We start from the raw sequence: 56004 nt of genomic DNA, 5'->3' as shown, positions 1-56004 counted from the left end.
TGCTCGGTGACCGCGGCACCCCGAAGACCTCCCGCCACCAGGACGGCTTCGGCTCCCACACGTTCCAGTGGGTAAACGAGGCTGGTGACGCCGTGTGGATCAAGTACCACTTCAAGACCCGTCAGGGCTGGGAGACCTTCACCGACGAAGAGGCAGGCAAGATGGCTGGCGACAACGCTGACCACCACCGCGAAGACCTCTTCAAGGCGATCGAGCGCGGTGACTACCCGATCTGGGACGTCAAGGTGCAGATCATGCCGTTCGAGGACGCAGAGAACTACCGCTGGAACCCGTTCGACTTGACCAAGACCTGGTCCCAGAAGGACTACCCGCTGGTGGACGTGGGCTACTTCATCCTCAACCGCAACCCGAAGAACTTCCACGCACAGATCGAGCAGATCGCGCTCGACCCGTCCAACATCGTCCCCGGTGTCGGCCTGTCCCCGGACCGCATGCTCCAGGGCCGCGTGTTCGCCTACGCCGACCAGCACCGCTACCGTATTGGACCGAACTACAAGGACCTGCCGGTGAACCAGCCGATCGTACCGGTGAACACCTACGCCGAGCGTGGCCCGATGCAGTACTTCTTCAACAACGAGGGCGAGCCGAACTACTCCCCGAACAACACGGAGAAGGGTGCAGGCTACCTGGACAACGGTGAGGACTCCTCCTCCAACCACACCTCTTACGGCCAGGCTCAGGACCTGTACGTCAACCCGGACCCGCACGGCACCGACCTGGTCCGCGCTGCTTACGTCAAGCACGCCGACGACGATGACTTCATGCAGGCCGGCATTCTCTACCGCGAGGTGTTTGATGATGCTGCCAAGGAGCGCTTCATCCACAACGTGACCAACAAGATGCTGCCGATCGAGAACAAGGACGTCGAAGAGCGCACCTTCGCCTACTGGGGCAAGGTCGACGCTGATCTCGAGCCGAAGCTGCGCGAGGTGCTCGCTCAGAAGCGCGCCGATGCAGCTAAGGACTTCGAGGAGGGCGTTTCCTTCAACGGCTAGCAGCTGCCGGCGCTCAAGCGTGAACCCCGCCGCGAGCTCACCGAATGTGGTGAGTGCGGCGGGGTTTCGCTATGGCGTGGATAGGCGAGGCGAACGCGCGCGGTGTTACCAGCGTTCAGGGGGAGCTTGCGGCTCCGGCTCTGGTTCCGGGGCCTGCTCTGTGGGTGTCTCGCGCAGCTCGCTGTCTGCGTGGTCACGGCTGGGTTCACGCCGCCCGCCGGGGCCGATCGCGTCGGTGACGGTCACACCGTAGATGGAGCGGCCGATGATGAAGGAACCGACGGAGGCAACAATCCACACACCGAGAATGGCGATGATGGCGCGGAGGAAGTTGTTCAGGTCGAATCCTTCGGTCGACCATTCGTGGATGAGCATGGCGATGACCAAGGCTGGGAAAGCGACACCGACCAGCGGGCCCATGAGGTTGGCGCGGGTCAGCGCGTTCGGGGCGCGCAGCTGGAGGACGACGGTGGCGACGGTCATGAACACCGCCACGAACACAAAGAGCAGGACAACGATCTGCCAGATGGTCAGTGCGGTCATTAGCGGCGCCCCCTCGAGATCACGCGGGCCATGGACAGGGTCGGGATGGCACCGCAGACAAGGGCCGCCAAGATGGCGACCTCGTAGGCGATGAACGTGTCGTTGAACAGCGACCACACGAAGAAGATGCAGACCATAGCGTAGAGGATGTAGTCGGCCATGACGGCGCGGGAGAGCTCATCGCGCTCCCGGAGGATGGCCACGAGGCCAACCACCAAGCTAACGGCCATGATGGCTATGCAGACGGTGAGGATTGTCTCGAACATTAGGTGAGATCTCCTTTGGGTACGTAGGGCTCCCAGGCCACGTCCGCGACGTCGAGGGGTGTGGACTTCACGGCGGGGGAGACGTGCTCTTCCATGTCGATCAGACCCTTGATCACGTCGGTGGCATCGTCACCGAAGGCGGATTGGACCAGCAAGATCCGCGGTGCGTCTGCAGCGGCGGGTTCACGGAACCCCATGGCCAGGGTCGACGGTGTGGCGGTGATCGAGGCGGAGAACCAGAACAGTTCCCAGTCGGTAGTCACTCGCAGCGGGTAGTAGATGACAATCGGCTTGAGACCAGCGTCCGGTTTGAACGCCGTGAAGGCGGTGTTGAAACCGGAGACGATGATCTCTTTGACAATCCAGAAGAAGTAGCCGATGCCGTGGATGATCTTGCTCATTAGCGCTGGCCTCCTTGCAGGGAATCAACATCGGGTACGCCGAGCGGGTCCTCGCCGAGGACGGCGGAGGTGTAGGACGGGACGTCGAGAAGCGCGTCGGCGGAACCCGTCGCTGCGTCCCACAGCGGGCCGGCACCGAAGAACATCGCCAGCGAGATCCCCATCAGCACGGTGGACGGCGCAAGCAGCGCCCAACGCACCCGGAGTGTGTCGGGGTAGTGCTGCATGGGCTGGCCCCAGAAGACCTCGCGCCAGACGCGGAACATTGCGAGCATTGCCGCAAACGAGGCGATGATGATTGCGCCGATGGCCACCCAGGACCGAGCATCTCCGGCAGCCGCGGCGGCGAAGATGAGCGTGAGCTTGCCCCACAGGCCGGAGAACGGCGGGAAGCCGATCACCGAGAATGCACCCGCTGCGAAGATCGCGGCGGTCCAGGAGTCGCGGCGCATGAGACCCGACAGCTTTGACAGAGTGCCGGTGCCATAGGTCTCCTCGATCGCACCGGAGTTCAATGTCAGCGCACCAATGGTGATCATGTGGTGCAGCGTGTACATCAGGCCGGCGGCCAGCGCGTACCGGGCGGCGTCCGGGCCGATGCCCGGGCCGCCGGTAAAAGCAAGCATGATGAGGATGAACGGCATGCCGTTGACCATCTGGTAGCCCAGCACCTGGCGGATGGTGGCCTCGCCCAGGCCGGCGAAGGCGCCGACGAGCATGGATACGACCATGACGGCAATGATCAGCCAGTTCCAGCGCGGGTCCATGTCGAAGATGACCACCCAGATGCGGAACAGCATGTACACCGCGACCTTGGTGTGCAGTCCGGAGAACAGGCCCATCACTGCAGCGCTTGTCGACGTATATGTCCGCGGCAGCCACGTGTGCAACGGGAACACGGCCGCCTTGGCGCTGATCGCGATGACAATCAGCCCCATCGCGACAGTGACCGGGCCGTTGCCGGCCGCCGCGCCCTGCAAAGCACCGATGTTCACCGCGCCGGTGACGGCGTAGACGTAGCCGACGCCCATCACCAGCAGGGTGGACGCAGCCAGGTTCACCAGCACGAACAGGCGAGCCGAGGACAGACGGAAACGCGTTCCCGTCATCGCGATCAGGCCGTAGGACGGCAGCAGCATGACCTCGATCATGACGAAGAAGTTGAACAGATCCGCAGTGAGCAGCGCACCGGAGACACCGGTGACCAGCACCAGTGCGAGCGGGACGTAGTACCGCGGCTTGGTATCGCCGGAGACGATGGCGAACCAGTTGGACACCACGGCCACCGCCATGGTGGTGATCAGCATGATCGCCGAGAACTGGTCGGCGGCGAACGAGATGCCCGCCCCGCCCTGGTAGAGGCCGATGACGTGGCCGATAGCGCCGTGCTCGGCCGTGTAACCGAACAGCCACAGTCCGCCGATCAGGTTGATGGTGGGGATGATGATGCCCAGGGCGTCGTTCAGCGGCTTGAACGGCGACAGCGCCGCGATGGCCGCGACGATCAGCGGCAGCGCGACAAAGACCGGCAGGATTGCGTTGATCTCCATTACTTGCGCACCCCCCTGTAAGCGGTGCGGCCGGTGGTGGTGAGCGCACCGGGGCCGATCTTTTCTGCCTGTTCAGCGTCGAGAATGTTGTCCAGGGTGTCGTCGTCGCGGCCGAGTGCTGCGAGCATGAGCAGGATCGTCGTGGTGGCCATCGCGATGACGATGGCGGTCAGCACGAACGCCTGCGGCAACGGGTCCGACATGTCTTCGAGACCGGTGGAGGAAGGAAACGCCTCCCCTCGCCATGCGCCGTTGCCGGCGGCGAGAATGGTCAGGTTCGACGCGTGGCCGAACAGCGACATGCCGAAGACGATGCGCACCATGCCGCGTTGCAGCACCAGGTAGACCGCCCCGGCCATGAGGATTGCGATTGTCAGTGCGTAAATCATGCTCGTGCCCTTTCCTCGCGTGCCTCACGCTCGCTTGTCGACGGATACAGCGGCGCCGGATACGACTCTGTCGGGTGCTCCGGTTCCTCCGGCTCGGGGATATCCGGCAGCGGGTTGTGCTCGTCGCGGCGGTAGTCCAGATTCTCCCTGTCGGTGCCTGGGCGCAGGTACCCGCCAAGGTCATTGATCGCCATGGTGAGCATGCCGAGGACGGCCAGGTAGATACCGGCGTCGAAGATGAGGGAGGTGGTCATGTGCTCCCCGGCGATCTCACCGTGGATGGCGTACATGAAGCCGCCCTCGATGAAGCCGAGGAAGCCGGAGCTAATAGCGACGATGATGCCGATGCCGGTGAGATAGACCGGGGTCATCGGCTTGACCACGTTCTCATCACGGCCCTTGGACATGTAGCTGAGCACGAACGCGGTGGCCAGCACCAGCGCGGCGATGAAGCCGCCGCCTGGGGCGGTGTGGCCGCGGAAGAAGATGAGCACGCTGAGGATCACCAAGATCGGCATGGTGAGCGTGACCACCTTGCGCAGCGGCATCGTGTTGAGCTGCGACTGGCCAAACGGTGCGGGGCGGGTTCCGGCCTCGAACCGGTAGCGCGGTACCGAGTTGGTCACCGCCGCGATGACCACGGCGGCCATGCCCAGCACGGAGAGCTCGCCCAAGGTATCGAAGCCACGGAACTCAACGATGATCACGGCGACGATGTTGTCGGCACTGGTCACCTCGACGCCTTCGGTGAGGTACCAGTTGGCCAACTCGGAACGGTCGCGGCGACCCGTCAGTGAGTAGACAGCGGCGAAGGTGATAATGCCGGTGAGAACTGCCAGTGCCCCGGCCCATGCCTTGCGGCGCGCCGGGACCGGCGGGAACAGCCGCGGCTGGTAGCGCAGCACCATCATGATGACCACGACGGTGAGCGATTCCACCGTGAACTGGGTCAGAGCCACATCGGGGGCGCCGAGCAGCATCATCTGCAGGCTCATACCCACGCCGGCGGTGCCCAGGAAGACCGCGGCCGTCATGCGCTTCTTCGTCAGGACCAGGCCGAGGACGGAGATACCGATGATGGCCAGCGGCAGGATGTCCCAGTAGTTGTCCAGGCCTTCGGTGCGCGGTGCGAGCGGCACGCCGTCGATACCGTCGGTAAGCAGCAGCGTGACCACGCCCAACCCCAGCGTGGTGACAATGAGCCACACGAGGTGCTTCGACGGGTTGAAGGTGCCGGCCATCTTGCCGAAGAACATGCCCAGGTCGCGGGAGCGGTCCACGATGCCAGCCAAGACATCGTTACCGGTGAACGGCAGCAGCTGCTTGTTCTCCAGGGCCTTCCACACTGGCTTGCGGAAGAAGATGAAGGCCACACCTGCGATGAGAACCAGCATGGACACGATGAACGGCGCGGTGATGCCGTGCCACAGTGCCAGGTGGGAGTGGTAGTCCGCATCCGGGATGATGGCGTTGACGCCGGCGGTGATGGGGCCGTCGATAAGCGAAAGCACGAACACCGCGGGAACAGACATCAGTCCCGGGAAGGCGGCTGGCAGCCAGAAGCTGACCGGTGCTTCGTGGACCTCGCTCATGTCGCGCTCGCCGTCGACGAAGGCGCCGAAGACGATCTTCGCGGAGTAGACGAAGGTGAGGAAGGCGGCGAGACCAGCGAGGATGAGCAGCACGGTGCCGTAGGGCGATTCGTGGAAGGCCTCCAGGATGGATTCCTTGGACACGAAGCCGAACAGCGGCGGGACAGCGGCCATGGACGCGGCGGCAACGATGACGGAACCGAAGGTCCACGGCATCTTGTCGTAGAGCTTGCCCAGGCGGCGCATGTCGCGCGTGCCCGTCTCGTGGTCGATGACACCGATAAGCATGAACAGCGAGGACTTGAACAGCGCGTGCGCGAGCGTGTGCGTCAATGCGGCCGCAAGCGCAAGCGGGGTGCCGATGCCGATCGCCGCGACAATCCAGCCCAGGTGGGACACCGTCGAGTACGCCGTGAGGTGCTTCAGGTCCGTCTTCGTGATGGCGAAGATCGCCGACATGAGTGCCGTGCCCAGGCCAGTGACGGTGAGCAGGATGTTCCACGTCGGGGTGTCGTGGAAGATCGTGGAGAACCGCACCAGCAGGTAGATACCGGCCTTGACCACGGCAGCGGCGTGCAGGAACGCCGACACGGGTGTCGCGGCCGCCATGGCCTCCGGGAGCCAGAAGTGGAACGGGAACTGCGCGGCCTTGGTGAAGCCGGAGCACGCGATGAGCACTGCGACAATGGTGGTCAGGCGCGGGTTGTCGGCCCACACGTCGGAGGCGAGGATCTCGTGCAGGCGCGTTGTGCCCGTCGAGGTCGCAGCCAGGGCCAGGCCCGCCAGCAGCGTCAACCCGCCGAAGAACGTCAAAGCGAGGGTGCGGAACGAGCCGGCCTCACCCGACGATCCAGAGCGGGCGATAAGCAGGAACGACGCAATGGAGACGAGCTCCCACCCGATGAAGAGGAGCACGACATCGTCTGCAAGCACGAGCAGCAACACGGACAGCGTGAATGCCGTCATGATGGTGTAGAAGCTGGTGTTGCCGTCCTTCTCTGGCAGGTACGCGGCCGAGTAGATCAGCACGATACCGCCGATGATAAGGGCAAGCAGGGCGAAGAAGGCGCTCAGGCCGTCGGCGCGCAAGGCGAAGGACACCGCAGTGCCCTCCCCGAGAAGGTCATTAGCCCAGACAAGGTTGTAGGTCACAGGGGTGCCGGCGCGCAACGCGTTGGCTATCACGGCCGCCGCAGCGAACATGGCGGGTCCGGCGACCCACCCGACGCGGCGATCCATCACGCGCACGAGCACGGGGGAGGCCACCACTGTCGCGGCGACAATCCCGAGGGCGATTAGCAAAGCCATAGGCTGTATTTCCGTTTTGTTGGAGCGGCAGGGGGTCATGCAGTGTCGTGGCGCTGGCGGGAATTCACGCTAAGAAACCCTCAGCCAGGACAAAACAGTTCATAGGGTAACAGGGATGGGCGGGATCAACATGTCGAGTGAATTCGAGGGGGTGAGCCCTGAAATGGCGCTACGCTATACCCCGCGTGTTACCCGCCCCCCCGGCAGCCACGGCAGTTAGATTTCTCCGTATGAAATGGAACGTTGCCTTGGCTTTCATCGTGCTCCTGGTCGCCGCATTCACCCCGATGAACCCGGCATCGACGTGGGCAAACGGGGAAGACACCACCGGCGCCCCGGCTGTCTACGCTGGGCCCGATCAGCTCGTTGAAGCCCGCCGCGCCACCGGTGACGCCGCCGCCGAAGCCGGCTTTCTGACGCAGGGCACAAAGCAACTCAAAGAAGGTACGGACCAGCTCAAGGATGGCTCCGGCGAGCTCGCGGAAGCCGTGCGCAGCGCGAGCGACGGCGCGGACCAGCTATCGAAGGGCATGGTGGAAATTCAGGCCGGTACCGGCCAACTCGCTGACGGCGCCACCCGCGTCGCTGACTCCGTCGGCGGTGCCGTGGACCAGGTAGTTGGATTCGAAGCCGTGCGCGGCCAGATCCTCGGGGCCATCGACGACACCATCAAGGCCACCGCGAACAACCGCGACCCGCAAGTCGTCGACCTCCGGAAGCAACTCAAAGACCTGCGCGGCCAGGTCGAGACCGCTGAGCTGCCGGAAGACATGAACACGCAGCTCACCGAGCTTCGCGACGGCTCCCGCGAGCTGGCCAACCAACTGTCCACCCCCGGCTACGCCTACCACGACGGCATCTACTCTGCGACCAACGGAGCTTCCGAACTGTCCAAGGGCCTCAACGAGATGAACGGCAAGGTCAAGGAGGCGACCGACGGCGTGAACCAGCTTGCCGACGGCGGCACCAAGGTCGACGAGATGGCCAACACCACCAAAGACAACATCGGGGCGATCCAGCGCGCCCTGCCGGCACCTGTTCCCGTTGCCGGGGCAGCTGGTACGGGGACCGGCACCGCGGCTGGCGCGGACGGGCAAGCAGCACCCGCACCGGCATCCGCTCTAGCTCCGCTGGCCGCGATGCTTGTCTCGGCTCTGGCGATCCTCGGCGGAGTTGTCACCGCTTTAGCGGCCTACGCGGGATCCCGCCCCCGCGCGCGGTGGATCATCCTGGGCCTGGGCACCGCCTTCAGTGCGTCGGCCGGGCTCATTCTCGTGGCCATCCTGGGCACGAACTTGTCCGCAGCCGCGCTGGCGATCGCCGGTTCCGCCCTGGTCCTTGGCACCCTGGCTTCGGCAGGGCTGACCTGGATTCTCCGCTCTGCGTTCGGCACCATTGGCGGCGGTGGTGCCGCCGGCGTATTGGCTCTGCTGCAGGTGGGTGTGGTCGGCTGGGTGTGGTCCACCGCTGCCACCGGTGAGGTCTCTTTGCTGTGGAGCGCCGCTTCGCAGGCGCTCCCGATGCACTGGTCCACAGCCGCCATCTCTGCGGCGGGTAACGGCGGATCCGCCACCGCCATGTGGACCGGCATCGGGCTGTCCGCGCTGCTCGCTGTGCTTGGGCTCGTGGCGATGCGCGCGAGCCGCCCCGCCGTCGTGTCCGCCTATGACGCCGCCGACGCCGGCTACGCGGACGACGACTACGACGATGGCGCGGACTACGAAGAATCCGACTTCGACGAGCTCGACGATGACACCGCCGTCCTCGACACCGACGAAGCTATCGAACACAAGCGCTAACGTGCGCCCCTCTTCGTCGAGGCCATCAAGTAGGCTCCTGCTGTTCCCCGAAACCGGGTGGACGCCGCATAACTGAACAAAGGAGTCGCGCATGACCACCATCAACGCCCGCCAGATCCTCGAGCGGGAAGGTCGAGCGCTCACCGCCGACGTGCTCGGGCCCGTCAACGGCTACCGCCATTCGCCCAACTCCGTGCGCCGATGCTCGAAGTGCTACGACGAGATCATCCTCCACGGCCGGTTCGGCTGGCTCCACGCCGAATCGCTCGAGCACGACTGCCTCGACGCCGAGAACACCGCCATCTGCGCCCGCTAGGACAGGCGTAAAAATCCCGGACGAGAATCGCTTTGTGCACGGTTGCACGTGACCATGCACAAAGCCAATCCCGAGCCCGTAAGGCCTCCAAGGATCTAGCAATCAACTGTTCGCCTGAATGTCACCTTACTGTATTGCAGCTGTGTTTAAGTGGGGAATTGGATGGCTTCCAATCCATCTAGTTCTTATTTTCCCAGTCACCGGCACCTTCCCGGATCAGCAGCGACTACAGCGAACAGGAAGACTTCATGAGCGCAGCAACATGGAAATCCGTGGCCGCGAGTGTGGGCGTCATTGCTCTCACCGTTGCCACGACACCTACATCTCAAGCAGCGATTGATCTCGATTACGAGGGCTACAACGGCAAGCCGTCGTGTATCTCCATCGACGGCAACGGCAACGTCAAGGCTCCGCAGCCTGGCGAATGCGCCCAGTTCGGCAAAGGCGGCCAGGGCCGTTCCGACGAAAAAGCCAAGAACGTCATCATGATCGTCGGCGACGGCATGGGGCACCAGGAAATCACCGCGGCCCGTAACTACCTGCTCGGTGCCGGCGGCCGCTTCGACGGTCTGGACAACCTCACCGCTACCGGTGCCTACACCACCTTCGCCATCGACGAAGACGGCAAGAAGAACTACGTCACCGACTCCGCGGCTTCCGCTACCGGTTGGGCGACCGGCACCAAGAGCTACAACGGTGCTCTTGGCGTGGACATCAAGAAGGACGCCCACGTCAACCTCCTCGAGATGGCTAAGAACGCCGGCATGCGCACCGGTAACGTGACCACCTCCGAGATCCAGGACGCCACCCCGGCCTCCATGGGGTCCCACATTTCGCAGCGCAGTTACTACGCGCCGTCCGGTGACTCGAAGCCGGTCAAGGGCGATGAGGCCCGCGAGAACGGCGGCATCGGCTCCATCTCCGAGCAGCTCATCGACACCCGCGCGGACGTCACTCTCGGCGGCGGCGCCAAGTACTTCGACACCAAGGTGATGGCGGACAGCGACAATACCAACCCGTTCCTCGAAGGTGACGCGAAGTTCAACACCAAGTGGGAGAAAGACAAGACCGTCGCAGAGAACGCCGAAGCCAACGGCTACAAGATCGTGCGTACCCGCGACGAGCTCGCAGCAGTCACTGAAGCGAACCAGGATCAGCCGGTTCTGGGCCTGTTCCATGACAAGAACATGACCCGCCGCTTCGAGTCTTCTACGCCGGCCAAGGGTGGCGCGACCGCTGAGCCCACAACCTGTAAGGAAGCCAATATCGGCAACGAGCCGGAGTTGGCGGACATGACCACTAAGGCCATCGAGCTGCTGGACAAGCCGAACGAGGAGAAGGGCTTCTTCCTCCAGGTCGAGTCCGCTTCGATCGACAAGGCCGACCACGACGGCGACGCCTGCGGCTTTATCGGTGAGCTCAAGCGCCTCGAGGACACGGTGGCCACCGCTGTCGATTTCGCCAAGAAGGACGGCGACACCCTAGTCGTCGTCACCGCGGACCACGCCCACACTGCGCAGATCGTGCCCGACGGCCAGGATTCCCCGGCTGTGACCACCCGCCTTCACACCCACGACGACACCAACATGTCCGTCGCATTCGGCACCGTTCCCGTCCCGAAGGTCGAGGAGGGCGACTTCTCCATGCAGCACACCGGTGCCCAGGTGCGCATCGCCGCGTACGGCCCGGCGTCCGAGAACGTCTTCGGCCAGATCGACCAGACCGACGCTTTCTACGTCATGGCCAACGCGCTCGGCCTCGGCGATTGGGAGGTCAACACGAACCCGGTGGCGCGCGACTTCACTGCCCGCAACGAGGCTAACGGGGAACTCTGCTACCAGCTCGAACCAGGTGAGGCTCCGCAGGTCGGTGACTGCACGAAGTTCGGCAAGAAGGGCCAAGGCCTCGACGACTCCAAGGCGAAGAACGTCGTGATCATGCTTGCCGACGGCACCGCCGACGCCGACATCACCGCCGCCCGCAACTACCTGCACGGCGCTAACGGCCGTTTCGAGGCCGTGGACAACCTCGAGTACACCGGTTACCACACCACGTACTCCCTGAATAGGGAGACCGGCAAGCCGGATTACGTCACCGACTCCGCTGCGTCCGGTTCCGCCCTCTACTCCGGCATCAAGACCTACAACGGCGGTTTGGGCATCGACAACAACGGCAAGCCGGTTCCGACCATGGCTGAGCTTGCAAAGGCTGCCGGCATGAAGGTCGGCAACGTTTCCACCGCGGAGATTCAGGACGCCACCCCGGCGGCATTCGCCGTCCACGCCCTGGACCGCGCGGACTACGCGCCATCCGGCGAGAAGAAGGTAGCGCAAGACGCACAGCGCCGCGAAAACGGTGGTCTCGGCTCCATCTCCGAGCAGCTTGTCGACGTCCGCGCCGACGTCACCCTCGGCGGCGGTGCCGAGTACTTCGACACCGAGGTGATGGTCGACGGCAAGAACGGCGACACCACCTGGACCAAGGGCAAGACCGTTCTGGACAATGCGCGCGACAACGGCTTCGAAATCGTCAACGACGCTAAGAGCCTCGACGCAGTGAAGAACTCCGACAAGCCAGTCCTGGGCCTCTTCTCCCCGAGCCACATGCCGCGCATCTACAAGGAGACCGTTCCGACGGAAGATGGCGCGATGAAGGAAGCACAGCGCTGCGAGGCTAACCCCGAGTACACCGACGATATCCCGACGCTTGCGGCCATGACCCGCAAATCCCTGGAACTGCTTCAGAACGACAAGGGGTTCGTCCTCCACATTGAGGCGGCGTCCCCGGACAAGGCCAGCCACGGTGCCGACGCCTGCGGCATGATCGGCGAGATCCGCCAGTGGGACGAGTCCATCAAGGTCGTCCAAGACTGGGTGGAGGAGACCGGTGAGCCGACCCTGATCGTCGCCACTGCCGACCACGCCCAGACCCCGATGATCACCTACAACCAGAAACCGACCGCCGGCTTGACCACCAAACTGAAGACCGCGGACGACGCTGACATGTCCCTGCTGTACTCCACCGCGGAGTCGAACGACCCGAAGGACGCCCTCGGCGGCCAGCAGCACACCGGTGCTCAGGTCCGCGTTGCGGCTTCCGGCCCGGGGGCGGCGAACTTCACCGGCCAGATCGACGAGACCGACATCTTCTTCGGCGCGATGAACGCCGTGGGCGTCGACACTGATCAGCCTATCGACGGCAGCTCTTCTGGCTCCTCCGGCTCGTCTAGCTCCTCGAGCTCTTCGGCTAACTCGGCTGGTTCTTCCATTGGTGTGTTCTTCGGCGTTCTTGCCGCTCTGCTGGGGGTGGTTGCTCTTCTGAGTCCGCTGTTCCCGCAGGCACGCGAGATGTTTGAGAACTTCCGTAAGACCCTGCCGTTCTAACGCTGCGCGGGTAGCACCTCCGCTGATATGCGGCCCCGAGCCGCAGACCTGCTCCCCGCTGGTCGGACTGTGAACGCAGATCCCGACTAGCGGGGAGCTTCGGGTTAAACGACAAAAGGGGATGCGGACGGAATCTTGGAGGATTCCATCATGAACCGCTCATACACCAAGGAGCAGCGACGCAGAGCTCTGCAGGTTTACAAGCGCACTCAATCGGTGACCAAGACCGTCCGTGAACTTGGTTATCCAGGGCGATGGACGCTGTACAAATGGTTGCGTGAACCCGCCAAACCTGGTCGACCCCGCAAACAGTCAAAAACATTGACCCGCTACCCGTTTGAGGTCAAGCTTCGTGCTGTTGAGCTCTTCAACGCTGGTTGGAGGCCAGCTGACATCGCTGTGGAATGCGAGCTGCGCTCAAAGATGAGTGTCTATTCTTGGGCACAACGCCACCGTGAAGAGGGAAAATGGGGTTTGATGTCGAAAAGAGAACGCAAAGAGCACACTCGCATGCCCACCCGAGCAGCATTCGAGAAATCATTAGCCGATGATCCTGCAGAACTGAAAAAGCAAATGGCTCAACTGCTCGTTGACAAGGCTGTTTTGGAAAAGGAGCTGGAACTTGTAAAAAAAGACGTCAGCGTCATCCCGGGTCAGCTCAGCAATAAGCACAAGGCTGAAGTGGTTGACGCGTTACGCGGCGAGTTTCCGTTATCTATGCTGCTTGCTGCTATTGATCTTGCGGCATCAAGCTTCTACTACCAACTCCAACAGCGATTTGCTCCGGATAAGCACGCGCGTATCCGCGAATTGCTTCATGAGATTAGTTCTGAGTCGAATAACACCTACGGCTATCGCCGACTTTGGTGGGAACTGCGCCATCGCGGGATCGTTATCAGTGAGAAGGTCGTCCGCCGTCTCATGCACGAAGAGGGAATTCGTCCCTGGTTCCCGAAACGAAAGTGGCGTTACTCCAGCTATCAAGGGGAAATTTCTCCCGCACCACCTAACCTGGTGAACCGCAATTTTCATGCTGAGCATCCAAATCGGTTGTGGCTGACTGACATCAGTGTTTTCGCTACTAACCAAGGTCGCGTGTACCTGTCTGCCATCATCGACTGTTTTGACGGGAAGGTCGTGGCAGCAAAAACAAGTGTTCATCCCACCATGGAGTTAGCAGAAGAAACTTTGTACGCAGCAATCGCAACCGAAAAGCCGGCAATGGATGGCTCCTTGGTGATTCACTCAGACCGCGGAGCACATTATCGAGGCAGCAGCTGGCGAAGTATGACCGAGAAGTTCGGAATACTTCGCTCGATGTCGAAGAAAGGTTGTAGCCCCGACAATGCAGCATGCGAGGGGTTCTTCGGCCGAATGAAAAACGAAATGTACTACGGCAGAACCTGGCAGAACCCCCAAGAGCTCAAAGAAGCAATCGCGACATACATTGAGTTCTACAACGATCACCGAATCAAGATCAGCCTCGATGGTTTGAGCATTGCCGAATACCGAAAAGTCAATGTAGCGTGAGATTGAAACTGTCCAAAAAACGTCCGCATCCTCTTTTGTCGTTTAACCCGGAGCTTCTGTATTGCGGTGCCTGGGCAGAACGAAAAAAGAAGCCGCTGAAATCCAGCGGCTTCTTTCTCAATTTGGTCGGGATAACAGGATTTGAACCTGCGACCTCTTCGTCCCGAACGAAGCGCGCTACCAAGCTGCGCCATATCCCGGTGCACTTAATGAGTACCCGGGGTACTTTAGTCCACCATCCGGCAAGCTCCAAAACGCCTGTTGGTTACGGCTGTTGCGGCCCTGATCTGCGCCTGATTCGAGCGGCGGACGGGGCACTAGTCGTCCCGAGCATCCTCCCGAGCGGTGAGCGTCAACAGCGCCGCGGACGGCCGGCAGAAAATACGCACGGGGGCGAATTTGGAGGTGCCCAGTCCGTTGGAGACTTCGAGCCACATGTCGCGGTAGCGGTGGAGGCCGGAGGCGCGTTCGCGGTCGATGTCGGCGTTGGTCACGATTGCGCGTTCGCCGGGCAGGCAGATCTGCCCGCCGTGGGTGTGGCCGGCGAGGACGAGCTGGTAGCCGTCGGCATCGAACTGGTCCAGCACCCTCCGGTAGGGGGCGTGGGTGACGCCGAGGGCGAGGTCGGCGTCGGGATTGGGGGTGCCTTCGATGAGGGTGTAGTCGTCGAGGTCGTGGTGGGGGTCGTCGGTACCCGCGATGGCCAAGCGCACATCTCCGACCTTGAACTCAAGGCGTTTGTGCGTGGCGTCCTGCCAACCGCGCTCGATGAAAGCGGCGCGCATGCCTTTCCACGGCAGGTCCACGTAGCTGGGCTCGCGCTTGGCGTTCAGAAGGTATTTGACCGGGTTGACGGGACGCGGCGCCCAGTAGTCGTTGGTGCCGAAGACGAACACGCCAGGACGGTTCAGCAGCGGGCCGAGAGCGGCGAGCACGTCGGGCACGGCATGCTTGTCGGACAGGTTGTCGCCGGTGTTGACCACCAGGTCGGGGTCGAGTGCGTCGAGGGCAGAGACCCACGCGATCTTTGACTTCTGTCCGGGAATCATGTGCAGGTCAGAGACGTGCAGGATGCGCAAGTCGTCCACGCCTTCGGTAAGGATGGGCAGCTCGTAGGTTTTCAGGCGGAATTTGGTCAGTTCGCTGTAGCCGAAGGCTAACGTCGTTAAGCCAAGGGCTGTCACCGCGCCCAGCGCTTGTGCGATCTTCTTCATTGGATCAAGGCTACCCTCGTAGCTATGAGTGAATTGAAAGACCAGATCCGCGCCGACCTCAAAGAAGCCATGAAAGCCAAGGAGAAAGACCGCACGGGTGCGATCCGCATGCTGCTCGCGGCGATCCAGACTGAGGAGACGGAGGGCGCGAAGCACGAGCTTGACGACGCTGCTGTGCTCAAGGTCGTCGCCCGCGAGATCAAGAAGCGCCGCGAATCGGCGGAGATCTACCAGCAGAATGACCGCCAGGACCTCGCCGACGCGGAACTGGCGGAGGTAGCGGTACTCGAGGCCTACCAGCCCAAGCAGCTTGACGACGTCGAGCTCGCAGCGCTTATCGACGAAGCCGTCACCGAAACCGGTGCCACCTCCATGAAAGAAATGGGGCAGGTTATGAAGGCCGCCACCGGGAAGGCTGCTGGCCGCGCCGACGGCAAGCGCCTGTCTGCGGCAGTCAAGGCGCGACTGTCGTAGCCGAAGCGGGCGCTATAGGTCGCCGAACAGGTCCGCAAGATCGTCGGCGAAACGGCCGATTTCGTCTTCGAGGTCCTCGCGGTAGCGCGAGGCTTCGTCGTCATCGTCGCGGCCGCGGTCATCGCGGGTGTCCCTGCGGTTGGGCGGGTTGTTCCGCGCCGGGGAGCCGTCCGAGACGACGAGAGTGACCACAGCGCCTTCGCCTGCGTTTTCAGGAGTGCGGGCCTCGACGACTTCGCCTTCGGGTTTGCCGGTGGCGGTGCCCTTCGTCTCCCGGACCTTGAACCCAGCTGCCTCTAGCTGCGAGCGCGCCTCAGCGGCTTGGAGGCCGACGACGCTGTCGAACAGGTCGTTGCGCGAAGCAGGGTCATACAGCGGGCTCGGGGTGGGGAGCCCAGCTCCTTGCACGCCCGGAATCTGCGTGGCCATCTGGAACCACGAACGGGCCGCCTCCTTACCGCCGAAGAGATCGCCGTAGTTGCACTGGCGGACCGGACCTGAGCACAGCGGGGTGGTCTGGGTGCCGTCGTTGTAGATGTAGGTGGCGGCAGCGAAAGCGTTGTTGAAGCCGAGGAATGCCGAGGACTGGTGCGATTCCGTCGTTCCCGTCTTGGCGGCAACGGGGCCGCTCCAACCGTATGCCGCAGCCGCGTCTTTCGCGGTGCCGCTAATAGTGTCCTGGGCCATGCCGTTGGCCAGGCCGGAGGCGAGCTCGGGGGAGACAGCCTCCTCGCAGTCGGGGCGCTCGATGAACACTTCCTGGCCGAGCCGGTCCTCCACCTTGGCCACCGGGTTAGGCTCGCACCACTTACCGCCGGACGCCAGCGTTGCCCCAACGTTGGACAGCTCCAACGGGTTCACGGCGGTGGGGCCAAGTGTGAAGGCGCCGAGGTTGTTCTGGCGGAAGTAGTCCCCGATGGAATGGTCCTCGTCGAAGCTGCCCGGATCCTCGTAGGAACGCAGCCCCAAGCGCACGGCCATGTCGACGGTCGCTTCCACGCCGACTTCCTCGAGAAGCTCGATGAACGTGGTGTTGGGGGATTTTGCAAGGGCGTCGCGAAGCGTCAGCTCGCTGGGATAGGATCCTGCGTTTTCCACGCAGTACGCGCCAGCCGGACACCCGGTGGCACCGCCGGTTCCCATGCCGTATTTCACGGAACGCTTTGGCACCGGCAGCTTGGCGTCGAGGTTGTATCCCTGCTCCAAGGCTGCTGCGGCGGTGAAGATCTTGAACACAGACCCAGCACCATTGCCCACCATGCTGGACGTCTGCGGTAGGACGGTCTGACTTTCGTCGCCATCCAGGCCATACGTGCGCGACGAGGTCATGGCCAGGATGTTGCGGGAGTTTTCGCCGGGCTCGATGACATTGATCACCTCGGCGACGCCGTGCTGGCCCGGGCTAACTGCACTTGCGGCGGCGTTGTGCGCAATCTCTTGAACTCCCGGGTCCAGCGTGGTCCTAATGGTGTAGCCGCCGCGCTCGAGCTCCTCCATGGGCAGACCCTTGCCGGCGAGGTACTCCAGTGCGTAATCACACAGGAAACCCGCAGAACCAGCAGAGATGCAGCCCTCGGGCAGCAAGGCGGGTTCTTCGAGGACTCCAAGGGGTTCGCCCTTGAAGCGGTCTGCCTCATCTTGCGCGAGGTAACCGGAGGTGACCATTGCCTGCAGCACCGTGTTGCGGCGCTCCGTGGCCCCTTCGGGGTTGGTGTACGGGTTGAGCATCTCAGCGGACTGCAGCATGCCGACGAGCAGCGCTGACTGCGGGACATTGAGCTCGGCGGCGGGGATGCCGAAGTAGGTGCGCGCGGCGGCCTCAATGCCGTACGCGTGGTTGCCGAAGGGGACGATGTTCATATATCGCGCCAAGATCTCTTCCTTGGGCAGCTGCTTGTCCAGGTCGGACGCCATGCGCATCTCGCGCAACTTGCGTGGAATCGACTGTTCGACGGCGGCTGTTTGCTCTTCGGGATTCTCAGCGTCGACAAGCAAAAGATAGTTCTTCACGTACTGCTGGTTGATTGTGGAGGCACCTTCCTCCACGCCGCCTGCCAGCACGTTCGTGACCATCGCGCGGGCAAAACCCTGCATGTCCACGCCTTCGTGCTCGTAGAAGCGGCGGTCCTCGATGGCGACCAACGCGTCTTTGGCGGCCTGGCTGATCTGCTCCGCCTTCAACTCATAACGGCGCTGGTTGTAGATCCAGGCTATGGGCTCACCGTTCTTATCGGTGATCGTGGTCACGCCGGGGGCGGACCCGTCGGTTAAGTCGGCGAGATTGGACTGCATCGTCTCATCGACGCGAGCGACAGCAGCCCCGCTGATCCCCACGACGGGGGCAAGACACAGCACCACTGCGAGACCCGCGGCAACGACGCCGAGGAGCAGTTTTCCCAGGGAACCTAGTGAAGACACCTTTCATACACTACGGCCTAGACCCCCACAGGGGAATCGGTGCCTACCCCCGCTCGTGTGATCTATTCGACAATAATCCCAGGGGGTGAATACACTTACATTCAGAAAGCGCAATGAACTCGATTGGCTTTCCTAAAGCAGGCAAATACGAATTTGCCAGGGTTATTTCTATGTCCCAAGAAATTGGGGCTATGGGAAGGAGATTTTCGTGACCGCAACGATTCACAATCGCTCGCTTGATAAGCCGGTACTACCCGCTTCCGCACGAACTTCTCCGCCCAAGGTCGATTCTTTTGAGCGCGGCGAGTGGGTCACCCTCGCTGTCTGCCGCGCCGGCGACCCGGATGCCCTCTTCGTTCGCGGTGCTGAACAGCGTAAAGCCGCCGCGATCTGTCGCCGTTGCCCGGTCCAGATGGAATGCCGCGCAGATGCCCTGGACAACAAGGTCGAGTTCGGCGTGTGGGGTGGCCTGACCGAGCGTCAACGCCGCGCCGTGCTGCGTAAGAACCCGCACGTGACCGACTGGGCCGCGCACCTCGCAGCGGGCGAGGAGATCGTCGGGCTGTAGCTCCTGACGTCGCTACAGCGATGCCGCATCGTCGCTGCAACGGAGGCGAACGGCTAGAGTGGCGGCATGACTAAATGGGAATACGCCACCGTTCCGCTGCTGACGCACGCCACCAAGCAGATCCTGGACACCTGGGGTGAGGATGGCTGGGAGCTTGTCGCTGTCACGCCCGGCCCGAACCCGGAGAATGTTGTCGCCTACATGAAGCGGGAGCTCTAAGGTGAGTGCCCTTTCGCGTATCAGCGCTTTGGGTCTCCGCCTCCCCGACGTCGCCGCCCCCGTTGCGGCGTACGTGCCCGCAACGCGGGTAGGAAACCAGGTGTGGACCTCGGGCCAGCTGCCGTTCGTTGACGGCGCGCTTCCTGCGACCGGCAAGGTTGGCGCGGAAGTCTCTGCCGAGGATGCCTACGAATACGCCCGGACATGCCTGCTCAATGCTCTCGCCGCGGTCGATGCGGGAGTGGGGCTGGATGCCGTCACGCGCGTGGTGAAGGTGGTTGGCTACGTAGCCTCCGCACCCGACTTCACCGGCCAGCCTGGTGTGATCAACGGGGCATCGGAGTTGATCGGGGAGATCTTCGGCGATGCCGGCGCGCACGTGCGCTCGGCTGTTGGTGTCGCGGTTCTGCCGCTTGACGCCCCAGTGGAGCTCGAGCTCATAGTCGAGGTGGCGTAGGGTGGGGATCATGCAGCATCCCGCTTATAGCCAACTGCGTCCTGTCACCCCGTCTGCCGCTGTCGTGCTGGCGATGAACCCCAGCTACGCAGCACTGGAGGGCACGAACTCGTGGGTTATCCGCGACCCGGAGGATGAGTACAGCATTGTCATCGACCCGGGCCCGGAAGATGAAGGTCACCTCAACGTGCTCCAGTCGTCGGCCGACAAGGTCGCTCTGGTGCTGTTGACGCACCGCCACCACGACCACGCTGACGGCGCTCACCGTTTCCGTCAGCTCACGGGCGCTCCGGTCCGCGCTTTCGACGAGCGTTACTGCAACGGTGGCGAGCCCCTCCAAAACGGCGAAATCATCGCTGTCGACGGCATCACTCCGCGCATCAAGGTCGTGCACACCCCCGGCCACACGGGCGACTCGGTGTGCTTCTACATCTACTCCGGCGACCCGGAGTCCCCGGAGTCGACGCTGGAGGGCATCTGCACCGGTGACACGATCGCCGGCCGCCACACCACGATGATCTCGGAGACGGACGGTGACTTGGGTGGATACCTGGATTCCTTGAGCACGCTCGAGGAAGACGGAGCAGGCATTAAGCTTCTGCCGGGCCATGGCCCGGAAGGCGAGGACCTGTCCGGATTCGCCCGCAAATACATTGACCGCCGCGAGTACCGGTTGGACCAGATCCGCAAGGTGCGCGCCGAGCGCGGCGCAGATGTGAGCATCAACGAGCTGGTTGATGCAATGTATGACGATGTTGATCCGGTCCTGCGCGGAGCTGCGGAACAGTCCACCCGTGTGGCCCTGCGCTACCTCGAGGGCAAGGAAGCCTAAATAGGCTCACGCGGCGCAAGCCGCCCCGGGGAGCTTAGCGCGCGCGGCGCGCGAGGTGCTCCGTGTCCACGATGACGACGGACTTGCCTTCCAGGCGGATCCAGCCGCGCTGCGCGAAGGTGGCCAGCGCCTTGTTCACCGTCTCACGTGAGGCACCGACAAGCTGAGCGATCTCTTCCTGAGTCAGGTCGTGGTTGACGCGCAGGGTGCTTCCCTCTTGGGTGCCAAAGCGGTTGGCCAACTGCAGCAGCGTCTTGGCCACGCGGCCTGGGACGTCAGTGAAGATGAGGTCCGCCAAGGACGCGTTGGTCCGGCGCAGACGGCGCGCAAGAACGCGCAGCAGCTGCTGAGAAATTTCGGGGTGCTCGTTGATCCATGTCTTGAGCATCTCGGAGTCCATCGTGGCTGCCTGAACCTCGGTCACGCACACTGCGGAGGAGGTGCGCGGGCCTGGGTCGAAGATGGACAGCTCGCCGAACATGTCGGACGGCCCCATGACGGACAGCAAGTTCTCGCGGCCGTCGGGGGCGTGGCGGGCAAGCTTCACCTTGCCGTCGATGATGATGTACAGGGTGTCGCCCGGCTCACCTTCGTCGAAGATGGTGGTTCCGCGGGGAAACGTCTCCGTCTGCATGTCACCGATGAGGTTGGTCACTGCAGCGGGGTCCACGCCTTGGAAAATGCCGGCGCGTGCCAGTGTCTCCTGTACGTCGTCCATGTGCGCTCCTTCTACTTGGCGCTTACCCGCGAGCCGAGCGTTCCAGGATGTGGAATCAGTCACCGCGACCCCGGCAGACGCGCCACGTCACACTGTGCGACTCTATCACGCGCACTGGGGCACAGGCGGAGAATCATGCGGGTTTACTCTTACCCCAAAATGAAAAATGCGCATTTAGACCGCGTTGAGGCCGTGTTTAGTCCGCTTCTAGGCAGGGTGCACGACAGCGACTTCGAGGCGTTCCATGGCCACAACGAACACGGCGAGGAACAGCGGGGCCAAAAGCGCGAAGAGAACACTCATCATGGTTCCCTATGGTAGTTGCTCGGAGCGGAGCCGGTGGTACCCATCGCTATAGTTGTGTGCATGTCCGCCCCAGATGCAGCAGGAAGTCCAGCAGGCTCCGTCACGCCAGTGCGCTTCCGCCGCCCCGGCGTGCACCCCGCGTCAAAAGGTACAGAGACTGAGCTGGGGCGCACCCGTCGCGCAAGGCGGATCAACCGCACGCTGGCCGCGACCTACCCGGATGCGCACGCGGAGCTGGACTTCACCAATCCGCTCGAGCTGCTCATTGCCACAGTACTCAGTGCGCAAACCACGGACGTGCGCGTCAACTCTGTCACCCCGGAGCTGTTTCGGCGCTACCCCGATGCAGCGAGCTATGCGGCGGCCAACGTCGACGAGATCGCGGAGATCATCCGGCCGACAGGGTTCTTCCGCGCGAAGGCGGGGCATCTGAAGGGGATTGGGGAGGCGCTCGTCGATAAGCATGGCGGCGACGTGCCCACCGCGATCGAGGATCTGGTGAAGCTGCCCGGCGTTGGCCGCAAGACGGCGCATGTGGTCCGCGGCAATGCGTTCGGGATGCCGGGGCTCACCGTGGACACGCATTTTCAGCGCCTGGTGCACCGCATGATGCTTATCGACGCATCTATCACCGACCCCGTCGCCATCGAGCACGCGATTGCCAGCGTGATTGAGAAGCGTGAGTGGACGATGTTTTCACACAGGATCATTTTTCACGGCCGACGCGTATGCCATGCTCGCAAACCAGCGTGCGGGGCGTGCCCGGTGGCGTTTGACTGCCCGAGTTTCGGAACGGGCCCTGTTGAGTGGGACGAGGCTGAGAAGTTGGTGACCGGGCCGGAGCGCGAGCACATCCTGGACATGATGGGGCGGGGTGAGAGCGAGTGAAGCGCAGTGTGCTGATCAGCGTGCTCGCCATTGTCGCCGCAACGGTGCTGGTGGTGGTCGGCGCGGTGTCGATGCTGAGGGGGCAGCCGGGCTCGAACAGCGCAGCGCCCGAAGGTGAGGAGGGGCGCAGCACCGTGACCAACACTGTGAGCGAAATAGAAGCCGGCAGCCGACCTGATTGCCCGACCGGGACTGTCGGTGGGGTGGAGCTGCCCTGCTTGGGAGCGACCTCAACGGACGGGGCTGTGGCCGATGACCAGGTTACGGTGGTCAGTCTGTGGGCGTGGTGGTGCGAACCGTGCCGTGAGGAGCTGCCTGCGCTGCAGGAATTCGCGGACGCGCACCCCGAATACAGCGTTGTCGGCGTGCACGCGGACGGGGACGCGCAGGCCGGCGCCGCGCTTCTCGACGAGCTTGGCGTGACCCTTCCGAGCTACCAGGACACCGAGAACCTTTTCGCTGCCCAGCTGAAGCTGCCCCCGGTCGTGCCGGTGCTGGTGGTGTTGCGCGGGCAGGAGACTGCTGGCGTGGTGCCCACGCCGTTTACCGACGCCGATGACATTGCCGCGGCCGTCGAGGAGGTGCTCTAAATGTCTGAGACTCCCGAGATGTCCGCGATGCTGCAGCCGGAGCGTGCGCCCCAGTGGCTGGACCCGCTGACCCACAAGCTGTCCGCGCCGGGCAGTGCCAGCTTGGTCACGAAGATGCAGGGCCACATGCGGTTTGCGTCCCAGAAATCGAAGCGGGCAGCCGTGCTCATGTGCTTCACGGGTGATCCCGAGGCGGCGACGTTGCCGGATGACGCAGAGATCCTCATCACGCACCGCACGCCGTCGTTGCGGAACCACTCCGGCCAAATGGCCTTCCCTGGCGGGAAGGTGGACCGGCAGGACTCCGGCCCGATCGACGCGGCACTGCGTGAGGCCCGGGAGGAAACGGGCCTGCAGCCCGAGCGCGTCGTGCCGCTGGCGGTCCTTGAGACCATCGCAGTGGGCCCATCGGGCAACCCAGTGAACCCCGTGTTGGCGTATGCGCAGGAGCCGGGGGAGGTGTGGTCTGCAAGCCCCAATGAGAATGACGATGTCTTCTTCGTCCCGCTCAGCCACCTCATCAACCCCGACAACCGCTTCCGTGTCACCCGGTTGGGCTGGTCCGGGCCCGCCTTCGAGCTCCACGGCTACGTGGTGTGGGGGTTCACCGCCTCGCTGCTGTCGGTCATGATCCGCGAGGCCGGGTGGGAGGAACCCTGGGAGCACAAGGATGCTGTCGACCTGCGGCATGCCTTGCGCTCGTCGCGCAACGGTGAAGGGCACGGTTTCTAGTGACCGCAGCGATCCTTGTAGACGTGTTCCTTGGCGTCATTTTCCTAGCGTCGCTGCGCAGCGGCTGGCGGCATGGTGCCTTCTCGGCCGGATTCGCCGCGCTGGGAATTGCCGCGGGTCTGATCGTGGGCATCGTGGTGTCGGCCTTCGTCGTGGACCTTGCGGATGTCACCAGCATTCGCGTGCTCCTTTTGCTGGCCACGGTGGTGCTCTTCGTCGCGCTGGGAAACATCGTGGGCACAACAGTCGGTTCTGGGCTGCGGGAACGGATGCGCTCCAAAACGACCCAGCGGTGGGACTCCGCAGTGGGCGCATTGTTGCAGCTGGTCATCGCGGTGGTGATGGTGTGGCTCGTGGCCATCCCGGTGGCCGCCAACGCCGGTGGCTCGCTGGGTAAAGGCGTGCGGGAATCCCGCGTGCTCACCGCCATCGACAGCGTCGCACCGAGCTGGGCCAACAAGGTGCCTGAGCATATCGCCGCGCTTATCGACGTCACCGGCCTGCCCCCCTTAGTCTCCCCCTTCCAAGGGGCGGGCGCAGACGTTGAGGCCGTGAATCCGGAGGCGGTCGACCCGGCCGCCATTGACGCGGCGCGCGCCGGGGTGGTGCATGTCCTGGGGGACTCGACAAGCTGCAGCAGGCACATGTCGGGCTCCGGGTTCGTGGCCGCACCGGACTACGTGATCACCAACGCCCACGTCGTTGCCGGCACCGACGAGGTCGAACTGGACACCGTGGTAGGGGTCAAACAGGCCACCGTGGTGTTCTTCGACCCGGAGGTGGATCTCGCGGTCCTCCACATCCCGAACCTAGGCATTGAGCCGATGCGGATCGCGCAGGACCCAGCCCATACCGGCGATGATGTCGTGGTCCTGGGCTATCCCGGCACCAACCCGTTCACGGCGTCCCCGGCTCGCGTGCGGGATCGGATCATGGTCTCCGGTCCGGACATTTACGCCACCGGGCGCACGGAGCGGGAGGCCTACACGCTGCGCGGGGACGTACGCCCCGGCAACTCCGGCGGCCCGGTGATCGCGCCCGACGGCGCCGTGGTCGGGGTCATTTTCGGCACGGCTGTCGACGGCTCCGAGACTGGTTTCGCGCTCACCATGGACCAGGTGCAGCGTGTGGTGGGGGAGTACGTGGGGTTGACCGCGGGCGTCGATACGCAAGCATGCGTGGCATGACGCTCACGAGAGAAAGTTCGTGAGGGCCTCGACGAAGCCCTGTGGATTCTCCACGTGGGGCACGTTCTTCGCCCCGGGGATGCTCGTGCGGGCCAGGGGGCCGCGGGTGCGGGCGCTGGAGAGTTCGTCGATACGCGTCCACACGTCTTGGGGCGGGTGGATGAGCAGCACAGGAGCGAGGGTTGGCGCGTTGGCATTGGCTTTGTTCGGCAGCGAGATGAGTTTCGGTGTGAGCATGCGGGAGTTGTGAATGATCCCGCGCAGTGCGTTGTGGATGCTGGCGGCCTGCACGCGCAGAGCGAGGGTCTCAGTGAACGCGTCGGACCGGTGGAAACCCGGCTGGGTGTTGATGGTCAGCTCGCTGCGCCACACCTGCGGAATTGCCCCGGCGAACCAGCGCAGGAACCAGCTGGGGAGGCGTCCGATAGCCACGCGCGTGGTCATGTAGATCAACTGCCATGGCCGCCGGCGCATGTAGCTGCGCAGATCGTAGGGGTGGGCTGCCGACACTGCGACGAGACTGTCGACTCGGTGCGGGTAAGCGGCCGAATACACCCAGCTCAACGCCCCTCCAGTGTCATGGCCGACAAGGTGCGCGCGCTCGTGCCCGAGGGCGGTGATCATGCCGTCGATGTCCCCGACGGCCAACAACGTATCGTCGCCGGGGCGCGACGGGGGCTTGTCCGACATCCCGTAACCGCGCATGTCCACGGCCGCGACGTGGAACCCCTCCTGAGCTAACGGTTCAATCACGTGGCGGAAGTCCAGCCACGCTCCGAATGTGCCATGAATGAGCAACACGAGCGGGTCGCGCGGATCCCCGGCGACAACTGCGTGCAGACGAATGCCGCGGGTGTGCAGCATGACGTGCTCAAACGGGCCGGGAAGGGCGACAGTGTTCGGGGAGATGGGTTGTTTCATGGGGGTGCGTCGATAAGCGAAAAGCCCGCGACAATGCGCGGGCTAAACAGCTAAAAATTAAGCGGTACTTAGTCGGTCACCTTGGTGGAGCCGGTGCCCTGCGCGGTGGGGTAGCCAGCCGGAACAGTGGTGCCGGTGCCGTAGGAGGTGTACAGCTCGGAGGTGTCCTTCTCCAGGTTCTTCTGTGCCTGGCCCGGGACGAGGCCCTTGAGCTCGTTGACGGACTGGATGGTCTTCTCCGGCTTCTTCATCGCCTGGAAGCGCTTCACGCCCACCAGGGCGAGGATGCCTGCGGTGATGAGCATGAGCAGGAAGACGATGCCGAAGCCCCATGCGTCATTCGTCCAGATGGCAATCAGCTTGGCCAGGAAGAAGAAAAAGAAGAAGGTGGAAAACAGTGCAATCACACCAGCGGCGACGAGCATGCCGCTGCCGATCGCTGCCTTCTTAGCCTCACCGACAACCTCGGTCTTAGCCAGCTCAATCTCGTTTCGGACAAGGCTGGAAACCTGCTCGGTGGCGTTGGACACCAGGGTGCCCAAAGAGTCCGCGCCCGGCTGCGTCACGTCCGTGTCGCGCAGGGGGATGGAATCGATCTTTGCCTTGTAGCTGGTCGATCCGCTGGTGTACATCCCGTCGTTGCTCACTGTTCTAAAACCTTCCTCGGGTGGGCCCCGCCCATTGCAGGCAGATTCTCAACCTTGCTTTGAGCTTTTTCAACCTATCTCAACGGAAGTCTACTGTATATGACATTCCCGCTGAGTGCGTGACGTAGGTAACGCTAGGCCTTAAGCGCTCTTGCGGCGCTGGGCTAGCCACACGCCGAAAGCAGTCAGGGCGGCGACGCTGGCGACCATGCCGGCGCCGATACCGATCTCCTTCGCGCCGGGGGAGGGGAAGAGGGGCTCCGGGTTCTTGAAGCTGCGGATGTCCCACCCGTTTGCTGCCGCATGCTTGCGCAGCCCCCGGTCGGGGTTCACGGCGACGGGGTGGCCGACCATCGCGAGCATGGGGACGTCGGTAAGCGAATCGGAGTACGCGTAGCTGCGCGCAAGGTCATACCCGCGCTCGTCGGCGAGGCGCCGCACCGCATCCGCCTTCGCGTCGCCCTTGAGATAGTGGGTGATCTCACCGGTGAGCTTCCCGTCTTTGACCTCCGCCTGAGTTGCCACAATTGTCTCGATGCCCAACTCTGCCGCGATCGGCTCCACCAGGATGGACGCGGATGCGGACAGGATGACCAGGTCGTGGCCCTGCGCGCGGTGGTAGTCGATGAGTTCCCGGGCCTCGGAGTAAATCGCTGGGGTGACCACGCTCGCCATGGTGTCGGCAACGACGTCGCGCACTTGCTCGACTGGCCAGCCCTTCACCATCGCCGCCATGCGGTCGCGGGTCGCATCCATCTTCGCACTGGAGTGGCCGGAGAACATATACGACGTCTTGGACAGGTAGAGCTCTAACGCCTCCTGGCGTGTGATCAACCCGTTGTCCATGAACCCGCGGCCGAAGGCGTAGGCCGACGAGGTGGCGATGATTGTTTTGTCCAAGTCGAAGAACGCGGCCACGCGCTCACCCGTGCCTTCGCCGACGCGTTGCGGTGACGCTGGTGACGCTGCGGCGCTGTGATCCGGGCCAGTATCTGTCATGCGAATGATTCTACATCCACAAACTGCCCAACTTGCCGCGGAAAACAGCCAGCTCACATGCGTTTGTACGGGGGCTTCGAAATATTTTTCGAACTATCTGAGTTTGGGTCTTGTGCAGAATCGAATTTATATGCCATAATCAGATCTGCACGGCCCCGATATACAGTGCGGCCGGCCCCGGCCCGATCCCCCCCTGTGGCCGGGTAAGACGGCCCGCGCACCCCCCCCCGATAGCGCGGGCCGTCTCTTATTCTCTCCGCATGCTGTCGCCGCAGCGGCCGGTTCGGGTTAAACGACAAAAGAGGATGCGGACGTTTTTTGGACAGTTTCAATCTCACGCTACATTGACTTTTCGGTATTCGGCAATGCTCAAACCATCGAGGCTGATCTTGATTCGGTGATCGTTGTAGAACTCAATGTATGTCGCGATTGCTTCTTTGAGCTCTTGGGGGTTCTGCCAGGTTCTGCCGTAGTACATTTCGTTTTTCATTCGGCCGAAGAACCCCTCGCATGCTGCATTGTCGGGGCTACAACCTTTCTTCGACATCGAGCGAAGTATTCCGAACTTCTCGGTCATACTTCGCCAGCTGCTGCCTCGATAATGTGCTCCGCGGTCTGAGTGAATCACCAAGGAGCCATCCATTGCCGGCTTTTCGGTTGCGATTGCTGCGTACAAAGTTTCTTCTGCTAACTCCATGGTGGGATGAACACTTGTTTTTGCTGCCACGACCTTCCCGTCAAAACAGTCGATGATGGCAGACAGGTACACGCGACCTTGGTTAGTAGCGAAAACACTGATGTCAGTCAGCCACAACCGATTTGGATGCTCAGCATGAAAATTGCGGTTCACCAGGTTAGGTGGTGCGGGAGAAATTTCCCCTTGATAGCTGGAGTAACGCCACTTTCGTTTCGGGAACCAGGGACGAATTCCCTCTTCGTGCATGAGACGGCGGACGACCTTCTCACTGATAACGATCCCGCGATGGCGCAGTTCCCACCAAAGTCGGCGATAGCCGTAGGTGTTATTCGACTCAGAACTAATCTCATGAAGCAATTCGCGGATACGCGCGTGCTTATCCGGAGCAAATCGCTGTTGGAGTTGGTAGTAGAAGCTTGATGCCGCAAGATCAATAGCAGCAAGCAGCATAGATAACGGAAACTCGCCGCGTAACGCGTCAACCACTTCAGCCTTGTGCTTATTGCTGAGCTGACCCGGGATGACGCTGACGTCTTTTTTTACAAGTTCCAGCTCCTTTTCCAAAACAGCCTTGTCAACGAGCAGTTGAGCCATTTGCTTTTTCAGTTCTGCAGGATCATCGGCTAATGATTTCTCGAATGCTGCTCGGGTGGGCATGCGAGTGTGCTCTTTGCGTTCTCTTTTCGACATCAAACCCCATTTTCCCTCTTCACGGTGGCGTTGTGCCCAAGAATAGACACTCATCTTTGAGCGCAGCTCGCATTCCACAGCGATGTCAGCTGGCCTCCAACCAGCGTTGAAGAGCTCAACAGCACGAAGCTTGACCTCAAACGGGTAGCGGGTCAATGTTTTTGACTGTTTGCGGGGTCGACCAGGTTTGGCGGGTTCACGCAACCATTTGTACAGCGTCCATCGCCCTGGATAACCAAGTTCACGGACGGTCTTGGTCACCGATTGAGTGCGCTTGTAAACCTGCAGAGCTCTGCGTCGCTGCTCCTTGGTGTATGAGCGGTTCATGATGGAATCCTCCAAGATTCCGTCCGCATCCCCTTTTGTCGTTTAACCCGCCGGTTCCCTGGCCCCTTAGTTGTGGTCACTGCAGTGCGCACAATGCGCGGTAAGCGCCAGATCTATCCACAGAAAAATGGTGACACGTCCGCGAAAACGGGGGTTGTCCACAGGGCCGAAAGCAACCGCTTGAGCTGGGGGTTGGCAGCGCTCACAGTGAAGCCATGCGCAGCGACACAGCACCCATCCTCATCGCCGTCGGCGACCCGATCGTGCACCCCGAGGCAACGCACCTCGCGGCCGCAACGGGCCGCCCATTGATCGACGCCCACAGTCCCGCCGACATCACCCGCCACCACTCCCGCGCCTTCGCCGTGCTTATCGACGACGAGAACCTCCCCGCCCTCACCGGCCTTCCCGAGCGCCACGGAGTGTTCCACCTGCGCAGCGACACCACCGGTGGAACAACCGACAAGGCTCCACCGGGCGCGGCCGATTCATTCGCGCTGCCGGCGGAGGCTGCCGACCTCCTCGGAGCGATTGGGAAGTTAGCACTGCGCGCGGCAACCGGGGTTGCCAGTGCCCGCACTGCGACGACGGGCACAGTACTGACGTTCATCGGCGCGGCTGGTGGTGCGGGAACGTCCACCTTCGCGGCGGCCGTTGCCCGCACAGCGTCGACGGAGGTACAACCCGTTATCGTCGACGCCCACCGTTACTCCGGCGGGATCGACTTGTTACTCGGCGTCGAGGACGTTGTCGGTGCGCGCTGGGGTGACCTCGACATCGGCCAAGGCAGTGTGGACCGGTCCCAACTGCGCCAGGCACTGCCGGTGACGAAGGATGGGATCGGGGTGCTCACCGGGGCCCGGACGGTCGTGCCCGAAGCGGCGGGGATTAGCCGCGTGGCCGCAGGGGATCTCGACCGGGTAGTCACAGCGCTGGGCACGGGCGGACTGACCGTCGTTGACGCGCCTGCAGACGGGCTGCCCAACCGGTGCGACCACGCGTTCATCCTTGCGCCGGCAGAGGTCCGGGCGGCCGCTGCCGCCGCGCTCATCGCCGCGGAATGCCGGGGCGCGAACATTCCCGTGTCCATTGTGCTGCGGCACCGCGGTTGGTCCGGGATGACCGCCGAGGAGATGGAGAACGTGACCAACACGGAGGTGGTGGCGGAAGTCAAACACGTGCCGAAGCTCGTCCGCGCAGTCGAAGTCGGCGGGTTGCCGGAACGCCTGCCGCGATCACTCACCGCGGCAGCTCGAACGATTTTGAAGGCGGCGAGCTAATGGAGCGCGCAGACATCATCGCCGCCGTGCAACGCCGCCTCGCCGACGACCCGTCAATCACGTCACCGGCCGAACTCGCGGGTCTCATCCGTGAAGAGGCGGTGGTCATCAGCGACCTCGACGTGCTGGACATCATGCGTGCTCTGCGCGACGAAACGACGGGAGCAGGGCCGCTCGAAACATTGCTCGCCATCGACGGGGTCACCGACATCTGCGTCAACGGCCCCGATGACATCTTCTTCGACCGCGGCAGTGGGCTGGAGCGCGCAGACATGAGCTTGGGTACCGACGATGCGGTGCGCCGCCTAGCCACGCGCCTAGCCGCCAGTTGCGGGTGCCGCCTCGACAGCGCGAAGCCATACGCCGACGGGCACCTTTCGCGTGTCGACGGCACCGTCTTACGCTTCCACGCCATCCTCGCCCCCACCTCCGCGGGCGGCACCTGCATTTCCCTGCGCGTGTTGCGCAGCAAGACGGCCACGTTGGACCAGCTGCGTTCCTCTGGGGCTGTGGATGGGGAAAGGGAGGCGGTGCTGAGGGGAGTCGTCGATAAGCGAAAAGCTTTTCTCGTTGTCGGTGGCACCGGGACAGGCAAGACGACGCTGCTGGCGGCCATGCTCGCGCAGGTCGCGCAGCACGAGCGCATAATCGCGATCGAGGACACTGTGGAGCTGACTCCGGCGCACCCGCACGTGGTCAACCTGACCTCGCGCGGGAAGAACACGGAAGGCGCAGGTGAGATCACCATTGCTGACCTGCTGCGACAGGCTCTGCGCATGCGGCCCGACCGGATCGTGGTGGGGGAGATCCGTGGAGCGGAGGTTGTCGATCTTCTCGCCGCGCTGAACACAGGCCATGACGGGGGTGCGGGGACTGTCCACGCCAACTCCATCGATGAGGTGCCCGCCCGGTTGGAAGCGTTGGCGGTGCTCGGCGGGCTCGACTGGGAAGCGCTGCACTCGCAGCTGGCAGCGGCGGTGGATGTGGTGATCGTGATGCGCCGGGAGAGCGACGGCCGACGCATTGTCCACCAGATCGGTGTGCTGGAAGGCAACCCGGTGGTGCCGCGGGTCGTGTGGGATTCGCGCGCCGGGCAGCGCGACGGGTACCGGGAGCTTTGCACCGAACTGGGGGTGCAGCCGTGATCTCAGTGATTTCGTGGCCGGCTGCGCTGCTGCTCGCCCTGGCCCTGTGCGTGCCGCCTGCGCGTCCTGCACTGCGCATCGGTCAAAGATCCGCCCCGATGACTCAGGCGGCCCTGCGTCCCTTGGTGGGGATCGGTGGTGTGGTGGCTGTGCTCGCAGTGCTCGCGACGGACCGGGCGACGCTGATGCTCAGCGTGTGTGTCGCCGGGGCGACAGCCATCCACTCGGTGGTGGCGGCCCGCCGGCGCCGCGCCCACCACGACCGTGCCGTTGCCGCTGCCGGCTACCTCGGCCACTTGGTCGCAGCCTTACGCGCTGGATCGAGCGTAGCCGAGGCATGCGCCCGGGCCGCCGAGCAGACCGCCGACAACGCTCCAGCAGACCTTGCCAGCGAGCTGCGCCGTGTGGCCGCCCACACGAGAAGCGGCGGGTCGGGTGCGGCGATCCTGGCAGCGTCACCCCTGCCTGAGCTGCGGGATGTCGGTGTCCTGTGGGGCTTGTCGGCCAAGCTGGGCATTCCCGTTGCGGACCTGCTCGGCAGCGCGCGGTCCCGCCTGGACAACGCTGTGCGGCACCGCAACGCTACTACGGCGGCGCTGGCGGGTCCTCGGGCAACCGCAGTGGTTCTGTCTGTACTGCCGCTCGCGGGGATCCTCATGGGGCAAGCAATGGGTGCCCGTCCGGTGGCCCTACTCACCGGCGGAGGGCTCGGCGGCCTGTTGCTGCTGGTGGGAACGGCGCTCGTCTGCGCCGGGTTCGCTACGTCGCAGGCGATCATCGGGAGGGCGGCAGGATGAGTGCGTCGATAAGCACGGTGCTGGCAACAGCCTTCCTCGCCGGGGCACTTGCTCTGCCTGGGGTGGGACCAGCGGGCCGGATAAGCGAGTCCACCCGGGACCCGAAGGCCCCGCGCGACGGGCCCGGCAACACCAGTCGATGGGGGAAGCAGAAAAAGCGGTGGGACAAGCACCGCATCGCCAGCGACATTGAACTGTTCGCCGCCTGCTTCCGCGCGGGGTTACCGGCCGCCGCGGCAGCCGCCGCAGTGGCAGAAAGCTACCAACAGGGTGGCCAGGATGAAGCACTCAACGAGGGGGAAAACGTGGGGGACACGGGGGAATCGGGTCAGCTCGCGCAGCTGGGGCAGCTCTGGCGCCGCGTTGTGGCCTACAGCGAACTCGGGATTGAACCCGAACGCGCATGGGCCGTCATGCACGGCGTCCCAGGATGCGAAGAGCTGGCGTCGACGGTCACGTTGTCGCACGCCTCAGGATCAGCGGTAGCCGATTCCTGCGACCGCATCGCCGAGTCCCTGCGCGCTGACGCAGCCGACGACGCAACGGCGGCCGCAGAACGCGCCGGAGTCCTCATCAGCATTCCGCTCGCCGCGTTCTTCCTCCCGGCGTTCTTCGTCCTCGGGCTCGCGCCCGTGGTCATCGGGTTGGGGTCAGACATGTTCGGGGGTGGATGAAAAACCAGAGAACCGAGATAACCAGCACAAAACCCAGGAAACAAGAACAACCAGCACGAACCAAGCAAACAACTCTCAAGACACACCGTCATCAGAAAAGGAGACACGATCATGACTGCAGCCATCATCAATCCCACCGAGAACAACATCCAGTCCGCCCCGATGGGCCTGCGCGGGGCCGTCGATAAGCTCAACGCCGCCACGCTGCGCGCCTACGCACGAGCATCCCAGCGTGGAGCCGAAAGTGCCGCTGCCCTGCGCAACGAGCGCGGAATGTCCACCATCGAATACGCCATGGGCAGTCTCGCCGCAGCCGCGCTCGCCGCGGTGCTGTACATGGTGATCAACGGCGACGGGGTGGTCAGCGCGATTGAGGGCATCATCACCGACGCGCTGTCCAACACGCCGAGCTAGGTGGGGGTGGCGCTGATGAGAAAGGTGCTCGCCGCTGACCGCGGTTCCGTCACGATCGAGGCCGCGCTGTCGCTGGCCGTGCTGGTCACGGTGGCTGCGGCGATCGTGGCGGGGATCTCCACCATGGCCTCCTACATCACGGCTGTGGACGTCGCGGGTGCGGCGGCGCGCTCCCACGCCATCGGCATCACCTACACCCCGCCGCGGGACGGGATCAGCGTCACTGTCACCGAGGATGCCGAGGTCGTGCGCGTGACGGCGGAGGTCCCCGCGACTATCCGCCCGATGCGCGCTACCGCGGTGTATCCGGTGGAGTTCCGCTGATGCGCACGCTTATCGACGACCGCGGCCACGCCACCATCCTCTCCGCCTCCATCGTCGCTGCCGTGGTCAGCTTGGCAATGGTGGTGGCCGGCCTGGTCAGCCACACCGCCGGCACGCACCGGGCGCAGGTGGCGGCGGACCTCGCTGCCGTCGCCGGGGCAACTGCGCTCTACACGGGACATACCGCGTCGCAGGTGTGCTCCACTGCGGAGAGAACTGCGAGCTTGAACGACGCGGAGGTACGCACCTGCACGATCGACGGTGCGGATGTGATCGTCACCACTGCCGTGCGCACGGCGGGTGGGGCGAGACATGCCGAAGCGACGGCGCGTGCCGGGCCGCTGTGACCGCGGTGCTGCCGGGCCACCGGTAGCCAGGGGCTCAGCGCACGCGGTCGCTCAAACCAGCTGTCATGGTGACCAGCGCGCCTAGTACCTTCAGCGCGCCCGCTTTATCCAGCGGCTGGTTTCCGTTGCCGCACTTCGGCGATTGCACGCACGAGGGGCAACCAGTAGCGCATCCGCAGGACTTCACGGCGTCGTAGGTCGCGGCAATCCACTCGTGGAAGCGGGCGTAGCCCTCGTCCGCGAAGCCGGCGCCGCCGGGGTGGCCGTCGTACACGAACACGGTGGGCAGCATCGTGTCCGGATGCAACGCGGTAGACACCCCGCCGATGTCCCACCGGTCGCAGGTGGCTAGCAGGGGCAGCAGGCCGATCGCGGCGTGCTCTGCGGCGTGCAAGGTGCCAGGCACGTCGCCGGCAGCGATACCCAGCTCGTCGAGCACGACCGGGTCGATCGTGTAGGCCACCGCCCGTGTGACCAGGGTTTGCGGTGGGAAGTCGAGGGGGATGTGCTCGGAGGTGGTGCCGTCGGAAAGCTTGACGACGTACCCCGTCACCCGGTCCGTGACCTCCACATCCACGCTGGCCACCCACAACCCAGGCGAGGGGTTGACCTTGTCCACCGTGCCGATGACAGCGATGTCCGTGGTGGACCGCGCCATCGTGGAATAGTCGGGCATCTCCGGGCGGGCGAGCGCGACGTAGCCCTCCAGGTCGAGCTCTTCAATGACGAAGAATTCGCCCTGGTGGACGTAGACAGCCCCGTCGTGCACCTGCGACATGGCGCGGTCGGAATCGACGGTGCCCAGCAGGCGCCCGTCGGTGACATCGACAATCATGACCTCGTCACCCGTGCCGCCACGCAGGCTCACCGAGGCATGCGCCGACTCCGGCGTGATGGGCCCGTCCAGCTGCGGCACGGCGAACCAGCCCTTGGCGCGGCGACGCAGGAAACCCTGCTCTTCCAGCTCGGCGACGGTGCGGGCGATGCTGTCGCTGGCTGCCGCCTCATCGGGCGTGAGCGGCTTTTCGACGGCCGCGCAATACACATGCCCCCGCAAAATGAACGGGTTCCACGGGTTGAACACGCTATTCTCCACCGGCCGGTCCAGAAGCGCCTCGGGGTGGTGGACTAGGTAGGTGTCCATCGGCTCGTCGCGGGCAACCATGACCACCAGGGACGACTGCCCGCGCCGTCCGGAACGGCCCGCCTGCTGCCGGAAGGAGGCCACGGTGCCGGGGAACCCCGCCATGACCACGGCGTCGAGCCCGCCGACGTCGATGCCGAGTTCCAGCGCGTTCGTCGTGGCCATGCCGAGCACGTCACCGTTGTCGAGAGCCCGCTCCAACGCGCGACGGTCCTCAGCAAGGTACCCAGCGCGGTAGGAGGCGATCCGCTGGGCGAAGTCGGCCCGGCCGGCGGCAACCAAATCCTCAGCCGCGCGCATCGCCACAATCTCGGCAGCGCGCCGGGAGCGCACGAACGTCAGCGTGCGGGCACCGGCCCCGACCAGGTCCGCCATGATCGTGGCTGCTTCTGTGGTGGCGGCGCGGCGGACGGGGGCGCCGTTCTCGCCCTCGGCACCCTCGATGAACCCCGGCTCCCACAAGGCGAAGGTGCGTTCGCCGGTGGGGGCGCCATCCTCTGTCACAGCGGTCACATCGCGGCCGGTCAGACGGGACGCGTGGACGGCGGGGTCAGCGGCCGTTGCAGAAGCACACACGAACACTGGCCGCGACCCATAGGCCCGGGCGATTCGGTCTAGGCGGCGCAGCACCAGCGCGACGTTGGCACCGAAAACGCCGCGGTAGGAGTGGCATTCGTCCACCACGACGTACCGCAGGTGGCGCAGCAGACGGGCCCACTTCGGGTGGCCGGAGAGGATGCCGGCGTGCAGCATGTCGGGGTTGGTGAACACGAAGCGGGTGGTCTCCCGCACCACGGGACGAGCCTCGGTAGGTGTGTCTCCGTCGTAGGGTGCGGGGTTGATAGGGGCAGAACCAGCCCCACCCAACACCGGATGACCCTTAATGAGGGTATTCACCGCCATCAGCTGATCCGATCCCAGCGCCTTCGTCGGCGTCAGGTAGATCGCGCACGCGGTCGGATCCTCCGCCAGCGTTGTCAAGACAGGCAGTTGGTAACCCAAAGATTTGCCTGATGACGTCCCGGTAGCTACCACGACATCGCGGCCGTCCCGCGCGAGTTGGGCGCATTCGGCCTGGTGGGAAAACGGGAGGGTGATGGAAGCGTCGATAAGCGTCGTGCGCAGCGCCTCATCTGTCCACTGCGGCCATTCGACATGGCGCGCGGGGCGTCCGGGGACGGTGCGCGCATGCGTGATGGTGCCCTGCGGGCATGCGCGAGTGAGCCCTTCGAGCAGCTCTTGGGCCATCACATCCATGCGGATCCCTCCAACGGTAATTAGGCTACGGAAAACTTTTCGGCTCGCCCGGCGTGATTGGCCAAGTCATGGCACACTGGTCGGTGGTCGCAGATTGTGTGCGCCTTACCGGGTGCTCGCGAGCTCCAAGCATCTACGAAAGGTTAACCACAATGGCAACAGGAACTGTGAAATGGTTCAACGCCGAAAAGGGCTTCGGCTTCATCGCCCCTGATGACGGCTCTTCTGACGTTTTTGTCCACTACTCCGAGATCCAGGGCAGCGGCTTCCGCACCCTCGAAGAGAACCAGCAGGTCGAGTTCGAGATCGGCGAAGGCAGCAAGGGTCCGCAGGCACAGCAGGTCCGCGCGCTTTAACGCTTATCGACGGTCAAAAACGGCGCCCCACTCGGGCGCCGTTTTTGCGTGTGCGGGCCTCTTAGATCACTGAGACACCGCGCCGGACATCGCGCCAGTCCCACAAACGTGACTGCAGGCGCTGAATGCCCAGGCCAACCAGCGAGCCGAGGATCACACCGACGATCATGGCCAGCAGCGGGAAGTCCGACAGGATCGTGCCGCCGAGGTACCCCACGCCAACGCCGATGAAGACCCACAGCACGACGCCGATGGTGTCGTACAAGAAGAACTTGAACCAGCTGAAGCGCACCGAGCCCAGCAGAATCGTGGCCACCCACCGCGCCCACGGGATGAACCGTGCCACGATGATGGTGACAGGCCCGTGCTGGTTCATATTGTCCCGCACCCATTCGATGGCGCGACCAGCGTTGGAATCCGGATCCAGGCGGTTGACAAAGTGGATCAGTTTCCCGCCCAGCATGAAGCACAGGTTGTCGCCGATCAGCGCGCCGATCATGGCGGCGCCGATGACCCATTTGACGTCCGGCACACCCTGGGAGGCGGAGAAGGCGCCCGCCAGGTTGAGGACGGTTTCGCTGGGGACGAGCGGGCACAGCGCGTCCACAGTGATGAGCAGGCCTAGCAGCGGATAGAAGATAGGCATGGTCATCAACTGCTCCAAGAATTGGATCAGCGAATCGATCATCTCAGCCATGTCAGGAAAGTGTACTTCGCGTGGAACTTATTCAGGGAAGTTTTCATGATCAGTCACAAAGACCTTATATTCCGTGGTAGTTGTCATAGAGAATGAGCTCGAGAGGTTTAAGGAGTCACCCGGCGTGACGGATAACGGCAAAACACTGGTCATTGTGGAGTCACAGACCAAGGCGAAGAAGATCCAAAAATACTTGGGCGACAACTACTTCGTTGAAGCATCTGTGGGCCACATCCGCGACCTGCCCGGCCGCGCCGCTGACATTCCCGCCAAGTACAAGAAGGAAACGTGGGCCAAGCTCGGAGTGAACCCCGAGGACGGCTTCCAGCCGATCTACGTGGTCAGCCCCGACAAGAAGAAAAAGGTCACCGACCTTAAAGACAAGCTGAAGCGCTCCGACAAACTGTTGCTGGCAACAGACCCGGACCGTGAGGGCGAGGCCATTGCCTGGCACCTGCTCGAGGTGCTCAAGCCGAAGGTGCCGGTAGAGCGCATGGTGTTCAACGAGATCACCGAATCCGCCATCCGCGAGGCCGCCGAGAACACCCGTGAGCTGGACATGGACCTCGTCGACGCGCAGGAGACCCGCCGCATCCTCGACCGTCTCTACGGCTACGAGGTATCGCCCGTGCTGTGGAAGAAGGTCATGCCGCGCCTGTCGGCGGGCCGCGTGCAATCGGTAGCCACGCGCGTGATTGTCGAACGTGAACGTGAGCGCATGGCTTTCGTCTCCGCCGAATACTGGGACGTGACCGCCACCTTGAACGCGGGCAGCGGCGGGGCCGCCAACCCGGACGACTTCGACGCGAAACTGTCCACCATCAACGGGACGAAGATCGCCCAGGGTCGTGATTTCAACGACCGTGGTGGGCGGAAGAATGATGTGGTGGTTGTCGTCGATAAGCAGCGCGCGGAAACGCTCGCTGAAGGTTTGACCGGCCAAGACCTGACGGTTGCCAGCGTGGAGTCGAAGCCGTACTCCCGCCGGCCGTACGCCCCGTTCATGACATCGACGCTGCAGCAGGCCGCGGGTGCGAAGTTGCACTTCACATCGGCGCGCACAATGCGCATCGCGCAGCGCCTGTACGAAAACGGTCACATCACGTATATGCGTACGGACTCCACATCGCTGTCGAAGCAGGGGCTCGATGCCGCACGCAACGCCGCCCGCGAACTGTACGGGTCGAACTACGTGACCGATCAGCCGCGCCGCTACGACCGCAAAGTGAAGAACTCGCAGGAGGCGCACGAAGCGATCCGCCCCGCCGGCGAGCGATTTGCCACCCCCGGTGAACTCGCGAGCGCCCTCGACACCGAGGAGTTCAAGCTGTACGAGCTGATCTGGCAGCGCACCGTCGCCTCCCAGATGGAAGACTCCCGCGGCACCACGATGACCGTCGTGGTCGCGGGCCAAGCTACCGACGGTACCGACGTCGAGCTCACTGCCTCCGGCCGCACGATCACCTTCCCGGGCTGGCTGCGCGCCTACGCCGACACGCAGGACAACAAGGAAAAGCACCTGCCGCAGCTGTCTGAAGGCGACGCGCTGACCGCCCGCGAGGTCACAGCTGACGGCCACTCCACCAACCCGCCGGCGCGCTACACAGAAGCGTCGCTGGTGAAGAAGATGGAGGACCTGGGCATCGGCCGTCCGTCGACGTACGCGTCCATCATCAAGACCATCCAGGACCGCGGTTACGTGGCCACCCGCGGCAACGCGCTGGTGCCCACCTGGGTCGCGTTCTCCGTGGTGGGGCTCATGGAGCAGAACTTCGATGCGCTCGTGGATTACGAGTTCACGTCCTCGATGGAGGACGAGCTCGACGAGATCGCCCAGGGCACCGAGAACCGCACCGAGTGGCTCACCGGCTTCTACTTCGGCGACGCCGAGGCATCCGACACCACCGCCGAGGCTGTGGCGCGCCGCGGCGGCCTGAAGCACATCATCGAGGCTAACCTCGAGGCGATCGACGCCCGCAAGGTCAACTCACTCGAGCTCTTCCGCGACGAGGAAGACCGCCCCGTCTACGTCCGCGTTGGCCGCTACGGGCCGTATTTGGAGCGCCAGGTCGGCGTTGGGAGCGACGGTGAGCCGGAGTTCCAGCGCGCCAACCTGCCCGAGTCGACCACCCCGGACGAAGTCACCCAGGAGATGGCGGAAAAGCTCTTTGCTACCCCGCCGACCGGCCGTGAGCTGGGCCAAAACCCCGACACCGGCCGCATGATCGTGGCCAAGGAAGGCCGCTACGGCCCCTACGTCACCGAGCTTGTGCGTGATGACGAGCGTGCCACCGCCGAAGCCCACGCCCAAGAAGTCATCGCCGCCGAGCGCGCCGAGGAAGACGCCCAGCGCGCGGCCGAGGGCAAGCGCGCGAAGAACTGGGAGACGAAGACCGCGGAAGCAGCGCGCGTCAAGCGCACCGAGCAGCTTATCGACGAGCAACTCAAACCCGCCACCGCCTCCCTGTTCTCCTCCATGGAACCGTCGACGGTGACGCTTGAGGACGCTCTGAAACTGCTTTCCCTGCCCCGCGAAGTCGGCGAGGACCCCTCCGACGGTGAGATGATCACCGCCCAGAACGGCCGTTACGGCCCGTACCTGAAGAAGGGCAACGACTCTCGCTCGCTGGCCAACGAGGACCAGATCTTCACCGTGACGCTGGATGAGGCCCGCCGCATCTACGCCGAACCGAAGCGCCGCGGCCGCGCCGCCGCTCAGCCGCCGCTGAAGGCGCTTGGCGACAACGACGTCTCCGGCAAGCCCATGACCGTCAAGGACGGCCGCTTCGGCCCCTACGTCACCGACGGGGAAACCAACGCCTCGCTTCAGCGCGGCGACACGCCCGAAACCATGACGGACGCCCGCGCCAACGAACTGCTCTCGGCCCGGCGCGCCCGCGAAGCCGAGGACGCTGCCGCCGGCGGGGCGAAGAAGGCCACGAAGAAGAAAGCCTCCAAAAAGAAGGCCTCGAAGAAAGCTGCGAAGAAGCCGAAGCAGACCACCAAGCGTGTGGTGAAGGCGGGCACGCGCAAGAAATAGCGCGGGGCTGGCGCGTGGAGGGTGCGGCCGCGCCCTCGCCGAGGGTGAGGCGCGGCTAGGCGCTGTCCGCCATCGTCGCGCGCACCGGGCGGGCAAGCTGCGTCATCTTGTTGCGGCCGCGCAGCTCGATCGACTTCATCACGGTCCAGCGCGCCTGCTCGATCTCGTTGGCGCTCTTCAGCGTCGAGGTGTTGGTGAGCACGCGCCCCGGCGTGTCCTTAGCCACCTCGGTGAGACGGGCGGCGGTGTTCACGGCGTCACCGATGACGGTGTACTCGAAGCGGTCCTGGCCGCCGACATGCCCGGCGACCACGTGGCCGCTCGCAACGCCAATACCGGCGTCGAGCTCGAGTCCGCGCAGCTCTTGGCGCAGCTCGCGTGCGGCCTGGAGGGCGTGGGAGGCCGAGTCTGTCACCGCCAGCGGCGCACCGAAGACAGCCAGTGCCGCGTCACCCTGGAATTTGTTGATCACGCCCTTGTTGCGGTGCACCACGTCCACGACGATCTCGAAGAAGGCGTTGAGGGCCTCCACGACCTCTTTAGGGGAGTGGTTGACGGCGAAGTTCGTCGAACCGATGACGTCGACGAACACGACGGCGACCTTGCGGTCCTCGCCGCCGAGCTCCGGCTTCTCCTCGAGGGCCTTCTGGGCCACCTCGGAGCCGACGTACTGGCCGAAGATGTCGCGGACGCGCTCACGCTCGTTGAGCCCGCGCATCATTTCGTTGAAGCCGGCTTGCAGGACGCCGAGCTCGGAGCCGTCGTAAATAGGCACCTGCGTGTCCGTCTCACCGCGGCGCACTCGGTTGATCGCCTGCTGGAGCTCCTTGATCGGGTCGACGACGTTCATGACGGCGAACGCGGTGCCCGCCATGCCGGTGAAGATCGCGGTGCCCGCCAGGGCACTTACCGACGGCAACAGCTCACCGGGGGTGTCTTCGAAGAACCCGTAGTACTGGGCGGCCAACAGGAACAGAATGCCCAGCAGCGGCACGCCCGAGGTCATGAACCAGGTCATGTACAGACGCTGCTTGATCGGAGGTTCCAGAGTGGAGTCCTCGTGTTGCCGCGCCAAGGTCGACGCCGCCACGGGGCGCACGAGGCGCTCCGCCTGGACGAAGGTGAGCACGCAGGTGACCAGGCCCGCCATGAGGGTGGAGATGGCGACGACGAGGGCTAAGGAGCCGTCGTAAAGCGCCGTGGCTGTCGTGGCAATGATGATGCCGAGGAGCCAAATCACCCCGACCACGAGTGTCTGCAGCACCGGAATGCGGAGCACAAGGCGGTAGACACTGCGGGCGTCGAAATCGTCGGGGCGCCGCTCGTACAGAAGAACTGGCCGGAACAGCATATAGGAGACAGTGCCGCCAAGGATGACAGCGACAACAAGATAAACGACCGCCAGCGGCCCGAAGACATTCGCGACATCCGCCAAATACTCCGTGCCCTGCATCGGGATGAGGTAACGGACGAAGAACATGATCGCGATCGCGCTGACCACGTTGGTGAACAGCAGCACGGAAGCATACAGAGGCCATGGTGTGCCCATGAGCCACTTCACGCCGCGCCAGATTCTTTCCACGTTCACCTACTCTACGTCGGGGGTAGGTGAAGAGTGGACAAGCCATCGCGGAGCGGGCCCAGGGTGGTGTTCGGGAGGGGTTGTAGGCTGGTGAGCGTGAGTGAGCTGAGCGTTCCGGAGAGGCTGGCGGGAACCCCGTCGGTGCGTGAGACCATCCTCGGCGCCGCGGCGGCCGCACGCGGGGTGCCCGGCGCTGACCCGCACGCGATGACGCACTCCTGGTTGTTCACTGGCCCGCCGGGGGCAGGACGGTCGACAGCGGCTGTGGCGTTCGCAGCGGCGCTCGTGTGCGAATCGCCCGCGGACGCACTCGGTTGCGGGCACTGCCAAGCCTGCCGGGACGTCTTCGCCGGAGCACACACGGACGTGGTGCACATCGTGCCGGAGGGCATGACCATCAGCATCGACACGGTGCGCGACACGATCATTCCTGCAGCGACACGCTTACCGACGGTCGCGAACTGGCGCGTCATCATCATCGAAGACGCCGACCGCTTCTCCCGTGAGGCCCCCGAGGCGATCCTGAAGACCGTGGAGGAGCCGCCGGAAACCACCGTCATCATCATGTGCGCCCCGTCCACCGACCCGCAGGACTTCTCCGTGACCCTGCGGTCGCGCTGCCGCCACCTGTACGTGCCCGCCCCGTCCGTCGACGAGATCGTGCGCATCCTGGTTTCCGAAGAGGGCGCGGCGGAGCCCGACGCGCGGCTGGCCGCTGTCACGTCGCTGCGCCACATCGGCCGAGCGCGCCGCCTGGTGAACTCGGATGCGTCGCAGAAGCGCCGGGCGGCCGCCATCAACATCGCCGAACTCGTCTTCCACGGCGACCAGGCCTTCCAAGGTGTGGCGGCGTTGGTGAAGTCCGCAGACGCGGAGGCGAAGGATGCGTATGCCTCGTCCGACGAGGAGGAGCGCAAGCGGCTCGAAAACGCCCTCGGCATGGGTGCGAAAGGCAAAGGCGCGGCGAAGGCGCTGCGCGGCACGGCGTCCTCGCTCAAAGAGCTCGAAGCTGCGCAAAAGGCGCGCGGTACCCGTCGCCTGCGCGACGTGCTCGACCTCACCCTGGTGGACCTCGCCGGGATCTACCGCGACGCGATGATCACCAGCAGCGGGGGAGGAGTGCCCCTGGTGCACCCTGACTTTGAGGGGCTATCCACAGAGATTGCCAACCACGCCGACCTGGCGGGCATCACGGAGTGCCTCGACGCCGTGGCCGAATGCCGCGCGCGCCTGCACCAGAACGTCATGCCCGTCATCGCCTTCAACGGCATGCTCGGGCGCATCCGCATCGCGTGCGGAGTGAGCTCAAGTCCCCACCCCGCCGCTGAACTGCAGTTTTGTGCGGGGGTGCGCGTCGATTATGCTATCGGTTCGGACCTTTAAAAGTCCCCGCCGCCTTAGCTCAGTCGGCAGAGCATCTCACTCGTAATGAGAAGGTCGCGAGTTCGATTCTCGCAGGCGGCTCCACCAAAAGAACAGCTTAACATCCGTTTTAGCTGTTCTTTCCTCTCGTCTTCGCGGTCTCGCGTTGTCCCCAGTTGTCCCAGGTTGTTTCATTTATTTGCGTGCACACAACGCGCACGCGCCCCGGTGGCTCGGCCGGAGAGGGCAGCGATGAGGGGGTGAGTTAGAGGGTCGTGCAGTCAGGACGACCCCCCGCGTCACTGCGGGGCACACCAATACGGGGGTAAGGTGAAGCCCTTGGATATCGCCAGCTCGCTTAGAGAAACTGCAGGTTGAAGCACACTAGGCAATTCGTAATGGCAAGTTTGTTTGCCGCGCTGCATGGTATTTCGCTATTGTAGAAAGCAACAGCACCCCCAACGCCTCTCAACGATGCGCCTCATGGGGGCCCTTTCTTTTTGTAGGAAATGACGATCATGAGAGCCATCCCATTTTTGCCCCCGCAACAGCAAGAGCAGTTTCTCAGGGATCGGCAGATGATCGACCACGCTACACTGTCGTCTGACGACAAGGAGTGGCTGCGAACTGTAAACTTCCACTTCCTTATGGGGTACGCACGTCACTACCGCAACCTCACTGACAGCGGGTATTTAGACGGTCCCAAACGATTTGCCGACATTCGTGCGCTAGTTAACGCAGAAGCGGACCTTGCAACCTTCCTCACTCCATGGATGCGCCGGGCAGAATGGCATATCCGTGCTGTCACGGTTAAACACTTCTGCAGTGCTCAAGGAACCGGAGAGGGTTATCTTGATCCGTCCTCGTGGTTGACCCGCGGCGCCGCGGCAACAGAACGACTGCAGATCACTATGCTTCGGGACATCCTCCGTCACGGTGAGCCATACGTCACGGACGAGATCAAGGCCCGCGCGAAAGCACAGGGAATGGATGTACCACGGTGGTGCGATCAAAATAATGTCCAGGACGTTACGGACCTGGTCCGAGACTTGCCGTTCTGGTCGATCGTCGACAGCTTCACTGTGGGCACCATCGGAAAGTTCCTGCGATACTGCGGCTGCCAGCGCGGAGGAACTGAGCTGGTCAATGACCTTGTCGCACGAGAACTTAATGTTCCAAAGCGTGCGTTCAACATCACTGTGGAGTGCTTCGGAATTACCCGCAACTTGGTCTTTCATCACCAGCGACTCTGGATGCGCCCCATGCCCAAGAGCCCCGGCTTCTCCAACGAGCTTGATCGCCGTTATTCAACAGGCGGATTCAAAACCACTAACAAGCAGGCACACTTCATCGCGCTGGCAAGCATCGCGCAGCTCTTGCCGGACGCTGAACGAGAAACCTATCTCAATGCGCTTGACAAGTTCCTTGACGAGCGTCCGATGTTCAAAATGGGGATAGTATCCCCACCTTTCGCACAGTATAGGCCGAATACCAACTAACCCGCATCCGGCACCGCGCGCAGGCCATCGCGCCGGGCGGTGCGTTCGGCGTGGCGTTTAGCTCGGGCAGCGTCGCGTTCGCGTTCGGCGGCGAGGTAGGCGTCCATGGCGTTCGACAAGCTCGAAACACGGCTCGATGCGACTGAAGCCTAGCAGCGCGAGACCTGCGCAGAGCTTCAGGTAATCCAGTCCCATGCCGGCGATCTGCGAAATGCCTTGCGGCAAGCGCTCGCCTGGATCGCGGAAGCACTCGAACATTTTCCACACCCAACACGATCGCAACCCCACCGGCTCCCGACTTGGACTCGTGTCAAGCACTCATTGATTCCCCGCCGAGGGCAAGATGTCCGCCGCACTGACCTAGCGCGCTACGTCGCCGTGCCGAGGCGATTCAACCGCCCAGCGCGCACAGAGCGCGCACGTCCGCGTAAGTGAAGGTCACGACCATAAAGCATTGTCCTCGTAAGGGGAAGGTCGCGAGTTCGATTCGCGCAGGCGGCTCCATTAAAACACCAGCTAGAACAACGTTTTAGCTGGGGGTTACGCCGTGTCACAGGTCGGACTTCTCCGCATGCTTCTCCGTGGCTGGGGCCGTGTTTTCATGTGTCTTCTGGTTCAGCCGGTAGTACACCTGGCGGCGCACGTGCGCGACCACGTCGCCTTCCTCATCGGTGATGTCCACGTCGAACCAGTGGAGATACTTGTCGCCTCCAGCGGTCTTTTCCTTGATCAACGCATAGGTTTCCTCGGGGATGCGCATGTCGGCGGTGATCTTGCCGCGGCCGGGTTTGAGGAATTTGATCTCTCCGCCGGTGTCCCAGATTTTGTAGTCCTTGCCCAGGCGGTGCATGGAGGCGAGCATGTAGAACGGGTCCGTCATTGCGGACATGGTGCCGCCGAAGGCCACACCCATCGCGTTCTTGGTCAGCATGTTGGGCTTGTGGGAGACAATGACCTGGGTGCCGTCGTCGGTGAACTCCTCGATCTTGATGCCGGCGCCGAGCAGCGGCGGCCAGAATCGCATGAAGTGCTTGAGTTGGCGGGCAGAAAAGTGGGCCATGACGAAAGCTCCGTTCGTAACCGTAATGAGCGGGCTGGAAACGGAGCTAACTATACGCGCGCTTAATCGTCGCGGCGGGACTCCGGCAGGAAGCGCGCGACCACCTCGCCCGTCGGGTTGCGGGAGAGGGAGTCGACGAAGTTGACGTCGCGCGGGATGGAGTGGTGGGCGAGCTTGTCGCGCACCCAGTCGCGCACGGCGTCGGCGGTGAGGGAACGGCCGTGGTCATCGTCGGAACGCACGACCCACACGGCGACGCGCTTGAAGGTTTCTTCGTCGTCGACGCCACCGGCGTACACGTCGGCGACACCCGGCATCGGCTCGAGGGTCTCCGTCACCGACTGCGGGTGGACGTTCTCGCCGCCAATGATGATCATGTCGTCGTTGCGGCCCAGCACGTGGAGGCGGCCTTTCTCATCGAAGTATCCGCGGTCGCCCATCTCGATGAGCTTGCCGATCATCACGATCGGCGTGTTCGGGTTGGAGTACCTCTTCAGGGCAGTCTCGTTGTTGAGGAAGATGCGGCCCGGTTGGCCTTGGGGGACTTCGTTGCCGTCGTCGTCGAAAAGCTTGACTACGCTTCCTGGCACCACTCGCCCCGCCGCTGTCGGGTGCTCCGCGACCTCCTCGGCGGTGGCCACGGCGGTCAGCGACAGGGAGGACGTGTCATAGTCGTCGCTGTTCGGCAAGTCGAGCATCTGTTTGTAGAAGATCGGGGATGAAATCAGCCCGTCGACCTTGAAGTCCTGGATTTGCTGCATCGTCTTCGCCGGGTCGAACTCGCGCTGCATGACAATGGTTGCGCGCGACCCCAACGCCACGTTGAGTGTCGACCAGCCCCACGTGTGGAACATCGACGCGGATTGCAGCAGCGTCTGGTTGGAATACCACGGCACCGCCGACAACAAGCCGGTGAGAACATAAGGGACCTTCGGCTCGTTGCGCAGGATCCCCTTCGGGATGCCGGTCGTGCCAGACGACATGAGCACCAGGTCGCCTTGTTTGGGGATCAAAGGCAGGCGCGGCAGTTTCTCGTTGCTGACCAGCAGCTTATCGACGCTCGTAGCTCCCGAAACAGTAGCCACTGGGCGACTTTGCGGGATCCGTTGCGGAGATCGCGGTAGGACAGGACCCCTGAGTCGTCGATAAGCGCGTTGCGGTGCGGACAGCAGCGCGCACCCTGTTCTACCTCGCGGGCGGTTGTGATGCCCCAGCGTGGGATGTCGCCGAAACCGCGGATGAAGACCCCTGGGCCGCCCTCGAAGCCGACAATGCCGCGACGGGCGATCAGCGATACAAGATCCAGAAACGCTCCGACCTGCTGGATCGGGGTGTAGCTGACTCGGTTGGACATCCGGGTTCCCTTCTGCAGGCTAGGACAAGCGTGCGTAAGCTACTGGCAGCGAATTCTCACTTGATTAGGCTATCGCTTTTGTAGGCACAAGTGTTTCGCTAGGCTTCTTCTTAGATCTGGGGCTGCCGGGTCATCTATAGTGGCGGTGCAAAAGATCCAATTGTGATAGAAGTGACAGGCAGTGGCAAGCGTTTGCAAGGCTAGGACGTAACATCTTCCCTCCCGGAACCGACCTCACTCCTGTGGGCCTCATCAGGGGTCTTTCCGATGAACAACTCACTACCAGCAGAAAGTCGACGAACAATGCTTAACCGTACCCGTCAAGCTGTGACTGCATTCATCGCCGCCGTCCTCGTGGGCGCGGGAATCATGGCTGCCCCTAACGCCAACGCGCAGCAGGGCAACATGGTGATCTTCGGCGACTCCGTGATCGCCGACGCTCACTCCATCGAGTACCTGGGTGCCCGGATGGGCCTGCACCCCAACGGCTCTTCCAACCCGGGCCGGTGGTGCCCGACCTCCGACCAGAACTTTGGCAAGATCGCTGCGCGCAAGCTCGGCCTGCAGCCGCGCGACTTTTCCTGCCCCGGTGCCGTGAGTATCTCCCCGGGCCCGAACATCACCGCCCAGATCGACCGCGCCGTGCGTGAGCGCGGCCTCGACGGCAACACGCGCCGCGTCGTCCTCCAGGTGGGCTTCAACGACACCTACAACCATATGGGCGAAGACCCGATGCAGGTCCGTCGCAAGTACGTCGACTTCATGCGCCCGCAGGTGGACAAGATCCGCCGCGCCGCGCCGAACGCAAAGATCCAGCTCATTGGCTACCCCACCATCACCGGCGGCGACCGCGTCTGCCTGTTCCACCTTGGACCGAATATGTATGACGCAACGCCGATGCCGATGGTCCGCGACTTTGAAAACCTCGCCCAGTGGATGAATGTCGACTTGGCCCGCGCCACCGGCACCCAGTTCGTCGACCTCAAACCGGGCACCGCCAAGAACGGCATGTGCGCCCGCGACGGGGACCGCGAGTTCGCTGGTCTCATCGACTTCTACGCCGGCCCAGGCAACGCTCCGATTCACTCGACCCACCAGGGCCACCGCCACATGGGCGAAATCGTCGCGGCAAGCTAAGCGCAAAGATCGCTAGGCTCGGGGCATGACTTCTACAGACCCCCAAGCTGACGAAAACAACGAACAGAACCAGCAGACTGTCAAGGGCGTCATCGCCCGTGAGAAAGGCGCCGAGGTCGAGATCGCAGACATTGTGATCCCCGCCCCCGGCGCCCACGACGTTGTGGTGAAAGTCCAGGCCACCGGCGTCTGCCACACCGACCTCGCCTACCGCGACGGCGACATTGAAGACGCCTACCCCTTCCTTCTCGGCCACGAGACCGCGGGTGTCGTGGACACCGTCGGTGACAGCGTTACCCACGTCGAGCCGGGCGACTTGGTCGTCCTCAACTGGCGCGCCGTCTGCGGCGAGTGCCGCGCGTGCCGCAAGGGCGACACTAAGAACTGCTTTAACACCTTCAACGCGTCTACGCCCATGACGCTGACCGACGGCACCGAGCTCACCGCCGCTCTCGGCATCGGCTCGTTTGCTGAAAAAACCCTTGTCCACGAAAAGCAGTGCACTAAGGTCAACCCGGACGAAGATCCTGCGGCTGCAGGCCTCCTCGGCTGTGGCATCATGGCCGGTCTCGGCGCAGCAGTGAACACCGGTGAGATCCGGCAGGGCGAATCCGTCGCCGTGTTCGGACTCGGTGGCGTGGGCCTGGCGGCCGTGGCGGGTGCGGCCCTGGCGGGGGCGACGACGATCGTGGCGGTGGACGTCGATCAGCGCAAATGCGACGCCGCTACCGAGCGATTCGGCGCAACGCACGCAGTCTGCACGAAGGACATGGACGAAGACGCCGTGATCGAGAAAATCCAGGAACTCACCGGCGGCTTCGGCCCCGACGTGACCATCGATGCGGTGGGCATCCAGCCAACGTGGCACCAAGCCTTCTACTCGCGCGACCTTGCTGGCCGCATGGTCATGGTCGGCGTGCCCAACCAAACGGACCACGTAGACATCCCCGCGATTGACCTCTACTCCCGCGGCGGCTCCATCAAGCCCGCCTGGTACGGCGACTGCCTGCCCGAGCGCGACTTCCCGGCATACGTCGACCTGCACCTCAACGGCCGCTTCCCGCTCGGTGAATTCGTCTCCGAGCGCATCGGACTGGACGACGTCGAGGATGCATTCACCAAGATGAAGCAGGGCGACGTGCTGCGCTCTGTGGTCGAGTTTTAAGGAGTAGCCCCATGAAGATTGAAAACGTAGTCACCTCCGGCCTGTTCAAGCTCGACGGCGGCGAATGGGAGGTAGACAACAACGTCTGGATCGTCGGGGACGACAGTGAGGTCTACATCATCGACGCGGCCCACGACGCTGAAACCATCGCTGCCGCCGTGGGAGACCGCAAGGTCAAAGGCATCATTGCCACGCACGGCCACAACGACCACGTTGACGCTGCGCCGCTGCTGAGCAAGCTTGTCGACGCCCCCGTCTACCTCCACCCCGGCGACGACATGCTCTGGTACGACGCCAACCCGGAGGAGAAATTCCTCGAGCTGGAAGACGGCACGGTGTTCTCTGTGGCGGGTACCGACATGCACGTCATGTCCACCCCCGGCCACTCTCCGGGATCCGTCGTGCTCTACCTACCTGAGGCCGGCGAGCTGTTCTCCGGCGATACCCTGTTCCAGGGCGGGCCGGGCGCAACGGGACGCAGCTTCTCGTCCTTCGATACCATCATCGAGTCGCTGCAGAAGTCCGTTCTGGATCTTCCGCCGGAGACGGTGGTGCGTACCGGCCACGGCGACGCCACCACGGTGGGGGAGGAGGCCCCGCACCTAGAGGAATGGATCCGCAGGGGCTACTAGCCCCTACGGCACTCTCCGCACTGCCAGGGTCGCCGGCTAGTTCTTGTCGGCGACCTTCTTCAGCTCACCGTTGATCACGTAACGGAACTCCTGCACGGGCAAGGCCCCGCCGATGAACTCCGTGTTCACCACAAAGCCGGGCGTGCCGGTGATGCCCAATTCCTGGGCGTACTCAAGTGACTTCTCAAGCGCTTCGTCGTATTTGTCGCTCTCCGCGTCCTCGCGGAACTTCGCCAGGTCCGGCACCCCGGCCGTGCCGGCGAAACGGACGTAGTCGTCGATGGAGAAGCCTGGGTGGCCGCCGCGCTCGGCAGCCTCCGCCATGTACGCCTTCTTGTATTCGGTGAACATGCCCTGCTCAGCGGCGGCACGGCCCGCCTTGGCGGCCGCCACAGAATTCGGACCCTGGGTCGGCATGTCATTCCACTCGATACGGACCAGTCCAGCATCGACGTACTCGTCGATCAGCTCCTGCTCCGTCTCAGCTGCATGGCGGATGCAGTACGGGCACTCCCAGTCGGTGAACTCCGCGATGACGACCGGGGCGTCGAGAGCGCCCTGAGACATGGGATCCGCTGGGTCGCGGCGAGCCGTGTTCGCGATCTCCTCGGGGGACGTCACCGGGGAGCCCGGGCCGTGAATCGTGGCGTCGTAGTAGCCGTTGTCCTGCTTCTTCGCCGGGCTGAAGTCCGTGCCCGGCTCGACGTTCTCCGGAACTTCCTTGACTTGGGGCTCCTCGGCCTCGCCGGAACCGTCGCCCGCAGCGCCTGCGCCGCCAGCGCCATCAGTGCCGTCGGCACCGATCTGCTCGGCAATCTGATCCACGGCATTCTGCTGGCCTTCGCGCTCACCAATGATGTAGCCGCCGACACCGGACCCCACGGCCAGCACCAACGTGAACGCCCACATCAGGGGCGGGATCTTCGTAGTGGACTTCTCGGACTCGTCCTTACTAGAGCTCATGAAGCTTTAGTCTAGACCGTCACGGGAGTTACCTGGGGGAGGGGTTTGGGAGGGGTTGGTTGGGGCGTCGATAAGCATGGGCGGCACCGCGTTCTGGAGAGCGACCGCGCGTGCGAGCCGTGCGTACCGCAACTCCTGCTCGCGGAACCGCACCCACGTGGACATCGTGGTGAAGAAAAACGCGATGATCATGACATACAGCATCAAGTCCGTGCCGCGGTCCACCCCGAGCCAATTCGCCACAATGGTCACATCGTCGGGACGCAGAATCGCCCACACGGCCGCTATTGCCAGCAGCGCGAACCCGACTTTCACCCATGCCTTCGCGAACGCCTTCTTGCGCTGAGTGAAGAAGTACACCGCGAGCACCACCGCCGCGATGAGCAGAATGAATTGGATCATGGCAGCCTCCTGGCCACAAGCCCGTCAGCAAGAATATTCACGCCGTTGACCAGCGATTGGCCCTTCGACATCGAGTATTCCGTGTACAAAATGTCCACCGGCTCCTCCGCGACGCGCCACTTGCGCTCATCCATCATCGCGACGATCTCGGACGCGTGCGACATCCCGTTCATCCGGATGTTCATCTCCGCCGCCACCTTCGCGTTGAAGGCACGCAGCCCGTTGTGCGCGTCGCTCAACCCCAGCTTGCGGGTCCGCGGCGACAAGAACACCACCGTCTTCAACACGATGCGCTTGATCAGCGGCACCTGCGAATTCTCCTGGTCGCCTGCAAAACGCGTGCCGACGATGATATCCACCGGCTCCGACCGCAACCGGCCCACCATACGCACCACGTCCTTGACCTGGTGCTGGCCGTCAGCGTCAAAGGTGACAAAGAAGCGCGCGCCGGGCTGGGCTCTGGCGTACTCGACACCCGTCTGGATTGCCGCACCCTGCCCGAGATTGACCGGGTGATTCACCAAGTGCGCGCCGGCCGCGTGGATCTGCACTGCCGAATCATCGGCCGAGCCATCATTGACCGCCACAATATTGGGAAACGTCTGCAGCGCATTCGCCAAAACCTGGTTGATCACAGGGCCCTCGTTGTAACACGGCACGATCAGCCACGTGTCTGCGAACTCGTTGCGCAAAGGATTGAGGGCCATGACCGACAGACTAGTCGCGCTTACCGGCCGCGGTGGAACAGGACCGCATAAACCCTTTTCATAGTGCTCAACGGCAGTGCGCGGTAGAGGTTCCGCACCGCTAGATTAACGGCGGCGCGGGGGCGGGAGATCAGGCCGTACTGAACAAGTTTGGCCTGCAATTCGCGTTCAGCCTTCCGCGTTTCCGCGGTCGTGCGGCGCTTCAACTGGGCGTCATTCACCCGGAAGTACGTCAGCGGCTCTGGCAGATTGTGGAGTTTCTCACCCGCCGCGATGAGGCGAGCCCAGAGGTCGTAATCCTCCATGTTGTGCATCGGCTGGTAGCCGCCGACACGTCGGACCGCCTCGGTGCGCATGAGCACGGACGGATGGTTCATCGGGGAGTTGATCCGAGCGTAGCGGGCGATCGCCTCGTGGGTCTCCGGCAGACGCCGGATCCCACCCGTGGTGGACGGGTCTGGGCGCTCGCCGTTGAACTCCTGCATCGAGGTGCCCAGAACCGCCACCTCCGGGTGCTCGCGCATGAACGCCAGTTGCTTCTCCAGGCGCTCCGGGAACGCGGCGTCGTCGGAATCCAACCGTGCGACGAATTCGGTGTCAACGTGCTTGAAGCCCTCTGCCAACGCGACGCCGAGTCCGCTGTTGCGCTCCAGCGCTACCGTGTCCACCGCGGCTGTCACGGAGAGTAGGTCCTCCACCTCGTGGGTCACCGGGCCGTCTTTGACCACCAGGATCCGCTCCGCCGGCCGCGTCTGGGCCGCGAGACTGTCCAAGGTCAACGCGAGCTCGTCGGCGGTGGTGTTGCGGTACACCGACATCAAGACCGTGACCGCGCCGGGCTGTTCATAGGGTTGTTCATGGGTCATGTCTGGTCACTCCCGAGCCGCATCGAGCAAGTACTGGCCGTAGCCCGACTTCAACATCGGCTGAGCAAGACTTTCCAGCGCGGCCGCGTCGATGAAGCCCTGGCGGTAGGCCGCGACCTCCGGTGACCCGATGACGGTGCCGGTGCGCTTCTGAATCACCTCGACATATGCGCTCGCTTCACTCATCGAGTCGATCGTGCCGGTGTCCAACCACACGTCGCCGCGGTGGAGGCGGTGCACCTTGAGCGCGCCCTTTTGCAGGTAAGCATCGTTGATGCTGGTGATTTCCAGCTCTCCGCGCTCGCTCGGCTCAATCGTCTTCGCGATTCGGACCACGTCATTGTCGTAGAAGTACAGACCGACCACGGCGTAGTTGGACTGCGGCTGGGCAGGCTTTTCCTCAATGGCGGTCGCGGTGCCGTGCTCGTCGAAGCTCACCACGCCGTAGCGTTCCGGGTCGGACACCTCATACGCGAAGATCGCTCCGCCGGCCGGGTCGAACGCGTCGCCCATCAGCCGCGTCAATTCGGCCCCTTCAAAGATGTTGTCGCCCAGGACCAGAGCCACCGAGTCGTCCCCGATGAAGTCCTCACCGATGATGAACGCCTGCGCCAGCCCGTCCGGGGAGGGTTGGACGGCGTAGTCGATCATGAGGCCCCAGGCGGAGCCGTCGCCAAGCAAACGCTCGAATGCGCCCCGGTCTTCCGGCGTGGTGATCACCAAGATCTCGCGAATACCTGCGCTGATCAGCGTGGACAGCGGGTAGTAGATCATCGGCTTGTCGTAAATGGGCATGAGCTGTTTCGAGATGCCCTTCGTGATCGGGTACAACCGTGTGCCCGATCCGCCCGCGAGGATGATGCCCTTCATAGAGGTGGAGTCTAGTGCGCGCCCGCGCAACCGCACGCGCATCGCCGTGCTTATCGACGCCCACGCGTGCCAGCCCGCAGACACACCGGCAGCATTTCTGCGCTTCGGCGGCCTGCGGGCAGGGGAGAATAGGTGACGATTAAGCGACGGGGAAGAGCACCGGGTCAGGAGGGCCTCCGGGGGTTGATCCCGGTGGCGGGTGGTGCCCTTTTGGTCGGTTGCGGAGTTTGTGGCCGATGCTTTCGTGGGCGTCGACGGTTTCGTTGAATCTCATCGGCCCGCCGTCTGCGGGGATCACCCCCACCCGGCCGGTTTCGGGGTCGCGGTCGACGTAACCCTTGTTACCTCTGCCATCTCTGCGGTCGTTGTTGCACATGTGGTGTTCGCGGCACAGGGCGATGAGGTTCTCGATGTCTGTCAGCCCGCCGTCGAAGAAGGACTCCATGTGGTGGATGTCTAGCTCGCTCATCGGGCGGTCGCACCCGTGCCAGGCGCATACTCCCTGCATGGCCAGCAGTGCGATGCGCTGGTGGACACTTGCCAGGCGGGTGCGCCCCAGCGAGAGGGGGACGCCGGTGACCGAGTCGAGCTGAGCGATGAAGTCGGTGCCTGTGAACCCGAGGCGGAGCATGTCGTACGCGGTCAGGCTGATCCCAGTGTTGGTCATGAACTTAGTGGTGTGGTCGGCGTTGTTCAGGTCATCGAGGGTCATGCCGACGACGACAGTGCCGATACCGCCCTGCGAGCCAGCCTTGGTTCCGGAGAAGTTGGTCACGATGTGCATGAATTGGTCGAAGCGCCGCTGCGACATCGTGCGCGTGTCTTTTGGCTCCTGCTCGGAAGAGCCCGATTTGTCGCCTATTCCGCCGCGCCCGAGGTCCAGCGCCGCCTTGAGCACCGCGGCTTCGCCGGCCGGAAGATCGATGGTGACCCGGCACATGCCTGCGCTGTCGGGCTTGCCCATGATGAGTTTCCGCGCATCAAAGTCCGATTGCGGCTTGTCCGGGCTGTTCTTCCGGCCGGCAGCGTTGGCGTTGTCCACGAGCCGGCGGACAAATTTGCGCAGGTCTTCTGGGCTGCGCCTGTTAGCCTCGTCGAGAGCTTTGGCGAGAATGACCGGGCGCCCCGGAACCGCGTCGTCGCGAAGATTCATCAGCTCGCGGTTGATGATGTCTTGCTTTTCCTTCGCCGCCTTCAGCGCAGCCTCTTTCGCCCGGCGCTTCGCCTCACGCTCTTCTTCCGCTTTCCGACGAGCCTCTTCCGCAGCTGCCGCTACCGCCGCAGCTGCTTCGTCCGCGTCGGGGGAGTCAGGGTCGATGCCGGCGAAGAGGAACTCGTCGTCGGGGGTGGTGTCCTCGACTGGGGCGAAGAGGTCCTCTCCTCGGCGTAGGCGCCCCATGGCCTCTGCCTGGGATAGACCGAGAACATCGCGCAGATACGCGGCAGGCTGGTTCGCGCCGACAATTCGGCCAGCTCCGTCACGGTCACACAGGTAGGCAAACGCAGCGTCGGCATATGCCTTCTGGCCTGAGAGGATCTCTTCGAGGCGCTCCATGTCGGTGCGGACAGCATCGAAGGCTAAAGCGTGGGGGTCAGCGAAGATGCGCGAAATGTCAGCCATTGCTTCTGCGATGGCATCCACGGCATCCGCCAAGGAATCTGCGCCAACTCGTTCGGTCATCTTCGCCACCCCCTTTTTTGTATGGTGCTTGGTCTTTGCCACATAACTTACAACCTCGCGTGGACAACCGAGCCACGAAAAACGCACGTATGTTCGATAAGGTGATTTGAAATCTTCGGATCTCCCCGAAATCCTATGGTGAACGACCTAAGACTGTTCCAACGGCAAGGTGAATTCGAACAGCGAAAAGGCTCCTCAAGCGCCCTACTGATCGTTAGTGCACGCGTTCTAAAGAGCTGGCCCTACCCCAGGTACATCGCCAGGGCCGCGCG

At 63.5% G+C, this 56004-nt stretch carries 54 protein-coding genes, 2 tRNA genes and 1 pseudogene (2 of these 57 running past the window's edge); 30 read left to right on the top strand and 27 right to left on the bottom strand.

The features are described from left to right. Nucleotides 1-1016 carry the 3' portion of a catalase gene (locus HMPREF0291_RS02155; RefSeq protein WP_005287252.1) on the top strand. Its footprint begins 577 nt before the window's first position, so the window shows 1016 of its 1593 coding nt (coding positions 578-1593); its start codon lies off the left edge, out of view; its stop codon occupies nt 1014-1016. 231 nt (nt 1017-1247) lie between these two features. Here the strand turns inward: HMPREF0291_RS02155 and HMPREF0291_RS02150 are convergent. The 6 genes and pseudogenes from HMPREF0291_RS02150 to HMPREF0291_RS02125 form a co-directional block, all read right to left on the bottom strand. Next, nucleotides 1248-1550 (bottom strand): annotated as a pseudogene (locus HMPREF0291_RS02150) (Na+/H+ antiporter subunit G); the annotation flags it as partial. Between the two features lie 8 nt (nt 1551-1558). Continuing rightward, complete coding sequence (locus tag HMPREF0291_RS02145) at nt 1559-1825, bottom strand: hypothetical protein (RefSeq protein WP_005287246.1); 267 nt, start codon at nt 1823-1825, stop codon at nt 1559-1561. Continuing rightward, nucleotides 1825-2226 carry a monovalent cation/H+ antiporter subunit E gene (locus HMPREF0291_RS02140; RefSeq protein WP_005287245.1) on the bottom strand — a complete coding sequence of 134 codons (402 nt, stop codon included), beginning with the start codon at nt 2224-2226 and terminating at the stop codon, nt 1825-1827. The genes HMPREF0291_RS02145 and HMPREF0291_RS02140 overlap by 1 nt, the downstream gene beginning before the upstream one ends. Beyond that, nucleotides 2226-3776, bottom strand: a complete 1551-nt coding sequence (locus HMPREF0291_RS02135) for a monovalent cation/H+ antiporter subunit D family protein (protein WP_005287243.1) — start codon at nt 3774-3776, stop codon at nt 2226-2228. The genes HMPREF0291_RS02140 and HMPREF0291_RS02135 overlap by 1 nt, the downstream gene beginning before the upstream one ends. Further along, nucleotides 3776-4165, bottom strand: a complete 390-nt coding sequence (locus tag HMPREF0291_RS02130) for a cation:proton antiporter subunit C (RefSeq protein WP_005287241.1) — start codon at nt 4163-4165, stop codon at nt 3776-3778. Before HMPREF0291_RS02130 ends, HMPREF0291_RS02135 begins: the two co-directional genes overlap by 1 nt. Continuing rightward, complete coding sequence (locus HMPREF0291_RS02125) at nt 4162-7065, bottom strand: DUF4040 family protein (RefSeq protein WP_005287238.1); 2904 nt, start codon at nt 7063-7065, stop codon at nt 4162-4164. The genes HMPREF0291_RS02130 and HMPREF0291_RS02125 overlap by 4 nt, the downstream gene beginning before the upstream one ends. 230 nt (nt 7066-7295) lie before the next feature. Here HMPREF0291_RS02125 and HMPREF0291_RS02120 point away from each other — a divergent pair, with 230 nt between their 5' ends. The 4 genes from HMPREF0291_RS02120 (at nt 7296) to HMPREF0291_RS02105 (ending at nt 14093) form a co-directional block, all read left to right on the top strand. Beyond that, on the top strand, nt 7296-8864 hold the full coding sequence (locus HMPREF0291_RS02120) for a membrane protein (protein WP_005287234.1): 1569 nt from the start codon (nt 7296-7298) through the stop codon (nt 8862-8864). Nucleotides 8865-8955: 91 nt separating this feature from the next. Then, on the top strand, nt 8956-9180 hold the full coding sequence (locus tag HMPREF0291_RS02115; protein ID WP_005287232.1) for a hypothetical protein: 225 nt from the start codon (nt 8956-8958) through the stop codon (nt 9178-9180). A 248-nt stretch (nt 9181-9428) separates the two neighbouring features. Further along, a complete protein-coding gene (locus tag HMPREF0291_RS02110) occupies nt 9429-12563 on the top strand; it encodes an alkaline phosphatase (protein WP_005287230.1) in 3135 nt (1044 codons plus the stop codon). 150 nt (nt 12564-12713) lie between these two features. Then, a complete protein-coding gene (locus HMPREF0291_RS02105) occupies nt 12714-14093 on the top strand; it encodes an IS3 family transposase (protein ID WP_005287188.1) in 1380 nt (459 codons plus the stop codon). Between the two features lie 123 nt (nt 14094-14216). Here the strand turns inward: HMPREF0291_RS02105 and HMPREF0291_RS02100 are convergent. Together HMPREF0291_RS02100 and HMPREF0291_RS02095 are read right to left on the bottom strand one after the other, a co-directional pair. Next, nucleotides 14217-14293: transfer RNA gene (locus tag HMPREF0291_RS02100), tRNA-Pro, on the bottom strand. A gap of 117 nt (nt 14294-14410) precedes the next feature. Next, entirely contained in the window at nt 14411-15307 is an 897-nt protein-coding gene (locus HMPREF0291_RS02095) for a metallophosphoesterase (RefSeq protein ID WP_005287226.1), read from the bottom strand. A gap of 24 nt (nt 15308-15331) precedes the next feature. Here HMPREF0291_RS02095 and HMPREF0291_RS02090 point away from each other — a divergent pair, with 24 nt between their 5' ends. Further along, nucleotides 15332-15781 (top strand): GatB/YqeY domain-containing protein, encoded by a 450-nt coding sequence (locus HMPREF0291_RS02090; protein ID WP_005287224.1) that lies wholly within the window; start codon nt 15332-15334, stop codon nt 15779-15781. Between the two features lie 12 nt (nt 15782-15793). Here HMPREF0291_RS02090 and HMPREF0291_RS02085 read toward each other — a convergent pair whose 3' ends face one another. Then, entirely contained in the window at nt 15794-18199 is a 2406-nt protein-coding gene (locus HMPREF0291_RS02085) for a transglycosylase domain-containing protein (RefSeq protein WP_005287222.1), read from the bottom strand. Between the two features lie 208 nt (nt 18200-18407). On the opposite strand from HMPREF0291_RS02085, the gene HMPREF0291_RS02080 reads away from it, so the two are divergent. The 4 genes from HMPREF0291_RS02080 (at nt 18408) to HMPREF0291_RS02070 (ending at nt 20275) form a co-directional block, all read left to right on the top strand. Continuing rightward, nucleotides 18408-18767: a WhiB family transcriptional regulator gene (locus HMPREF0291_RS02080; RefSeq protein WP_005287219.1), complete on the top strand. Its 360-nt coding sequence runs from the start codon at nt 18408-18410 to the stop codon at nt 18765-18767. Between the two features lie 66 nt (nt 18768-18833). Beyond that, complete coding sequence (locus tag HMPREF0291_RS11715; RefSeq protein WP_005287216.1) at nt 18834-18986, top strand: DUF4177 domain-containing protein; 153 nt, start codon at nt 18834-18836, stop codon at nt 18984-18986. Between the two features lies 1 nt (nt 18987). Then, the gene (locus tag HMPREF0291_RS02075; RefSeq protein ID WP_005287213.1) at nt 18988-19443 is read left to right on the top strand and encodes a RidA family protein; all 456 of its coding nucleotides are present in this window, start codon (nt 18988-18990) and stop codon (nt 19441-19443) included. A gap of 10 nt (nt 19444-19453) precedes the next feature. After that, nucleotides 19454-20275 (top strand): MBL fold metallo-hydrolase, encoded by an 822-nt coding sequence (locus tag HMPREF0291_RS02070; RefSeq protein ID WP_040424000.1) that lies wholly within the window; start codon nt 19454-19456, stop codon nt 20273-20275. A gap of 34 nt (nt 20276-20309) precedes the next feature. Here the strand turns inward: HMPREF0291_RS02070 and glxR are convergent, their stop codons facing one another. Further along, complete coding sequence (gene glxR, locus HMPREF0291_RS02065; protein WP_005287208.1) at nt 20310-20993, bottom strand: CRP-like cAMP-activated global transcriptional regulator GlxR; 684 nt, start codon at nt 20991-20993, stop codon at nt 20310-20312. 366 nt (nt 20994-21359) lie between these two features. Here glxR and nth point away from each other — a divergent pair, with 366 nt between their 5' ends. From nth to HMPREF0291_RS02045, 4 genes are read left to right on the top strand one after another with little or no spacing between them, the layout of a single operon-like run. Then, on the top strand, nt 21360-22187 hold the full coding sequence (nth, locus tag HMPREF0291_RS02060; protein WP_005287205.1) for an endonuclease III: 828 nt from the start codon (nt 21360-21362) through the stop codon (nt 22185-22187). Then, nucleotides 22184-22777: a TlpA family protein disulfide reductase gene (locus HMPREF0291_RS02055; protein WP_005287204.1), complete on the top strand. Its 594-nt coding sequence runs from the start codon at nt 22184-22186 to the stop codon at nt 22775-22777. Before nth ends, HMPREF0291_RS02055 begins: the two co-directional genes overlap by 4 nt. Beyond that, nucleotides 22778-23509, top strand: coding sequence for an NUDIX hydrolase (locus tag HMPREF0291_RS02050; protein ID WP_005287202.1), 732 nt, complete (start codon nt 22778-22780; stop codon nt 23507-23509). Continuing rightward, nucleotides 23509-24696 carry a MarP family serine protease gene (locus tag HMPREF0291_RS02045; protein WP_005287199.1) on the top strand — a complete coding sequence of 396 codons (1188 nt, stop codon included), beginning with the start codon at nt 23509-23511 and terminating at the stop codon, nt 24694-24696. The genes HMPREF0291_RS02050 and HMPREF0291_RS02045 overlap by 1 nt, the downstream gene beginning before the upstream one ends. Nucleotides 24697-24699: 3 nt before the next feature. Here the strand turns inward: HMPREF0291_RS02045 and HMPREF0291_RS02040 are convergent, their stop codons facing one another. The 4 genes from HMPREF0291_RS02040 to HMPREF0291_RS02025 all read right to left on the bottom strand — a co-directional run bounded on the left by HMPREF0291_RS02040 (nt 24700) and on the right by HMPREF0291_RS02025 (nt 28977). Next, nucleotides 24700-25617: an alpha/beta fold hydrolase gene (locus tag HMPREF0291_RS02040; protein WP_005287197.1), complete on the bottom strand. Its 918-nt coding sequence runs from the start codon at nt 25615-25617 to the stop codon at nt 24700-24702. Between the two features lie 68 nt (nt 25618-25685). Further along, on the bottom strand, nt 25686-26264 hold the full coding sequence (locus tag HMPREF0291_RS02035) for a phage holin family protein (RefSeq protein WP_005287193.1): 579 nt from the start codon (nt 26262-26264) through the stop codon (nt 25686-25688). Between the two features lie 141 nt (nt 26265-26405). Beyond that, nucleotides 26406-27263 carry an HAD family hydrolase gene (locus HMPREF0291_RS02030; protein WP_005287190.1) on the bottom strand — a complete coding sequence of 286 codons (858 nt, stop codon included), beginning with the start codon at nt 27261-27263 and terminating at the stop codon, nt 26406-26408. A 334-nt stretch (nt 27264-27597) separates the two neighbouring features. Beyond that, nucleotides 27598-28977 carry an IS3 family transposase gene (locus tag HMPREF0291_RS02025; protein ID WP_005287188.1) on the bottom strand — a complete coding sequence of 460 codons (1380 nt, stop codon included), beginning with the start codon at nt 28975-28977 and terminating at the stop codon, nt 27598-27600. 215 nt (nt 28978-29192) lie between these two features. Between HMPREF0291_RS02025 and ssd the strand changes: the two genes are divergently transcribed. The 7 genes from ssd to HMPREF0291_RS01990 all read left to right on the top strand — a co-directional run bounded on the left by ssd (nt 29193) and on the right by HMPREF0291_RS01990 (nt 33958). Continuing rightward, nucleotides 29193-30257 (top strand): septum site-determining protein Ssd, encoded by a 1065-nt coding sequence (ssd, locus tag HMPREF0291_RS02020; protein WP_005287180.1) that lies wholly within the window; start codon nt 29193-29195, stop codon nt 30255-30257. Then, the gene (locus HMPREF0291_RS02015; protein ID WP_005287177.1) at nt 30257-31402 is read left to right on the top strand and encodes a TadA family conjugal transfer-associated ATPase; all 1146 of its coding nucleotides are present in this window, start codon (nt 30257-30259) and stop codon (nt 31400-31402) included. Before ssd ends, HMPREF0291_RS02015 begins: the two co-directional genes overlap by 1 nt. Next, nucleotides 31399-32199 (top strand): type II secretion system F family protein, encoded by an 801-nt coding sequence (locus HMPREF0291_RS02010; protein ID WP_156774781.1) that lies wholly within the window; start codon nt 31399-31401, stop codon nt 32197-32199. Before HMPREF0291_RS02015 ends, HMPREF0291_RS02010 begins: the two co-directional genes overlap by 4 nt. Continuing rightward, nucleotides 32196-32873, top strand: a complete 678-nt coding sequence (locus tag HMPREF0291_RS02005) for a type II secretion system F family protein (protein ID WP_005287171.1) — start codon at nt 32196-32198, stop codon at nt 32871-32873. The genes HMPREF0291_RS02010 and HMPREF0291_RS02005 overlap by 4 nt, the downstream gene beginning before the upstream one ends. A gap of 204 nt (nt 32874-33077) precedes the next feature. Continuing rightward, nucleotides 33078-33287, top strand: coding sequence for a DUF4244 domain-containing protein (locus tag HMPREF0291_RS02000; RefSeq protein ID WP_040423996.1), 210 nt, complete (start codon nt 33078-33080; stop codon nt 33285-33287). A gap of 15 nt (nt 33288-33302) precedes the next feature. Continuing rightward, nucleotides 33303-33611: a hypothetical protein gene (locus HMPREF0291_RS01995; RefSeq protein ID WP_040423995.1), complete on the top strand. Its 309-nt coding sequence runs from the start codon at nt 33303-33305 to the stop codon at nt 33609-33611. After that, nucleotides 33611-33958, top strand: a complete 348-nt coding sequence (locus HMPREF0291_RS01990; protein WP_005287163.1) for an Rv3654c family TadE-like protein — start codon at nt 33611-33613, stop codon at nt 33956-33958. The genes HMPREF0291_RS01995 and HMPREF0291_RS01990 overlap by 1 nt, the downstream gene beginning before the upstream one ends. Before the next feature lie 34 nt (nt 33959-33992). On the opposite strand, the gene HMPREF0291_RS01985 is transcribed toward HMPREF0291_RS01990, so the two are convergent. Continuing rightward, a complete protein-coding gene (locus HMPREF0291_RS01985; protein WP_005287160.1) occupies nt 33993-36359 on the bottom strand; it encodes a DEAD/DEAH box helicase in 2367 nt (788 codons plus the stop codon). Nucleotides 36360-36511: 152 nt separating this feature from the next. Between HMPREF0291_RS01985 and HMPREF0291_RS01980 the strand changes: the two genes are divergently transcribed. After that, nucleotides 36512-36715 (top strand): cold-shock protein, encoded by a 204-nt coding sequence (locus tag HMPREF0291_RS01980; protein WP_005287157.1) that lies wholly within the window; start codon nt 36512-36514, stop codon nt 36713-36715. A gap of 61 nt (nt 36716-36776) precedes the next feature. Here the strand turns inward: HMPREF0291_RS01980 and HMPREF0291_RS01975 are convergent, their stop codons facing one another. After that, nucleotides 36777-37412, bottom strand: a complete 636-nt coding sequence (locus HMPREF0291_RS01975; protein WP_005287145.1) for a DedA family protein — start codon at nt 37410-37412, stop codon at nt 36777-36779. Nucleotides 37413-37536: 124 nt separating this feature from the next. Between HMPREF0291_RS01975 and topA the strand changes: the two genes are divergently transcribed. Further along, complete coding sequence (gene topA / locus HMPREF0291_RS01970) at nt 37537-40452, top strand: type I DNA topoisomerase (protein WP_040423432.1); 2916 nt, start codon at nt 37537-37539, stop codon at nt 40450-40452. Between the two features lie 55 nt (nt 40453-40507). Here the strand turns inward: topA and HMPREF0291_RS01965 are convergent, their stop codons facing one another. Next, a complete protein-coding gene (locus tag HMPREF0291_RS01965; protein WP_005287141.1) occupies nt 40508-42034 on the bottom strand; it encodes an adenylate/guanylate cyclase domain-containing protein in 1527 nt (508 codons plus the stop codon). A 96-nt stretch (nt 42035-42130) separates the two neighbouring features. Here HMPREF0291_RS01965 and HMPREF0291_RS01960 point away from each other — a divergent pair, with 96 nt between their 5' ends. The 3 genes from HMPREF0291_RS01960 (at nt 42131) to HMPREF0291_RS01950 (ending at nt 44895) form a co-directional block, all read left to right on the top strand. Beyond that, on the top strand, nt 42131-43417 hold the full coding sequence (locus HMPREF0291_RS01960) for a DNA polymerase III subunit delta' (RefSeq protein ID WP_156774780.1): 1287 nt from the start codon (nt 42131-42133) through the stop codon (nt 43415-43417). An 8-nt stretch (nt 43418-43425) separates the two neighbouring features. Beyond that, a tRNA-Thr gene (locus HMPREF0291_RS01955) sits at nt 43426-43501 on the top strand. 413 nt (nt 43502-43914) lie between these two features. Then, nucleotides 43915-44895: an Abi family protein gene (locus tag HMPREF0291_RS01950; RefSeq protein ID WP_040423993.1), complete on the top strand. Its 981-nt coding sequence runs from the start codon at nt 43915-43917 to the stop codon at nt 44893-44895. A 550-nt stretch (nt 44896-45445) separates the two neighbouring features. Here HMPREF0291_RS01950 and HMPREF0291_RS01945 read toward each other — a convergent pair. The 3 genes from HMPREF0291_RS01945 to HMPREF0291_RS12045 form a co-directional block, all read right to left on the bottom strand. Continuing rightward, the gene (locus tag HMPREF0291_RS01945; protein WP_005287133.1) at nt 45446-45955 is read right to left on the bottom strand and encodes a DUF4442 domain-containing protein; all 510 of its coding nucleotides are present in this window, start codon (nt 45953-45955) and stop codon (nt 45446-45448) included. A 62-nt stretch (nt 45956-46017) separates the two neighbouring features. Then, on the bottom strand, nt 46018-47040 hold the full coding sequence (locus tag HMPREF0291_RS01940) for a CoA ligase (protein WP_005287131.1): 1023 nt from the start codon (nt 47038-47040) through the stop codon (nt 46018-46020). Further along, complete coding sequence (locus HMPREF0291_RS12045; protein WP_005287127.1) at nt 46965-47309, bottom strand: hypothetical protein; 345 nt, start codon at nt 47307-47309, stop codon at nt 46965-46967. The genes HMPREF0291_RS01940 and HMPREF0291_RS12045 overlap by 76 nt, the downstream gene beginning before the upstream one ends. Nucleotides 47310-47636: 327 nt before the next feature. On the opposite strand from HMPREF0291_RS12045, the gene HMPREF0291_RS01935 reads away from it, so the two are divergent. The 3 genes from HMPREF0291_RS01935 to HMPREF0291_RS01925 are packed head-to-tail and all read left to right on the top strand — an operon-like array spanning nt 47637 to nt 50243. Further along, nucleotides 47637-48446 carry a GDSL-type esterase/lipase family protein gene (locus tag HMPREF0291_RS01935; RefSeq protein ID WP_232210314.1) on the top strand — a complete coding sequence of 270 codons (810 nt, stop codon included), beginning with the start codon at nt 47637-47639 and terminating at the stop codon, nt 48444-48446. 25 nt (nt 48447-48471) lie between these two features. After that, nucleotides 48472-49611, top strand: coding sequence for an S-(hydroxymethyl)mycothiol dehydrogenase (locus HMPREF0291_RS01930; protein ID WP_005287121.1), 1140 nt, complete (start codon nt 48472-48474; stop codon nt 49609-49611). Nucleotides 49612-49622: 11 nt separating this feature from the next. Next, entirely contained in the window at nt 49623-50243 is a 621-nt protein-coding gene (locus HMPREF0291_RS01925) for an MBL fold metallo-hydrolase (protein ID WP_005287117.1), read from the top strand. 36 nt (nt 50244-50279) lie between these two features. On the opposite strand, the gene HMPREF0291_RS01920 is transcribed toward HMPREF0291_RS01925, so the two are convergent. Genes HMPREF0291_RS01920 through rfbA form a run of 5 tightly spaced genes read right to left on the bottom strand, consistent with a single transcriptional unit; the run spans nt 50280 to nt 54051 of the window. Continuing rightward, a complete protein-coding gene (locus tag HMPREF0291_RS01920) occupies nt 50280-51206 on the bottom strand; it encodes a DsbA family protein (RefSeq protein ID WP_005287114.1) in 927 nt (308 codons plus the stop codon). Between the two features lie 6 nt (nt 51207-51212). Next, nucleotides 51213-51608 carry a DUF2304 domain-containing protein gene (locus HMPREF0291_RS01915; RefSeq protein WP_005287112.1) on the bottom strand — a complete coding sequence of 132 codons (396 nt, stop codon included), beginning with the start codon at nt 51606-51608 and terminating at the stop codon, nt 51213-51215. Then, a complete protein-coding gene (locus tag HMPREF0291_RS01910) occupies nt 51605-52315 on the bottom strand; it encodes a glycosyltransferase family 2 protein (RefSeq protein ID WP_005287108.1) in 711 nt (236 codons plus the stop codon). Before HMPREF0291_RS01910 ends, HMPREF0291_RS01915 begins: the two co-directional genes overlap by 4 nt. Before the next feature lie 20 nt (nt 52316-52335). After that, complete coding sequence (locus tag HMPREF0291_RS01905) at nt 52336-53181, bottom strand: glycosyltransferase (protein ID WP_005287106.1); 846 nt, start codon at nt 53179-53181, stop codon at nt 52336-52338. A 6-nt stretch (nt 53182-53187) separates the two neighbouring features. Next, complete coding sequence (gene rfbA, locus HMPREF0291_RS01900) at nt 53188-54051, bottom strand: glucose-1-phosphate thymidylyltransferase RfbA (protein ID WP_040423989.1); 864 nt, start codon at nt 54049-54051, stop codon at nt 53188-53190. A 4-nt stretch (nt 54052-54055) separates the two neighbouring features. Here rfbA and HMPREF0291_RS12115 point away from each other — a divergent pair, with 4 nt between their 5' ends. Next, nucleotides 54056-54187: a hypothetical protein gene (locus HMPREF0291_RS12115; RefSeq protein ID WP_005287100.1), complete on the top strand. Its 132-nt coding sequence runs from the start codon at nt 54056-54058 to the stop codon at nt 54185-54187. A gap of 3 nt (nt 54188-54190) precedes the next feature. On the opposite strand, the gene HMPREF0291_RS01895 is transcribed toward HMPREF0291_RS12115, so the two are convergent. Then, nucleotides 54191-55732 (bottom strand): HNH endonuclease signature motif containing protein, encoded by a 1542-nt coding sequence (locus tag HMPREF0291_RS01895; protein ID WP_005287097.1) that lies wholly within the window; start codon nt 55730-55732, stop codon nt 54191-54193. Between the two features lie 242 nt (nt 55733-55974). Beyond that, nucleotides 55975-56004, bottom strand: the final stretch of a protein-coding gene (locus HMPREF0291_RS01890; protein ID WP_005287094.1) for a sugar nucleotide-binding protein. Its footprint extends 1320 nt past the window's final position; the window shows 30 of its 1350 coding nt (coding positions 1321-1350); the start codon falls outside the window, past its right edge — the gene reads right to left on this strand; its stop codon occupies nt 55975-55977.

Source organism: Corynebacterium genitalium ATCC 33030, from assembly GCF_000143825.1.
GTDB lineage: Bacteria > Actinomycetota > Actinomycetes > Mycobacteriales > Mycobacteriaceae > Corynebacterium > Corynebacterium genitalium.
The sequence above is the reverse complement of the archived record's forward strand: the minus strand, read 5'-3'. Positions and strand labels throughout refer to the sequence as shown.

Excerpts from the sequence above, each read along its gene's own strand:
- HMPREF0291_RS01925 (WP_005287117.1), top strand. The coding sequence starts at position 49,623 with ATGAAGATTGAAAACGTAGTCACCTCCGGCCTGTTCAAGCTCGACGGC.
- HMPREF0291_RS02105 (WP_005287188.1), top strand. The coding sequence starts at position 12,714 with ATGAACCGCTCATACACCAAGGAGCAGCGACGCAGAGCTCTGCAGGTT.
- HMPREF0291_RS01995 (WP_040423995.1), top strand. The coding sequence starts at position 33,303 with ATGAGAAAGGTGCTCGCCGCTGACCGCGGTTCCGTCACGATCGAGGCC.
- HMPREF0291_RS01895 (WP_005287097.1), bottom strand. The coding sequence starts at position 55,732 with ATGACCGAACGAGTTGGCGCAGATTCCTTGGCGGATGCCGTGGATGCC.
- HMPREF0291_RS01905 (WP_005287106.1), bottom strand. The coding sequence starts at position 53,181 with ATGACCCATGAACAACCCTATGAACAGCCCGGCGCGGTCACGGTCTTG.
- glxR (WP_005287208.1), bottom strand. The coding sequence starts at position 20,993 with ATGGACGACGTACAGGAGACACTGGCACGCGCCGGCATTTTCCAAGGC.
- HMPREF0291_RS11715 (WP_005287216.1), top strand. The coding sequence starts at position 18,834 with ATGACTAAATGGGAATACGCCACCGTTCCGCTGCTGACGCACGCCACC.
- HMPREF0291_RS02120 (WP_005287234.1), top strand. The coding sequence starts at position 7,296 with ATGAAATGGAACGTTGCCTTGGCTTTCATCGTGCTCCTGGTCGCCGCA.
- HMPREF0291_RS02005 (WP_005287171.1), top strand. The coding sequence starts at position 32,196 with ATGAGTGCGTCGATAAGCACGGTGCTGGCAACAGCCTTCCTCGCCGGG.
- ssd (WP_005287180.1), top strand. The coding sequence starts at position 29,193 with ATGCGCAGCGACACAGCACCCATCCTCATCGCCGTCGGCGACCCGATC.
- HMPREF0291_RS01915 (WP_005287112.1), bottom strand. The coding sequence starts at position 51,608 with ATGATCCAATTCATTCTGCTCATCGCGGCGGTGGTGCTCGCGGTGTAC.
- HMPREF0291_RS02040 (WP_005287197.1), bottom strand. The coding sequence starts at position 25,617 with ATGAAACAACCCATCTCCCCGAACACTGTCGCCCTTCCCGGCCCGTTT.
- nth (WP_005287205.1), top strand. The coding sequence starts at position 21,360 with ATGTCCGCCCCAGATGCAGCAGGAAGTCCAGCAGGCTCCGTCACGCCA.
- HMPREF0291_RS02050 (WP_005287202.1), top strand. The coding sequence starts at position 22,778 with ATGTCTGAGACTCCCGAGATGTCCGCGATGCTGCAGCCGGAGCGTGCG.
- HMPREF0291_RS01930 (WP_005287121.1), top strand. The coding sequence starts at position 48,472 with ATGACTTCTACAGACCCCCAAGCTGACGAAAACAACGAACAGAACCAG.
- HMPREF0291_RS02015 (WP_005287177.1), top strand. The coding sequence starts at position 30,257 with ATGGAGCGCGCAGACATCATCGCCGCCGTGCAACGCCGCCTCGCCGAC.
- HMPREF0291_RS02130 (WP_005287241.1), bottom strand. The coding sequence starts at position 4,165 with ATGATTTACGCACTGACAATCGCAATCCTCATGGCCGGGGCGGTCTAC.
- HMPREF0291_RS02110 (WP_005287230.1), top strand. The coding sequence starts at position 9,429 with ATGAGCGCAGCAACATGGAAATCCGTGGCCGCGAGTGTGGGCGTCATT.
- HMPREF0291_RS12045 (WP_005287127.1), bottom strand. The coding sequence starts at position 47,309 with ATGTCCAACCGAGTCAGCTACACCCCGATCCAGCAGGTCGGAGCGTTT.
- HMPREF0291_RS01990 (WP_005287163.1), top strand. The coding sequence starts at position 33,611 with ATGCGCACGCTTATCGACGACCGCGGCCACGCCACCATCCTCTCCGCC.
- HMPREF0291_RS02145 (WP_005287246.1), bottom strand. The coding sequence starts at position 1,825 with ATGTTCGAGACAATCCTCACCGTCTGCATAGCCATCATGGCCGTTAGC.
- HMPREF0291_RS02025 (WP_005287188.1), bottom strand. The coding sequence starts at position 28,977 with ATGAACCGCTCATACACCAAGGAGCAGCGACGCAGAGCTCTGCAGGTT.
- HMPREF0291_RS02115 (WP_005287232.1), top strand. The coding sequence starts at position 8,956 with ATGACCACCATCAACGCCCGCCAGATCCTCGAGCGGGAAGGTCGAGCG.
- HMPREF0291_RS01985 (WP_005287160.1), bottom strand. The coding sequence starts at position 36,359 with ATGGATGTGATGGCCCAAGAGCTGCTCGAAGGGCTCACTCGCGCATGC.
- HMPREF0291_RS02070 (WP_040424000.1), top strand. The coding sequence starts at position 19,454 with ATGCAGCATCCCGCTTATAGCCAACTGCGTCCTGTCACCCCGTCTGCC.
- HMPREF0291_RS02140 (WP_005287245.1), bottom strand. The coding sequence starts at position 2,226 with ATGAGCAAGATCATCCACGGCATCGGCTACTTCTTCTGGATTGTCAAA.
- HMPREF0291_RS01910 (WP_005287108.1), bottom strand. The coding sequence starts at position 52,315 with ATGGCCCTCAATCCTTTGCGCAACGAGTTCGCAGACACGTGGCTGATC.
- HMPREF0291_RS02030 (WP_005287190.1), bottom strand. The coding sequence starts at position 27,263 with ATGACAGATACTGGCCCGGATCACAGCGCCGCAGCGTCACCAGCGTCA.
- HMPREF0291_RS02090 (WP_005287224.1), top strand. The coding sequence starts at position 15,332 with ATGAGTGAATTGAAAGACCAGATCCGCGCCGACCTCAAAGAAGCCATG.
- HMPREF0291_RS01945 (WP_005287133.1), bottom strand. The coding sequence starts at position 45,955 with ATGGCCCACTTTTCTGCCCGCCAACTCAAGCACTTCATGCGATTCTGG.
- HMPREF0291_RS02135 (WP_005287243.1), bottom strand. The coding sequence starts at position 3,776 with ATGGAGATCAACGCAATCCTGCCGGTCTTTGTCGCGCTGCCGCTGATC.
- HMPREF0291_RS02125 (WP_005287238.1), bottom strand. The coding sequence starts at position 7,065 with ATGGCTTTGCTAATCGCCCTCGGGATTGTCGCCGCGACAGTGGTGGCC.
- rfbA (WP_040423989.1), bottom strand. The coding sequence starts at position 54,051 with ATGAAGGGCATCATCCTCGCGGGCGGATCGGGCACACGGTTGTACCCG.
- HMPREF0291_RS01975 (WP_005287145.1), bottom strand. The coding sequence starts at position 37,412 with ATGGCTGAGATGATCGATTCGCTGATCCAATTCTTGGAGCAGTTGATG.
- HMPREF0291_RS01950 (WP_040423993.1), top strand. The coding sequence starts at position 43,915 with ATGAGAGCCATCCCATTTTTGCCCCCGCAACAGCAAGAGCAGTTTCTC.
- HMPREF0291_RS02095 (WP_005287226.1), bottom strand. The coding sequence starts at position 15,307 with ATGAAGAAGATCGCACAAGCGCTGGGCGCGGTGACAGCCCTTGGCTTA.
- HMPREF0291_RS01980 (WP_005287157.1), top strand. The coding sequence starts at position 36,512 with ATGGCAACAGGAACTGTGAAATGGTTCAACGCCGAAAAGGGCTTCGGC.
- HMPREF0291_RS01920 (WP_005287114.1), bottom strand. The coding sequence starts at position 51,206 with ATGAGCTCTAGTAAGGACGAGTCCGAGAAGTCCACTACGAAGATCCCG.